This is a genomic window from Paenibacillus salivarius (assembly GCF_051307165.1).
Classification (GTDB): Bacteria; Bacillota; Bacilli; order Paenibacillales; family Paenibacillaceae; genus Fontibacillus.
The window spans coordinates 15,001-72,671 of record NZ_CP195592.1; the positions used below are offsets into that span (position 1 = coordinate 15,001).

Annotated in this window: 56 protein-coding genes, 2 rRNA genes and 1 riboswitch (2 of these 59 only partly in view); of the genes, 56 read left to right on the top strand and 2 right to left on the bottom strand. The window is 51.9% G+C overall.

What is annotated here, in order from left to right; translation table 11 throughout:
• From ACSFXJ_RS00055 to ACSFXJ_RS00065, 3 genes are all read left to right on the top strand, one after another.
• Positions 1 to 1,724, top strand: a 23S ribosomal RNA gene (locus ACSFXJ_RS00055); it begins 1,207 nt to the left of the window's first position.
• Positions 1,725 to 1,786: 62 nt separating this feature from the next.
• A 5S ribosomal RNA gene (gene rrf / locus ACSFXJ_RS00060) occupies positions 1,787 to 1,903 on the top strand.
• A gap of 258 nt (positions 1,904 to 2,161) precedes the next feature.
• Positions 2,162 to 2,587 carry a hypothetical protein gene (locus ACSFXJ_RS00065; protein WP_435923228.1) on the top strand — a complete coding sequence of 142 codons (426 nt, stop codon included), beginning with the start codon at positions 2,162 to 2,164 and terminating at the stop codon, positions 2,585 to 2,587.
• A gap of 79 nt (positions 2,588 to 2,666) precedes the next feature.
• On the opposite strand, the gene ACSFXJ_RS00070 is transcribed toward ACSFXJ_RS00065, so the two are convergent.
• Entirely contained in the window at positions 2,667 to 3,191 is a 525-nt protein-coding gene (locus ACSFXJ_RS00070) for a hypothetical protein (RefSeq protein WP_435923229.1), read from the bottom strand.
• Between the two features lie 226 nt (positions 3,192 to 3,417).
• Here ACSFXJ_RS00070 and ACSFXJ_RS00075 point away from each other — a divergent pair, with 226 nt between their 5' ends.
• From ACSFXJ_RS00075 to rsmI, 10 genes are all read left to right on the top strand, one after another.
• On the top strand, positions 3,418 to 3,603 hold the full coding sequence (locus ACSFXJ_RS00075; protein ID WP_435923230.1) for a sigma factor G inhibitor Gin: 186 nt from the start codon (positions 3,418 to 3,420) through the stop codon (positions 3,601 to 3,603).
• 125 nt (positions 3,604 to 3,728) lie between these two features.
• Positions 3,729 to 5,285, top strand: a complete 1,557-nt coding sequence (locus ACSFXJ_RS00080; protein ID WP_435923231.1) for an aminotransferase class I/II-fold pyridoxal phosphate-dependent enzyme — start codon at positions 3,729 to 3,731, stop codon at positions 5,283 to 5,285.
• A gap of 10 nt (positions 5,286 to 5,295) precedes the next feature.
• Positions 5,296 to 5,922, top strand: coding sequence for a dTMP kinase (gene tmk, locus ACSFXJ_RS00085; protein ID WP_435923232.1), 627 nt, complete (start codon positions 5,296 to 5,298; stop codon positions 5,920 to 5,922).
• 128 nt (positions 5,923 to 6,050) lie between these two features.
• Complete coding sequence (locus tag ACSFXJ_RS00090; RefSeq protein WP_435923233.1) at positions 6,051 to 6,380, top strand: cyclic-di-AMP receptor; 330 nt, start codon at positions 6,051 to 6,053, stop codon at positions 6,378 to 6,380.
• A gap of 39 nt (positions 6,381 to 6,419) precedes the next feature.
• Entirely contained in the window at positions 6,420 to 6,863 is a 444-nt protein-coding gene (locus tag ACSFXJ_RS00095) for a YaaR family protein (protein WP_435923234.1), read from the top strand.
• A gap of 27 nt (positions 6,864 to 6,890) precedes the next feature.
• Entirely contained in the window at positions 6,891 to 7,865 is a 975-nt protein-coding gene (gene holB, locus ACSFXJ_RS00100; RefSeq protein WP_435923236.1) for a DNA polymerase III subunit delta', read from the top strand.
• 94 nt (positions 7,866 to 7,959) lie between these two features.
• Positions 7,960 to 8,760 (top strand): PSP1 domain-containing protein, encoded by an 801-nt coding sequence (locus tag ACSFXJ_RS00105; protein ID WP_435923237.1) that lies wholly within the window; start codon positions 7,960 to 7,962, stop codon positions 8,758 to 8,760.
• Positions 8,761 to 8,846: 86 nt separating this feature from the next.
• On the top strand, positions 8,847 to 9,215 hold the full coding sequence (locus ACSFXJ_RS00110) for an initiation-control protein YabA (protein WP_435923238.1): 369 nt from the start codon (positions 8,847 to 8,849) through the stop codon (positions 9,213 to 9,215).
• Between the two features lie 62 nt (positions 9,216 to 9,277).
• Entirely contained in the window at positions 9,278 to 10,039 is a 762-nt protein-coding gene (locus ACSFXJ_RS00115) for a tRNA1(Val) (adenine(37)-N6)-methyltransferase (protein WP_435925642.1), read from the top strand.
• Positions 10,036 to 10,929, top strand: coding sequence for a 16S rRNA (cytidine(1402)-2'-O)-methyltransferase (rsmI, locus tag ACSFXJ_RS00120; protein WP_435923239.1), 894 nt, complete (start codon positions 10,036 to 10,038; stop codon positions 10,927 to 10,929). The genes ACSFXJ_RS00115 and rsmI overlap by 4 nt, the downstream gene beginning before the upstream one ends.
• Positions 10,930 to 11,035: 106 nt before the next feature.
• Here rsmI and ACSFXJ_RS00125 read toward each other — a convergent pair whose 3' ends face one another.
• Positions 11,036 to 11,290: an AbrB/MazE/SpoVT family DNA-binding domain-containing protein gene (locus ACSFXJ_RS00125; RefSeq protein WP_435923240.1), complete on the bottom strand. Its 255-nt coding sequence runs from the start codon at positions 11,288 to 11,290 to the stop codon at positions 11,036 to 11,038.
• Positions 11,291 to 11,587: 297 nt separating this feature from the next.
• On the opposite strand from ACSFXJ_RS00125, the gene ACSFXJ_RS00130 reads away from it, so the two are divergent.
• The 43 genes from ACSFXJ_RS00130 to pabA form a co-directional block, all read left to right on the top strand.
• Positions 11,588 to 12,874: an HD domain-containing protein gene (locus ACSFXJ_RS00130; RefSeq protein ID WP_435923241.1), complete on the top strand. Its 1,287-nt coding sequence runs from the start codon at positions 11,588 to 11,590 to the stop codon at positions 12,872 to 12,874.
• A gap of 16 nt (positions 12,875 to 12,890) precedes the next feature.
• A complete protein-coding gene (locus tag ACSFXJ_RS00135) occupies positions 12,891 to 13,661 on the top strand; it encodes a TatD family hydrolase (protein ID WP_435923242.1) in 771 nt (256 codons plus the stop codon).
• 190 nt (positions 13,662 to 13,851) lie between these two features.
• Positions 13,852 to 14,063: riboswitch (cyclic di-AMP (ydaO/yuaA leader) on the top strand.
• A 260-nt stretch (positions 14,064 to 14,323) separates the two neighbouring features.
• Positions 14,324 to 15,460, top strand: coding sequence for a G5 domain-containing protein (locus ACSFXJ_RS00140; protein ID WP_435923243.1), 1,137 nt, complete (start codon positions 14,324 to 14,326; stop codon positions 15,458 to 15,460).
• Between the two features lie 234 nt (positions 15,461 to 15,694).
• A complete protein-coding gene (gene tnpA, locus ACSFXJ_RS00145) occupies positions 15,695 to 16,168 on the top strand; it encodes an IS200/IS605 family transposase (RefSeq protein ID WP_148450401.1) in 474 nt (157 codons plus the stop codon).
• A gap of 184 nt (positions 16,169 to 16,352) precedes the next feature.
• Positions 16,353 to 16,913 carry a ribonuclease M5 gene (rnmV, locus tag ACSFXJ_RS00150; protein ID WP_435923244.1) on the top strand — a complete coding sequence of 187 codons (561 nt, stop codon included), beginning with the start codon at positions 16,353 to 16,355 and terminating at the stop codon, positions 16,911 to 16,913.
• Positions 16,914 to 16,915: 2 nt separating this feature from the next.
• The gene (gene rsmA, locus ACSFXJ_RS00155) at positions 16,916 to 17,806 is read left to right on the top strand and encodes a 16S rRNA (adenine(1518)-N(6)/adenine(1519)-N(6))-dimethyltransferase RsmA (RefSeq protein ID WP_435923245.1); all 891 of its coding nucleotides are present in this window, start codon (positions 16,916 to 16,918) and stop codon (positions 17,804 to 17,806) included.
• 97 nt (positions 17,807 to 17,903) lie between these two features.
• On the top strand, positions 17,904 to 18,800 hold the full coding sequence (gene yabG, locus ACSFXJ_RS00160; protein WP_435925643.1) for a sporulation peptidase YabG: 897 nt from the start codon (positions 17,904 to 17,906) through the stop codon (positions 18,798 to 18,800).
• Positions 18,801 to 18,944: 144 nt separating this feature from the next.
• Positions 18,945 to 19,220, top strand: coding sequence for a biofilm formation stimulator Veg (gene veg, locus ACSFXJ_RS00165; RefSeq protein WP_435923246.1), 276 nt, complete (start codon positions 18,945 to 18,947; stop codon positions 19,218 to 19,220).
• 164 nt (positions 19,221 to 19,384) lie between these two features.
• Positions 19,385 to 19,567 carry a protein sspF gene (locus ACSFXJ_RS00170; protein ID WP_435923247.1) on the top strand — a complete coding sequence of 61 codons (183 nt, stop codon included), beginning with the start codon at positions 19,385 to 19,387 and terminating at the stop codon, positions 19,565 to 19,567.
• 158 nt (positions 19,568 to 19,725) lie between these two features.
• Positions 19,726 to 20,580, top strand: a complete 855-nt coding sequence (gene ispE, locus ACSFXJ_RS00175; protein WP_435923248.1) for a 4-(cytidine 5'-diphospho)-2-C-methyl-D-erythritol kinase — start codon at positions 19,726 to 19,728, stop codon at positions 20,578 to 20,580.
• Between the two features lie 62 nt (positions 20,581 to 20,642).
• Positions 20,643 to 21,473 (top strand): pur operon repressor, encoded by an 831-nt coding sequence (gene purR, locus ACSFXJ_RS00180; RefSeq protein ID WP_435923249.1) that lies wholly within the window; start codon positions 20,643 to 20,645, stop codon positions 21,471 to 21,473.
• A 193-nt stretch (positions 21,474 to 21,666) separates the two neighbouring features.
• On the top strand, positions 21,667 to 21,951 hold the full coding sequence (gene spoVG, locus ACSFXJ_RS00185) for a septation regulator SpoVG (protein WP_055105386.1): 285 nt from the start codon (positions 21,667 to 21,669) through the stop codon (positions 21,949 to 21,951).
• A gap of 122 nt (positions 21,952 to 22,073) precedes the next feature.
• Positions 22,074 to 23,480, top strand: coding sequence for a bifunctional UDP-N-acetylglucosamine diphosphorylase/glucosamine-1-phosphate N-acetyltransferase GlmU (gene glmU / locus ACSFXJ_RS00190; protein ID WP_435923250.1), 1,407 nt, complete (start codon positions 22,074 to 22,076; stop codon positions 23,478 to 23,480).
• A gap of 142 nt (positions 23,481 to 23,622) precedes the next feature.
• Positions 23,623 to 24,576, top strand: a complete 954-nt coding sequence (locus tag ACSFXJ_RS00195; protein WP_435923251.1) for a ribose-phosphate diphosphokinase — start codon at positions 23,623 to 23,625, stop codon at positions 24,574 to 24,576.
• 1,211 nt (positions 24,577 to 25,787) lie between these two features.
• Positions 25,788 to 26,348: an aminoacyl-tRNA hydrolase gene (gene pth / locus ACSFXJ_RS00200; protein ID WP_435923252.1), complete on the top strand. Its 561-nt coding sequence runs from the start codon at positions 25,788 to 25,790 to the stop codon at positions 26,346 to 26,348.
• A gap of 75 nt (positions 26,349 to 26,423) precedes the next feature.
• A complete protein-coding gene (locus tag ACSFXJ_RS00205) occupies positions 26,424 to 26,654 on the top strand; it encodes an anti-sigma-F factor Fin (RefSeq protein ID WP_435923253.1) in 231 nt (76 codons plus the stop codon).
• Between the two features lie 114 nt (positions 26,655 to 26,768).
• Positions 26,769 to 30,293, top strand: a complete 3,525-nt coding sequence (gene mfd / locus ACSFXJ_RS00210) for a transcription-repair coupling factor (protein WP_435923254.1) — start codon at positions 26,769 to 26,771, stop codon at positions 30,291 to 30,293.
• The gene (locus tag ACSFXJ_RS00215; RefSeq protein ID WP_435923255.1) at positions 30,280 to 31,416 is read left to right on the top strand and encodes a peptidylprolyl isomerase; all 1,137 of its coding nucleotides are present in this window, start codon (positions 30,280 to 30,282) and stop codon (positions 31,414 to 31,416) included. The genes mfd and ACSFXJ_RS00215 overlap by 14 nt, the downstream gene beginning before the upstream one ends.
• 226 nt (positions 31,417 to 31,642) lie before the next feature.
• Complete coding sequence (gene spoVT / locus ACSFXJ_RS00220; protein ID WP_435923256.1) at positions 31,643 to 32,185, top strand: stage V sporulation protein T; 543 nt, start codon at positions 31,643 to 31,645, stop codon at positions 32,183 to 32,185.
• Between the two features lie 167 nt (positions 32,186 to 32,352).
• Positions 32,353 to 34,014: a putative polysaccharide biosynthesis protein gene (locus tag ACSFXJ_RS00225; protein WP_435923257.1), complete on the top strand. Its 1,662-nt coding sequence runs from the start codon at positions 32,353 to 32,355 to the stop codon at positions 34,012 to 34,014.
• A 63-nt stretch (positions 34,015 to 34,077) separates the two neighbouring features.
• Positions 34,078 to 35,580, top strand: coding sequence for a nucleoside triphosphate pyrophosphohydrolase (gene mazG / locus ACSFXJ_RS00230; protein ID WP_435923258.1), 1,503 nt, complete (start codon positions 34,078 to 34,080; stop codon positions 35,578 to 35,580).
• Positions 35,581 to 35,718: 138 nt separating this feature from the next.
• Positions 35,719 to 35,991, top strand: coding sequence for an HU family DNA-binding protein (locus ACSFXJ_RS00235; RefSeq protein ID WP_044482598.1), 273 nt, complete (start codon positions 35,719 to 35,721; stop codon positions 35,989 to 35,991).
• Positions 35,991 to 36,272 carry an RNA-binding S4 domain-containing protein gene (locus tag ACSFXJ_RS00240; protein WP_435923259.1) on the top strand — a complete coding sequence of 94 codons (282 nt, stop codon included), beginning with the start codon at positions 35,991 to 35,993 and terminating at the stop codon, positions 36,270 to 36,272. Before ACSFXJ_RS00235 ends, ACSFXJ_RS00240 begins: the two co-directional genes overlap by 1 nt.
• 121 nt (positions 36,273 to 36,393) lie before the next feature.
• A complete protein-coding gene (gene yabP / locus ACSFXJ_RS00245; protein WP_435923260.1) occupies positions 36,394 to 36,675 on the top strand; it encodes a sporulation protein YabP in 282 nt (93 codons plus the stop codon).
• Positions 36,672 to 37,241, top strand: a complete 570-nt coding sequence (gene yabQ, locus ACSFXJ_RS00250) for a spore cortex biosynthesis protein YabQ (RefSeq protein ID WP_435923261.1) — start codon at positions 36,672 to 36,674, stop codon at positions 37,239 to 37,241. Before yabP ends, yabQ begins: the two co-directional genes overlap by 4 nt.
• 18 nt (positions 37,242 to 37,259) lie before the next feature.
• Positions 37,260 to 37,607, top strand: coding sequence for an FtsB family cell division protein (locus tag ACSFXJ_RS00255; RefSeq protein WP_435923262.1), 348 nt, complete (start codon positions 37,260 to 37,262; stop codon positions 37,605 to 37,607).
• Positions 37,608 to 37,723: 116 nt separating this feature from the next.
• On the top strand, positions 37,724 to 38,200 hold the full coding sequence (locus tag ACSFXJ_RS00260) for a S1 domain-containing RNA-binding protein (RefSeq protein ID WP_435923263.1): 477 nt from the start codon (positions 37,724 to 37,726) through the stop codon (positions 38,198 to 38,200).
• A gap of 368 nt (positions 38,201 to 38,568) precedes the next feature.
• Positions 38,569 to 41,067 (top strand): stage II sporulation protein E, encoded by a 2,499-nt coding sequence (spoIIE, locus tag ACSFXJ_RS00265; protein ID WP_435923264.1) that lies wholly within the window; start codon positions 38,569 to 38,571, stop codon positions 41,065 to 41,067.
• 174 nt (positions 41,068 to 41,241) lie between these two features.
• Positions 41,242 to 41,841, top strand: a complete 600-nt coding sequence (locus ACSFXJ_RS00270) for a hypothetical protein (RefSeq protein WP_435923265.1) — start codon at positions 41,242 to 41,244, stop codon at positions 41,839 to 41,841.
• Between the two features lie 61 nt (positions 41,842 to 41,902).
• A complete protein-coding gene (locus ACSFXJ_RS00275; protein WP_435923266.1) occupies positions 41,903 to 42,376 on the top strand; it encodes a hypothetical protein in 474 nt (157 codons plus the stop codon).
• A 210-nt stretch (positions 42,377 to 42,586) separates the two neighbouring features.
• Positions 42,587 to 43,333 carry a VWA domain-containing protein gene (locus tag ACSFXJ_RS00280; RefSeq protein ID WP_435923267.1) on the top strand — a complete coding sequence of 249 codons (747 nt, stop codon included), beginning with the start codon at positions 42,587 to 42,589 and terminating at the stop codon, positions 43,331 to 43,333.
• Complete coding sequence (locus tag ACSFXJ_RS00285; protein ID WP_435923268.1) at positions 43,317 to 44,255, top strand: protein kinase domain-containing protein; 939 nt, start codon at positions 43,317 to 43,319, stop codon at positions 44,253 to 44,255. Before ACSFXJ_RS00280 ends, ACSFXJ_RS00285 begins: the two co-directional genes overlap by 17 nt.
• A 42-nt stretch (positions 44,256 to 44,297) precedes the next feature.
• Positions 44,298 to 45,758, top strand: coding sequence for a tRNA lysidine(34) synthetase TilS (tilS, locus tag ACSFXJ_RS00290; RefSeq protein ID WP_435923269.1), 1,461 nt, complete (start codon positions 44,298 to 44,300; stop codon positions 45,756 to 45,758).
• A gap of 44 nt (positions 45,759 to 45,802) precedes the next feature.
• Positions 45,803 to 46,342 (top strand): hypoxanthine phosphoribosyltransferase, encoded by a 540-nt coding sequence (gene hpt / locus ACSFXJ_RS00295; protein ID WP_435923270.1) that lies wholly within the window; start codon positions 45,803 to 45,805, stop codon positions 46,340 to 46,342.
• Positions 46,343 to 46,441: 99 nt separating this feature from the next.
• Complete coding sequence (gene ftsH / locus ACSFXJ_RS00300) at positions 46,442 to 48,559, top strand: ATP-dependent zinc metalloprotease FtsH (protein WP_435923271.1); 2,118 nt, start codon at positions 46,442 to 46,444, stop codon at positions 48,557 to 48,559.
• 599 nt (positions 48,560 to 49,158) lie between these two features.
• Positions 49,159 to 50,097: a quinolinate synthase NadA gene (nadA, locus tag ACSFXJ_RS00305; RefSeq protein WP_435923272.1), complete on the top strand. Its 939-nt coding sequence runs from the start codon at positions 49,159 to 49,161 to the stop codon at positions 50,095 to 50,097.
• Positions 50,098 to 50,134: 37 nt separating this feature from the next.
• Positions 50,135 to 51,745, top strand: a complete 1,611-nt coding sequence (gene nadB / locus ACSFXJ_RS00310) for an L-aspartate oxidase (RefSeq protein ID WP_435923273.1) — start codon at positions 50,135 to 50,137, stop codon at positions 51,743 to 51,745.
• Positions 51,742 to 52,608 carry a carboxylating nicotinate-nucleotide diphosphorylase gene (nadC, locus tag ACSFXJ_RS00315; protein ID WP_435923274.1) on the top strand — a complete coding sequence of 289 codons (867 nt, stop codon included), beginning with the start codon at positions 51,742 to 51,744 and terminating at the stop codon, positions 52,606 to 52,608. The genes nadB and nadC overlap by 4 nt, the downstream gene beginning before the upstream one ends.
• 5 nt (positions 52,609 to 52,613) lie before the next feature.
• The gene (locus ACSFXJ_RS00320; protein ID WP_435923275.1) at positions 52,614 to 53,378 is read left to right on the top strand and encodes a type III pantothenate kinase; all 765 of its coding nucleotides are present in this window, start codon (positions 52,614 to 52,616) and stop codon (positions 53,376 to 53,378) included.
• A gap of 33 nt (positions 53,379 to 53,411) precedes the next feature.
• Positions 53,412 to 54,299 (top strand): Hsp33 family molecular chaperone HslO, encoded by an 888-nt coding sequence (gene hslO / locus ACSFXJ_RS00325; protein WP_435923276.1) that lies wholly within the window; start codon positions 53,412 to 53,414, stop codon positions 54,297 to 54,299.
• Between the two features lie 195 nt (positions 54,300 to 54,494).
• Positions 54,495 to 55,433 carry a cysteine synthase A gene (cysK, locus tag ACSFXJ_RS00330; RefSeq protein ID WP_435923277.1) on the top strand — a complete coding sequence of 313 codons (939 nt, stop codon included), beginning with the start codon at positions 54,495 to 54,497 and terminating at the stop codon, positions 55,431 to 55,433.
• 144 nt (positions 55,434 to 55,577) lie between these two features.
• A complete protein-coding gene (locus ACSFXJ_RS00335; RefSeq protein WP_435923278.1) occupies positions 55,578 to 57,155 on the top strand; it encodes an anthranilate synthase component I family protein in 1,578 nt (525 codons plus the stop codon).
• A protein-coding gene (gene pabA, locus ACSFXJ_RS00340; protein ID WP_435923279.1) for an aminodeoxychorismate/anthranilate synthase component II crosses the window boundary here: on the top strand, positions 57,152 to 57,671 show its 5' portion. Its footprint extends 62 nt past the window's final position; the window shows 520 of its 582 coding nt (coding positions 1-520); the start codon lies at positions 57,152 to 57,154; its stop codon lies beyond the right edge, outside the window. The genes ACSFXJ_RS00335 and pabA overlap by 4 nt, the downstream gene beginning before the upstream one ends.

Consider the following 57,671-nt stretch of genomic DNA (forward strand, 5'->3'; position numbering starts at 1 on the left):
TATGGCTTGATGCTTTGCATCAGGGGTAGGGGAGCGTTGAATGCGGGTTGAAGTCAGACCGGAAGGACTGGTGGACTGCATTCAAGTGAGAATGCCGGTATGAGTAACGAAAAGATCAGTGAGAATCTGATCCGCCGAAAGCCTAAGGGTTCCTGAGGAAGGTTCGTCCGCTCAGGGTAAGTCGGGACCTAAGGCGAGGCCGAAAGGCGTAGTCGAAGGACAACAGGTGGAAATTCCTGTACCACCGTAAACCGTTATGAGCAATGGGGTGACGCAGTAGGGTAGTGACGCGAGCTGATGGATGCTCGTCCAAGCAGTGAGGCTGATGTGTAGGCAAATCCGCACATCGTTAAGGCTGGGCTGTGATGGGGAGGGAAAATTTACAGTACCGAAGGTCATGATCTCACACTGCCAAGAAAAGCCTCTAGCCAGGTGAAGGTGCCCGTACCGCAAACCGACACAGGTAGGCGAGAAGAGAATTCTAAGGCGCGCGGAAGAACTCTCGTTAAGGAACTCGGCAAAATGACCCCGTAACTTCGGGAGAAGGGGTGCCTCGGTAGGGTGAATAGCCCGAGGGGGCCGCAGTGAAAAGGCCCAAGCGACTGTTTAGCAAAAACACAGGTCTGTGCGAAGCCGCAAGGCGAAGTATACGGGCTGACGCCTGCCCGGTGCTGGAAGGTTAAGGGGAGTGGTTAGGGAGCAATCCCGAAGCTATGAACTGAAGCCCCAGTAAACGGCGGCCGTAACTATAACGGTCCTAAGGTAGCGAAATTCCTTGTCAGGTAAATTCTGACCCGCACGAATGGCGTAACGACTTGGGCGCTGTCTCAACGAGAGATCCGGTGAAATTTTAATACCTGTGAAGATGCAGGTTACCCGCGACAAGACGGAAAGACCCCATGGAGCTTTACTGCAGCTTGATATTGGACTTTGATACGATTTGTACAGGATAGGTGGGAGCCTAGGAAGCCGGAGCGCCAGCTTCGGTGGAGGCGCCGTTGGGATACCACCCTGATCGTATCGGAGTTCTAACCTGGTACCGTGATCCGGTGCGGGGACAGTGTCAGGCGGGCAGTTTGACTGGGGCGGTCGCCTCCTAAAGAGTAACGGAGGCGCCCCAAGGTTCCCTCAGAATGGTTGGAAATCATTCGAAGAGTGCAAAGGCATAAGGGAGCTTGACTGCGAGACTGACAAGTCGAGCAGGGACGAAAGTCGGGCTTAGTGATCCGGTGGTACCGCATGGAAGGGCCATCGCTCAACGGATAAAAGCTACCCTGGGGATAACAGGCTTATCTCCCCCAAGAGTCCACATCGACGGGGAGGTTTGGCACCTCGATGTCGGCTCATCGCATCCTGGGGCTGAAGTAGGTCCCAAGGGTTGGGCTGTTCGCCCATTAAAGCGGTACGCGAGCTGGGTTCAGAACGTCGTGAGACAGTTCGGTCCCTATCTGTCGTGGGCGTAGGAAATTTGAGAGGAGCTGTCCTTAGTACGAGAGGACCGGGATGGACGCACCGCTGGTGCACCAGTTGTTCCGCCAGGAGCACAGCTGGGTAGCTAAGTGCGGACGGGATAAGCGCTGAAAGCATCTAAGCGTGAAGCCCCCCTCAAGATGAGATTTCCCAACTAGTAAGACCCCTTGAAGACGACGAGGTTGATAGGCTGGGGGTGGAAGCACAGCAATGTGTGGAGCTGACCAGTACTAATCGGTCGAGGGCTTATCCAAAAAACTAAACACGCAAATGAAGTTTCGTATCCAGTTTTCAGGCGATCAAAACGCTTGAACCGTTTGGTGGCGATGGCGGAGGGGTTCCACGCGTACCCATCCCGAACACGACCGTTAAGCCCTCCAGCGCCGATGGTACTTGGACCGAAGGGTCCTGGGAGAGTAGGACGCCGCCAAGCAAAAATGAAGAGCAGTGCAGAGAAACTCCTCGGCACTGCTCTTTTTTATTGCATTTCATGTATATAATGCAAGATGTATTTTATTTTCAGATCCTATCAAAAGGAATGTAACCTTTTTGTTACCGACAGGGGTTGGACTGACGTTATAATTAAGATTGGCATCTTATCAATAGGTTTTAAGGCCTATCCGCACTCAATATCAGAGTTGGCGCTAAGGAAATGATACGGTCAAAGATAGATGGTAAGGAGGAATACGACATGCGGCAAAGAGGGATTGGATATTCCTTATGCTTCATGGGAGTGGTCTTGATGATGATCTTCGTCATCGCAGGCTGTGCGGCTTCCGAGCCATCCTGGACGACATTTGTCGGGTCGGCGGTAGAGAAGAGCTTTCCTATTCCTAAAGAAGCTAAAAAAACGGAAACAGCGATGAACAATACGAAAATGGACTATATACATTATTCATTGTCGGGTCTTCGTGAAAGCAGCGGTGTGCCGGAGGCATACCAGAAGGCAATTACGGAGTGGGGATGGACCGAGAATATGGAAGAAAGCAAGGGAACAACACGGGTATACCAGAAGGATAAATTGATTGTTCAATTAACGATTCATGATAACGCTTTTACCGTGCTGGTTCCGAAATTGGATGATAAGGCCGTCATTCAGGGCATAGAGAGCCCTTAAAAAAGCCTGTTTTCTGCTCGTCGCAGAAGACAGGCTTTCCATTTAATCTTTTGTAGGATTCGAATATGTAACCAAGGGTTCAAGGCATGTAATAGGAGGTGTCCTGCTCGTTGAATTTAATCATGCCGGTTTTCGGTTGTTTTCTTAATCCGGCGAGAATGTAAAATCGCGGGGCAAGGAACCAAAGATGCCACAGGATCAGGGAAATCGTAAAGGAAACCGGCGACCATGGAATTAAGATGGCGATGATACAGCAGCCGATCCAAGCGACATGAAGATGTACCCGGCTGAAGGTGCTGTAGCTGACATATTGATCCGGCAAATAACCGAACCACGGAATTTGTTTCGTAAACCGCCATCGTTTTCGGGTGGAATGGTTGATGATGATTAGCACGGATCTGGAAATGACGAAATGGATCCAGAGCACGACCGGGACGGCAAGCAGGAAAAAGAAAATGCTGGTCCACGAAATAAACACCGTCTCTACAATAAGCCAAATCACGGGAAGCGTGAGGAAGCTGTAGATCAGGGGCTTCGGCAGTACGATCTTTTTAAGCAGCCTATAGTGGTAAAACGTTGCATTAGTTCCGGATTCAGCAGGCATTGGCGACAATAAACCTCCTTGACTTACTTGGATACGGTCTCCATCAGAAGGACATACCTCTATTTATATATCGGAAAAAAAGAAAGAAATTTTGAGATACCCGCCGTACAAACACGCAACACTCGATGATGGCATATATATAAAATCAGAGGACCGACTATGAAAAGGTTTAAAATAGTAGAATCTGTGCCATACTGGTAGTAAAACAAACAAGGTGGGATCGACAATGGATGAGCTTACCGAAAATACATGTATTATCTGCGGTGAACCGAAATCCGACGGCATTCATATCATAACTGAATTCATCTGCGACGCTTGTGAGGCGGAGATGGTGCATACGGATGTACAAGAGGAGAAATACCATTTTTTCATCCACCGCATGAAGCAGATTTGGGTAGAAAAGAATGTATAGAGAAGAATCCTAAGGGACCTGTTCAAAGAAATAACGGGTCCTTTTATATTGCCCTCCGTAGGAGGTAAGCGGTACAATGAAGCGAAAGAACTTTATCAGACAAGCCGGAAGGAACAGAACGAACCTTGATTATAGATGGGAAAAATCAAAAAGCTGCGAAAGCGCCGCTTTACGAGGCGTTACAGCAATATAAAGCGAAACGAGATGCATCCTTCCATGTGCCGGGCCATAAGGACGGTGCGGCACTCGAGGGGGCGGACCGGGGCGGCGAGCTTGCCCGGGTCATGGAGATCGACGTGACGGAGATTACCGGCACGGACGATTTGCACCATCCGCAAGAGGCGATCCGCGAGGCACAGGAGTTGGCGGCGGAGGCGTTCGGGGCGGAGGAGACGTTTTTTTTGGTTGGCGGCAGTACGTCCGGCAACCTGGCACTGATCCTGAGCGTGTGCACCGCTCCGGGCGATGTCTTGCTCGTGCAGCGCAATGTGCATAAATCCGTCATCCACGGATTAATGCTGGCGCATGCGCACGCCGTGTTTCTGGCGCCGCAGCTGGACGGCGCCAGCGGGCTCGCGACCATCCCGTCCGCGGAGACGGTGCGTGAGGCCCTGCGCCGCTATCCCGGCGCCAAGGGGCTGCTCGTCACGCACCCGAACTACTACGGGATGGGCGCTTCGCTAAAGCCGCTGGCCGAGCTGTGCCATGCCGGCGGCGTGCCGCTGCTCGTGGACGAGGCCCACGGCGCTCACTACGGGTTGCACCCGGCCCTGCCGGAGGGTGCGCTTAAAGCGGGCGCGGACGGCGTCGTGCAGTCCACGCACAAAATGCTGACCGCGCTTACAATGGGCGCGATGCTACATGTGCAGGGCGGCCTGCTCGACCGCGGCCTGCTGCGGCAGCGGCTGGCGATGGTGCAGAGCTCCAGCCCGTCTTACCCCATCATGGCTTCGCTGGACATAAGCCGCAGCCTGCTGCATTCCCAGGGGCCCGCATTCTTCGAACGCGGCCTTGCTGCCGCCGCCAAGCTTTGGCACGGCCTGTACAGCCTGCCGCGCTTTGGCCTACTGCAACCGGGCGCAAGCGGAGCCGATGCTGCATATGCTACACAAGACCCCTTCAAGGCCGTGCTGTATGACCGGACCGGTCAGTGGAGCGGGTATCAGCTGCAGGAACTGCTAGAAGCCGAAGGTTGCGTTCCGGAAATGAGCGACGATCGATATGTCGTTCTTGCTCTCGGTCCGGGTTCCCGGAAGGAGGATATCGACCGTTTGCTGAGGGCTTTGGAAAGAATGGACGCTACCGTACGCCCATCGCAAATCGGCTCGAATCCTTCCGGGGTGGATACGACGCAGGATTCTTCGACTAAATCACTTTCCACGTGGAACATTGATTCCGTCTCCTCGCCGGTCGCTTTTCATCTACAACCGATTTCGATGGAAGAGTCGGAGCCCCTTCCGCTGGAGAATAGCCGCGGACGCCGGGCGGCGGAAATGATTATTCCTTACCCCCCGGGGATTCCGCTGCTGTATCCCGGCGAGGAAATCAGCGGCCGGGTCCTTGACGATTTAATCAGGCTGCGTGACGCCCGGGCGAAATGTCAGGGCCCGGCGGACGTAACGCTCGGAACAATCCGGGTAATCAAGAAAAGGAAAGAAAGCAGGGAAAGCATTGGACGTTAGAAGACGAGGTTTGTTTATCACGATAGAAGGAGGCGAAGGCTCCGGAAAAACTTCGATCATGGATGAATTGGGTCGGACGCTCGAAGAACGGGGAATCACCTATATGAAGACTCGGGAGCCCGGAGGCATCACGATTGCCGAACGCATTCGCGAGGTGATTCTAAACCCCGTTCATACGGAAATGGATGGCCGAACCGAAGCGTTACTGTACGCGGCGGCCCGGAGTCAGCACTTGGCGGAGAAGGTTGAGCCCGCCCTGGCTCAGGGGATAACGGTGCTTTGCGACCGCTTTATCGACAGCAGCCTGGTTTATCAAGGCCATGCCCGCGGGCTGGGAATGGATGAAGTGCTGGCGATTAACTTGTTTGCCACCGGAGGGCGATTTCCGGATATTACATTTTACATGGATGTGGAGCCGGAGGTCGGTCTTGCGCGAATTGCAGCGGGACAGGGCCGGGAAGTGAACCGACTGGACCTGGAGGATATCGATTTTCACCGGAAAGTAAGAGAAGGCTACCATATGCTCTTAAAAATGTACCCGGAACGCATCCGGACCGTTGACGCTTCCGGTACAAGGGAAGAAGTGGCAGCGCGAATGAAGCGGCAACTTGCCGCGGCATTAGAGGATTTTGAGTGATAAATGTCAAATAATACAGATGTGGTTAAAAAACCTATAAGACCTAGCAATACGTCGAAGGCAGGCTTTGGGATTATAGCCGCGACTAGAGGTAGTCTTATAAAAAACGAAACGAGGAGGAGCTGCAAATGAAACTGATCGTTGCGATTATTCAGGACAAGGACAGCAACCGGTTATCGAGCGCGCTTGTAAAGGAAAATTTTCGGGCGACGAAGTTAGCGAGTACCGGCGGATTTTTGCGGGCAGGAAACACGACGTTTATGATCGGGGTTGAAGACAATCAGGTCGAATCCGTGATGACCGTGATCCGAAACAGCTGTAAGGTCCGTGAGCAGCTGGTGACTCCGGTGACGCCGATGAGCGGAACCACCGATTCGTATTTGCCTCTCCCTGTGGAGGTTCAGGTAGGTGGAGCCACGGTTTTCGTCCTTCCTGTCGACCGGTTTGAACACTTCTAGACAATACCTTTTTAATAGAACGAAACGGCGGTGATAGCTTTGAAAATAGATCCTGGTTACAGGCCTCTCAAAAGCAGTTTGGGGGTCACCGACAATGCGGCCAAGCCGGTACAATCGAAAAGCTTCTCCGACGTCATGCAGCAGCATGGCGAGCAGGCGTCCAAGGAGGAGCTTAACCGCAGGTTGAAGGAAATTCAGCTTCAAGGCGACCGGCTGGCCCGTTCCATGACGGTCCGGGAATTGAAGGCGTACCGCCTGCTCGTCAAACGTTTTCTGGAGGATACCGTCCGCCGAGGCGTAGGGATCAAGGAATCCCGTGGCTGGGACCGGCGGGGGCGCGGCAAACGTTATAAATTGCTGGATGAAGTGGATGCGGCCTTGCTTTCTCTGGCTGACGAACTGCTGGAGACCGAACAGGGCAAGATCGATCTTCTGCAGAAGATCGGCGAAATTCGCGGAATGCTAATCAACATATGCTTCTAGGATGCTGGAGGAAGGTAGAAACAAGCTATGTCCTTTAAGGAAATTATCGGGCAGGAGGCTGCAAAGCAATTGCTGCAAAGCGGCCTCCGCCATCAACGGATATCCCATGCCTATATATTCAGTGGACCGCCGGGAAGCGGGCAGAAGGAAATGGCGCTAGCCTTTGTCCAGGCGCTCTTTTGTACCGAGGGTACCGACGATGCTTGCGGGGAATGCCTGGAATGCCGCAAAGTGCTGCACGGCAATCACCCGGATTTGCATCAAATCGCACCGGAAGGTTCCACGATCAAAATCGACCAGATCCGCGATTTGCAGCGGATATTTTCATACCGTTCGGAGAATGGAAACCCGAAAACCTATATTATCGAACAAGCCGATAAAATGACGGTACAAGCAGCAAACAGTCTGCTTAAATTTTTGGAGGAGCCTCCTTCACCGGCGGTCGCGATCCTTTTGTCGGACAATGGACGAGCCCTTCTCCCCACGATCCAATCGAGGGCCCAACTCGTTCCGTTTAAGCCGCTCGATCCGGAGACCATGCTGCAGAAATTGTCCGGCGAAGGCTTTCCGGGAACATTGGCCCGAACCGCGGTTCATGTGGCCGCAGGGCTCGAAGCGTGCCGCGAGCTTCTCAACCAGAATTGGTTTGCAGAAATTAGAAACGTAGTGTTACAATTAGGGAAGGAAACCGCTGGCCGTGGCGGATCTCCTATCGTAACAGCGCAGCAACAAGTTATTAAAGCCGGATTAGGCGAGCACTTGGACATGCTGTTTGACCTTTTCCATTTGTGGTTCAAAGACATGATCCATGCGCTTTATCAAAGACATGACCGGATCGTTTTTATAGATGAGTTGGATTTCATTACAAAACAGGCTTATTCCCGAAGCGCTCAGCAATGGATAGACGCGATGGCGCTTGCGGCGGAAAGCAAGAAGAAGCTCCGTCAGAATATGAATGGCCAGCTCTGCCTGGAACAATTCCTGATCGAGATCGGCGGGTAACCGCCATCATACAGATAAACTTTCTCCCGTGCAAGAACATGGGTTTTTTAAAGTGTTTGCCAGGTTTTCTAAAGGTATACGAGGGGGTTAGTTTTTGTACACTGTAATAGGTGTCCGCTTCAAGAAGGCGGGCAAAATATATTACTTCGATCCGCTAGAGCTTCCGGTTGAAAAGGACCAGAACGTCATCGTCGAAACGGCGCGCGGAATCGAATACGGGAAAGTGGTCGTCGGAAAAAAAGAGGTCGGGGAGAACGATGTGGTGCTTCCGCTCAAAAAGGTCATTCGGATCGCCGACGAGACCGACGCCCGTGTTGTCGAGGAGAACAAGTTTGCGGCAAAGAACGCTTTTGCCACATGTTTAAATAAAATTAAAGACCATGATCTCAAAATGAAATTGGTGGACGTGGAATTTACGTTTGACCGCAATAAAATCATTTTTTATTTTACGGCTGAGGGACGTGTCGACTTTCGCGAACTGGTTAAGGATTTGGCCAGCATCTTCCGTACGCGGATCGAGCTTCGGCAGATCGGCGTCAGAGACGAGGCGAAGATGCTTGGCGGGATCGGACCTTGCGGTCGTGTCCTCTGCTGCTCCTCCTGGCTCGGCGATTTTGAGCCGGTTTCGATCAAGATGGCCAAGGATCAGAGCTTGTCGCTGAACCCGACCAAAATTTCCGGTCTTTGCGGCCGATTAATGTGCTGCTTGAAGTTTGAGCACGATAATTACGAAAGCGTCAAAGAAGAGCTCCCTTCGGTAGGCAAACTGGTCGTTACCTCCATGGGAGACGGCAAAGTGGTCGGACTGAACAGCGGAGCGCGTACCGTGCACGTACAATTATTCGAAATCGGCAAGGTCAGGGAGCTTCCGCTCGATGATGTCGTTGTGAAGTAGAAATAAAAATTAAATCGCACCCTGAATTGCTTCGTGATCAAGAGATAACCTTTTTAACTACCTTTTAATGACTCTGGGGTGGGAACTTGGAGAATAAAGATGTTTTCAATCATATGCAAGCGCTGGAGAAACAAATGGGTAAAGTTCACGGCCACTTTAGCACCCTGATGCTCGAGGTGAAGCGGCTTCTTGAGGAAAACCAGCAGCTTCGCCTGGAGAACGAGAAAATGCGCAAAATTTTGAAGGGGGAGAACGGAGAGGGCAACTTGCCGCAGAAATCCCCGGTTCTTCCTGCTCCCGTTCAAGGGGACCCAGAAAGCATGGATCTCGTGGGGGAAGGGTATGATAATCTGGCGCGCCTGTATCATGAAGGTTTCCACATTTGCAATGTCTATTACGGGCATTTGCGGACCGAGGGCGACTGTCTGTTCTGTTTGTCTTTTTTGAATAAATAACGAACCTTTACCGTAGGGAACTTGCCTACGGTTTTTTTTAAAATGATCAGGATTGGAAGATGATGGTGAAAAATCAAGTAGAGATTTACGAGCAAGAAAGAATTGATGATTTGCTGACGCATGAACTCGGCATCATACAGAGCGACGAGGTATTCAGCTTCTCGATGGATGCCGTTCTGCTGGCCCGGTTTGCCCAGGTCCCCAAGTATGGTAAGATTCTTGATTTATGTACGGGAAATGGGGTTATTCCGCTGCTACTGTCGACACGGACGTCGGGTATGATCGAGGGCATAGAGATTCAACCCCGTTTGGCGGATATGGCCCGGAGAAGTGTGGAGATGAACGGTCTGCAGGAAAGGATCACCATCCGGGAAGGCGATCTGCGCGAATTGGTTAAAGAAACGGGGCATGGCGCTTACGATGCTATTACGGTGAATCCGCCCTATATGCCGCTGACGGGAGGAGACTTGAAAATCAATGCCCATCAGGCAATCGCCCGTCATGAAATCCATTGTACCCTGGAGGATGTGGCCGCGGCTTCCATGAGGCTGGTTCGTCCCGGCGGAAAGGTGTTTCTCGTACATAAACCGCAGCGGTTGGGGGAGATCCTGACGGTATTCCGAGCGTATCGTTTGGAACCGAAGGCGATTCGCTTCGTACATCCCCGTATGGGAGCCGAGGCGAATATGGTACTGGTTGAAGCGCTTCGTGACGGCAAACCGGATGTACGGGTGCTGCCTCCGCTGATTGTATACGATGAGCAAGGACAATACTGCCCCGAAATCATGAATATCTACTACGGACCGAATGAGGTAAGATCATGAGCCTAATTATTCAAAAAAGCTTTGAAGAACGCAAGGAAGGATCACACGGCAAACTGTATCTCGTCGCAACACCTATCGGCAACCTCGAGGATATGACGTACCGGGCGATAAGAACGCTGCGGGAAGCCGATATCATCGCGGCGGAGGACACGAGACAAACCCGTAAATTGCTGAGCCATTTTGAAATAACGCCAGGGAAACTTCTCAGCTATCATGAACATAACAAGGCGGCAAGCGGCCCCGAATTAATTCGCCTTATAATAGAAGGAAAAAATTTGGCCTTGGTTAGCGATGCCGGTCTCCCGGCCATTTCCGATCCTGGGAGCGATCTGGTGAAGCTGGCGCTCGAGGCGGGAATATCGGTGATTCCAATCCCTGGCGCGAATGCGGCCTTGTCCGCGCTCATTGTCTCCGGACTGCCTACGGAGCGTTTTCAATTCGTCGGATTTTTACCGCGTGACAACAAGGAGCGGGACAGCTTGCTCCATTCGCTGCAAGACGAAGAACACACCCTGTTATTGTACGAATCTCCCCATAGGCTGGTTAAAACCTTGGAGGCGCTGCTCGGTGCGCTTGGGGATCGTTCCGTCGTATTGGCCCGCGAATTGACTAAACGTTATGAGGAAATGGCGAGAGGTTTAGTAAGCGAGTGCCTGCAATGGCTTGAGGAGCATCCGCCGCTCGGAGAGTATGTGATTGTGGTTTCCGGGGCTAACCCGGACGAGGTGAAGGAAAAGAAGGATGCCTGGTGGCAGCAGCTATCCATAGAAGATCATGTGAGTCACTATGAGGAGCAAGAGGGGATTTCCCGTAAGGAAGCTATGAAGAAAGCCGCCGCCGACCGGGGGGTATCCAAAAGGGATATTTACAAGAAATTACTAGAGGAGTAAAAAAAAGGGGCCTTCACAGGCCGGGTTCAAGCCTGGAAGGCACCAAGGAGATATGAAAAAGGTTAGAATTAACAGTTTTCAATAAATCTATTATATACTATAAATCTTAATTTGTCACAGGGGTAGGAAGCTCAGTGAGACATTCCTGGCAAATAATTTTGCCTTTGAAGTATGTGACATTCTCGGCGTTGCCGCAGAAGATGCAAGCAGGCTCATATTTCTTCAGCATGATCCGTTCACCGTCGACATAGATTTCAAGGGCATCCTTTTCTCCAATACCGAGCGTACGGCGCAATTCGATCGGAATGACGACCCGACCCAATTCGTCTACCTTTCTTACAATACCTGTTGATTTCATCATAACTGATAATAGCTCCTCTCGCTATAAATTAAAAGTGTCATTATTCGACAAACTTCTATCTTTTATGATAATTATGATACCAACCATTGCCATAACAGTCAACCTATTTATGGTAGAGTTCTTTTAAATTTCTAATTTTAAATATTGATAGGGCTTGCCATAACGGCAAATGATGCTATAATCACCTCTTTTTCAGCGTTCGACATATTGGAAAACCATGATATTACAATGTTCGACACCATTCGACACAAACCAACCGGTTCAGTCACAAATATACAAGAAAGGAGCTTTTGAAAAATGAGAATGCCGCTTTCAGAAGAAAAAGTATTCAAAGATCCGGTGCATAACTACGTTCATGTTCAAGACGAACTGATTTGGTCTCTCATTAATACGCCGGAATTTCAGCGTCTCCGGAGAATCCGCCAATTGGGAACCTCTTATTTGACTTTTCACGGGGCGGAGCACAGCCGATTTTCCCACTCGCTGGGAGTTTATGAGATTACCCGGCGAATTATTTCGCAATTTGAACGGGCAAATTACCCCGATTGGCCAAAAGAAGAAAGAATGGTCGCTCTTTGCGCGGCTTTGCTTCACGATCTGGGGCACGGTCCGTTTTCGCATTCGATCGAGCAGGCATTTCAAATGCATCATGAAGACTGGACCTGCAAAATATTGCTGGGTGACACGGAGGTCGGTACGGTCCTTCGCCAGGTAAGCCCCGACTTTCCCGAAAAGGTGGCCGCCGTCATCCGCAAGGATTACGAGCACCCGATTGTCGTAAACCTTGTTTCCAGTCCGCTCGACGCCGATCGGATGGATTATTTGCTGCGTGACGCCTATTTCACCGGGGTCAATTACGGGACGATCGACATGGACCGAATTTTGAGAATGCTGCGTCCGTTCCAGGGAAGAATTGTCGTAAAGGAATCAGGCATGCATGCGGTGGAAGACTACCTGATGTCCAGGTATCAGATGTACTGGCAGATCTATTTTCACCCGGTAACCCGCAGCTCGGAAATTATTTTGCGGCAAATTTTCCGGCGGGCCAAGGAGCTTTACGCCGAAGGCCATTCATTCGCCTTCCTGCCGGACCCGCTACCGGGCCTATTTCGGGGCAACTTGACGGTCAGGGATTATCAGCTGCTCGACGAGGCGTTGGTGCAGACCGCATTTATGCAATGGCGTAAAGAACCGGATGAATTACTGAGCGATCTGTGCGGCCGGTTTTTAGACAGAAAACTGTATAAATATGTAGAAACGGATGCAATCGACCTGGAAACGATTGACGAGATTCGCCATGCTTTTAAGGCGGCGGGGCTCCATCCGGATTACGATCTGGAAATTGATTTTCCGACCGATCTGCCTTATGATGTGTTTCGTCCGGACGGCGAATCCCGGGACAAGCAGATTCTGCTGCTCGACCGGCAGGAACGGCTTCGGGAAATTTCCGAAGTTTCCGACATCGTGCGCTCGATCAGCGGGCTGCACCGGGGAAGATTTCATTTGTACTTTCCGGATAATAAATTGGCGGCTTTCAAAGACCGTTTACCGAAGGAAATCGCTAAACTATTCGATTTGTCATAGCTAGGGAGGATGCATAATGGAGTTATTCGATACACATACGCATATGGATGCGGCGCAATTTGACGGCGATCGGGAGGAAGCGCTTCAGCGTGCGCTGGATCAAGGGGTAACGCGGATGATCAATATCGGTTTTAACCGTGAGACTATCCCGACTACGATGAAGCTCGCGGAATCTTATGATTTTATATATGCCGCTGTCGGCTGGCATCCGCAGGACGCCATTACAATGAAAGAAGAGGATTTGGACTGGATTGCCGAACTTGCCAAGCATGAGAAAGTTGTCGCGATTGGCGAAATCGGACTTGATTATTATTGGGATACGTCCCCGAAAGACGTGCAACATGAAGTGTTCCGCAAACAAATCCGTCTGGCGCGGGAGCTCAAAATGCCGATTTGCATCCATAACCGCGATGCGCATGAAGACGTAGTACGCATTCTCCGTGAAGAGAAGGCCGATGAAATCGGCGGGGTTATGCACTCTTACTCGGGGAGTTGGGAAATTGCCAAAATGTGTCTGGATTTGGGATTTCATTTGTCGTTTGGCGGACCGATTACGTTTAAAAATGCAAAACAACCGAAAGAGGTCTTGGCGAAGACTCCGCTTGACCGTTTGCTGATCGAAACGGACGCCCCATATTTAACACCTCATCCATTTCGTGGAAAGAGAAACGAGACCGGACATGTCCGGTTGGTTGCCGAAGCCGCGGCTGAATTAAAAGGGATTTCCGTGGAGGAACTGGCAGAAATTACAACCAGGAATGCGCTGGAACGATTTGGAATTCGGTGAAATCGGGAGGAAAACCGATGAAAAAAGGAGCAAACGAGAAAGATTAATGCATTTTAACCAACTGAACCGAGTTTATTACATTTTTTTAACCATTTATTAAAATAAACGTTCTTGATTGATCCTTTACAACCTGCATCGAAACAGGATAGAATCTTTTCAGTAATCATTTTGGAGGATTACATGGTTCCATGAACCAGTCTCGCTGAATCTCCGGCAAACGGAGAACGGGGGAACCAAATGCAGCCGGCAGGCATAATGGCCAATCGGTTTGTGGTTGATTTCTTCTTGGGTCATTGGGGTGAATTCGAGGTCATTGCGCCATGAGCGAATGAACTGAGAAAGGGCGGGTCTCTCGCGTCCTAACCCGACAGCTAACCTCGTAAGCGTACAATGAGAGGGCAAACTCGTGCATCCTATTACATCAGGACGATCCGGAAGCCACGAAAGAGAGCCTCTTACTCTTTCTTTAGGCTTCTTTTGTTTTGAATAAACGTAGTAGGGTCATCATACTGTTGTATACAGGAGGTGACAATGCCGAGAAGACTGGGGCAGGATGCGAAGTACGGGTCACGAAGAACGTATTTCGTAAAAATGAAATGTAGTCACGTCAAATTCAAGCTAAATCGTTCTAGACGGCGGGACTATGAAGGAGGACGGAAGAAATGGGCATTTTCCGCAAATTGGAGACCCATGAATCACGCTCATCCAGCATGTCTTACGCAATGCGGTGGAAACAAGAACATTTACGTCAAGCAGCGGTTGTAGGCTTGTTAGCCATCGCGGTAGTTCTCATCATCCTGATTTGGGTTTACGGGCAAAGCAGCAAGAAAGTTCATCTGGTGGTCGACGGGGAGAGCCAAACGATCGAAACCCGCCAATCGCTGGTCAATGAAGTATTGGACGAACAGTCCATCGTACTGAACCGGGGGGACGAAGTGTCGCGTCCGCTCGACAGTAATCTTGAAGACGGTGACCGGATCGTCATTGAGCGTGCGGTTCCGGTTCAAGTCAGCGTAGACGGTAAGACAACCATCCATTACACGACAGAAGACAGCATTCGGAAGACCATCGAGGAACTCGGGATTACGTTGAACCAGGACGACAAAGTTACTCCTGCGCTGGACAGCAAAGTGAGTGAAAATCTGGACATCAAGATCGTACGAGTGACCAAACAAACGGTACAGTCCAAAGAAAATGTGCCATTTTCCGTGGTAAAGACTTCTGACGAGTCGTTGCTAAAAGGTAAAACCAAAGTGGTTTCCGAAGGCAGCGAGGGTGTTGTCGTGCATAATATCGAAAAAGTTTATGAAGACGGAGTCTTCGTGTCCAAGCGTTGGCTTGGCAAAGAGGTCGAGAAGGAGGCCTCGCCGAAAGTGGTCGCCGTAGGCACGAAGAAACCGACAGCCGTTGCAGCCGCAAGCATTTCCCGTACTGGAGATTCGGTGAATATCAGCGGACTGACGACGAAAGGCGGCGTCTCGTTTAAATATAAAAAAGTACTTAAAAACGTGACCTTAACCGCATACTCCTCGGAGGAAGACGGAATCGGCACGCGTACCGCCTCCGGCACCCGCGTGACGGAAGGCCGGACGATCGCTGTCGACAAAAGCGTCGTTCCTTTGGGATGGTGGGTCTATATTGAGGGCATCGGCTTCCGTAAAGCGGAGGACACCGGCGGTGCCATCAAAGGCAATAAAATAGACGTTTATTACGATTCCCTGAAATCGGCGGAGAACTTCGGCCGTAAGAAAGGGCGGACCGTATATGTCATCGGACCGACCAAACCGGAGCTCAACTAACCGCCGCGTTTACTTTGGGCAGGGAATGATATAATATTAGGATGATGAATAAGACACGGATAAGAAGAGGAGAATTCCTCTTCTTTTTGTTGCGGCTTTAGCCAGTTGAGCTCGCGAAGCGTGCGAAACAAAAAACCACCCGCTATGCGGGTGGAGGGATCAAGGGTTTGACCAACAAGACCATTCCAATAAAATTGAGATGTTCAGGCTCAATAATGAAAGGAATGGTCTTAGATGGCAAACAAGAGCTATAGTCTAGCTCACACGAAGTGGATGTGCAAATACCACATTGTGTTCACCCCGAAGTATAGACGGAAAGAAATTTATAATCAAGTGAGAAAAGACTTGATCGAGATTTTCAAGCGTTTGTGTAAATACAAGGGAGTGGAGATAATAGAGGGCCACATGATGCCGGATCATGTACATATGTTAGTAGCAATTCCCCCAAAAATCTCAGTATCATCATTTATGGGATATCTGAAGGGAAAAAGCTCGTTGATGATATTCGAGAAACACGCGAGCTTAAAGTATAAGTATGGGAATCGGAAATTTTGGGCGGAAGGATATTACGTCAGTACTGTTGGCTTAAATGAGGCCACCGTCGCAAAATATATACGTGAGCAAGAAGCACATGATCAAGCAATTGATAAACTGAGCGTGAAAGAGTATGAAGATCCCTTCAGCAGGAACAGCAGCAAGAAGAAGTAAACCAGTTTAACTGGTAAGTGAAAGTGACAAATAACACTGAGCCTGAACAATTTTATTGTCAGGCTAGCGTCTTTAGGCGCAGTTTGGCAACAGGGGGTTATACCCCAAGAGCAAACCACCCGTTGGACGGGTGGTTATGATTGTAATTATGACTTTAATAAATGTTGGGAAGGTTGAGAAGTGCATGATCAAAGAGGTCATTGTGGTGGAAGGCCGGGACGATACCGTCGCGGTGAAGCGGGCGGTGGAAGCCGACACCATTGAGACCGGCGGTTCGGCGATTAACGAGACGACGCTGCGGAAAATTGAGCTGGCGATGGAGCGGCGCGGGGTGATTATTTTCACGGATCCCGATCATGCCGGGGAGCGGATCCGTAAAATCGTGGCCCAGCGCGTGCCGGGCTGCAAGCACGCTTTCCTGCGTGAGGCCGACGCCACCAAGGGCGACGATATCGGCGTCGAGAATGCGTCGCCAAAGGCGATTCGCGAGGCGCTTTCCCGCGTCCGCAGCGAGGCCGTCCCTGGAGCGGAAGAAGACCTCAGGCAAGTGGAGTGGGAAGACTTGCTGGAAGCCGGACTGATCGTGCACGAGGATGCGGCAGCCCGCCGGCGTTTTATGGGCGAACGGCTCGGAATCGGATATTGCAACGGCAAGCAGTTTTACAAGCGCCTTGGGATTTTCCGGATTAGCCGCGCGGAATTTTGCGACGCACTGGCCCAACTCAAGAATGAAAGGGGCGAATAACTGTGGAAGTAAGAGAAGATGTGTCTACGCCGCGCCGGACGAAGGAAATTATCGAGAGGCACGGTTTTTCGTTTAAAAAGAGCCTTGGCCAAAACTTTCTGATCGACCAGAACATTCTGGCCAAGATCGTCGGAGCGGCCGGGTTGGACAAGTCCAAGGGGGCGCTGGAGATCGGTCCGGGGATCGGCGCATTGACGGAGAAACTGGCCCGGGAAGCGGGGCGCGTAGCCGCCGTCGAAATCGACCAGCGACTGCTGCCGATCCTGGAGGAAGTGTTGGCTCCCCATCCGCATGTAAAAGTCATTCATGGCGATGTCCTGAAGCTTGATCTTCATGCTTTGTTTGCGTCCGAATTCGCGGAATGCAGCTCGGTCAGCGTCGTGGCCAATCTGCCATACTATGTGACGACCCCGATTCTGATGAATCTGCTGGAGGCCGGGTTACCTCTGGAAAATATCGTCGTGATGATTCAAAAAGAGGTCGCCGAACGGATGGCCGCGGCCCCCGGCGGGAAAGACTATGGAAGCTTGAGTATCGCGGTTCAGTACTATAGTGAACCGGAGCTTGTTTGCACTGTACCCCACAGTGTCTTTATTCCGCAACCGAACGTGGAGTCCGCGGTTATTCGCCTGAAGGTACGTAAGACGCCTCCGGTGGACGTCGAGGATGAATCCTTTTTCTTCGAAGTGGTCCAAGCCTCCTTTGCCCAACGGCGAAAAACGATTGCCAACAACCTCAAAACCCGTTTCTTCCCGGGAGAGGGCCGGGAACGGCTGGAATCGTTGCTTGCCGAAGCGGGCATAGCTCCGTCGCGGCGCGCGGAGACGCTGAGCCTGCAGGAATTCGCGGGCCTTAGCAATACGTTTTTTAAAGCCGGTTTAAAAAAGATATAAGCTTTTTGATTTGCCTCGTGATCAAAAGATGACTTTTTGAATTACCTCTCGGAACCAATCCCTGGGTTCGCCCATAGGATGGGTTGAGGTGATTGATTTGACGAATTTGGGTGACTTGGTCGTCCGCAAATCGTACGGTGGGGATGTGACTTTTCGGGTCGAGAACATCGTACGGGAGCAGGCCATCATAAAAGGAACGGAATTTCGTTTGCTGGCGGACGCTCCTTTGACCGACCTGATGAAGGTAAGTCCGAGCGCTACGGGCGAAAAAACGCAGCGGGCGCGGATCAAGGCTACCGAATCGCTGGAACGGCTGCATAAGGACCGGCAAGAGCTGACGGAGCGAAGCCATTCCGTTTTGGGACGGGAGTGGTATACCGCCGGAGAGCCTTCGTTTTTCGAGGTACCGGGAAAGGTGCTCCATTTGGACGGAGACGAGCGGTATTTGAAAAAGAGCCTTAGCCTGTACGAAAAACTGCGCGTCCCGGCACAGGGATATTACGTCACCGAGTCGCAGATGGCCGGCGCGCTATACCGCTTGCTGCCGAGTATTCAGCCCGATGTGGTCGTGATAACCGGCCATGATGGAGTTCTGAAAAATCGGCCGACGGCGGATCTTTATAATTTATCGAGCTATAAAAACTCCAAGCACTTTGTCGAGGCGATTCAGGCCGCACGCAGGTATGAACGCAATTTTGACGCTTTGACCATCGTGGCCGGGGCATGCCAGTCGCATTTTGAGGCGCTGCTCCAGGCGGGGGCCAACTTTGCAAGCTCGCCGGCACGTGTACTCATCCATGCGTTGGATCCGGTATATATCGCCGCCAAGGCCGCTCTGACGCCCATTCGCGAAACGATCCATATTACCGACATACTGAGCCATACCATCAGCGGAACGCAGGGCGTGGGTGGAATCGAGACGCGGGGAAGTTACCGGATTGGACTGCCGAAGCTTGTAGATCTGTCCGCCTTGAAGGTTGTCCCTTCCATGTAATTTCAGAAAAAGGCCGTTTGCCGAAAGTGTCGAAAAAAAATCGTTGACAACCTTTTTTTCATGCTGATATAATTATTTATTTCAACTTGACAAGCGACTCCCTTTCTTGTTATAATGGACAAAGAAGGAAGGTGGTCACAGGCAATGGCTAAAAATGCGCTGAATGAAATAAAACACAGTCTCGAGGCTCACGTTGGACAAAAGATTACACTGCGAGCTAATGGAGGTCGACGTAAGACCGTCGAACGCACCGGTGTATTGGAGGAGACCTATCCTTCGGTCTTTATCGTGAAGCTGGATGAAGATCAGCAAACTTTCAAACGTGTGTCTTACAGTTATGCCGATATTCTCACCGAATCCGTTGAAGTCATGGTTTGTGGCGATAACAATGAAATGCGGTTGTCGTATAATAAACCTTGAATTACATGATGATTGAAGCAACCGGCCCTCGCGCGTCAGCGCAGGGTCGGTTTTTTGTATGTACGCACCCGGTGGACATGATTCCACTGCCGAATGAAGGCACGCGAAAGGGCACATACTACAGACGTTATTTTAATCTATCGCTTCCTAAGGAGGAATGGTACATGTCGCGCAGAAGGCGAAGCATCATGTCCGAAGACTTGAAGGTTGAACTGGCGAAGGATCTCGGATTTTACGATACCGTCCGTGAAGAAGGATGGGGCGGGATTAAGGCCAAGGATGCGGGCAATATGGTGAAAAGAGCAATCGAGCTTGCCGAGCGGGCCGCGTCCAGGAAAGAGCCTTAGTTTGAAGCAAGGTAGATGCGACGGGCTTCCCAATCGGGAGGCCCGTTTGTTTTTGCTGTCTTCCGTGCATAGACGAAAAGCTTAGTTTTTTTTATAATATGTTAAGTCTGGTTTTGTACGGTGATGGAATTTACGGAAATGGAAAGTGGGTGAGCGTCTTGAAAATTTACGAAAAAGCGCCGGCGAAAATTAACCTGATGCTTGACGTCTTACATAAACGGCCGGATGGCTACCATGAAGTGGAAATGATCATGACGATGGTGGATTTGGCCGACCGGTTGGAAATGAGCGCTCTCCCCAGGGATACGATCATTATATCGAGCCAGGCGGGCTATATTCCGCTTGACGAAAAGAACTTAGCCTTTCAGGCCGCCAAGCTGATTAAAGAGCGTTATGACGTCCGCAGCGGCGTATATATACATTTGGACAAGAAGATACCGGTTGCCGCGGGGCTTGCCGGAGGGAGCAGCGATGCGGCAGCTACGCTTCGCGGATTAAACCGGTTATGGAAGCTCGGCATTCCCGAGAAGGAATTGATGGAGCTCGGCGCCGAGCTTGGCTCGGACGTTCCATTTTGCGTAACGGGGGGAACGGCGCTGGCCACCGCACGGGGGGAAAAGCTGACTCCACTAAAAAATCCGCCTCAATGCTGGGTGATTCTCGCCAAGCTGCCGATCAATGTATCGACCGCGGATGTTTACGGACGACTGAAGAGTCAAGAAATTACGAATCATCCTTCCGCAACCCGCATGCAGGAAGCCATCGAGCAGGGTTCGTTCGCCGGGATCTGCGCGGAGCTCGGGAATGTGCTCGAAGGGGTTACCTTACAGCTATACCCCGAGGTGGCTCATCTGAAAGAAACGATGATTCGGCTTGGCGCCGACGGCGTACTTATGTCGGGCAGCGGGCCGACCGTGTTCGGTTTGGTTTCCAAAGAGTCGAAGGTCCCGCGGATTTATAACGGGCTGAGGGGCTTTTGCAAAGAAGTCTATGCCGTAAGACTGCTTACTTGAACAGAGACGTACATCAATGGTATATTCTCTATAAAATATTCGGATTTAGCGAGGGGTACTTCGTGAAAAAATTGAAAAGAAGCGCTCGATTGGTGGATATGACGCAATATTTGTTATCCCGCCCCCATCAATTGATCCCGCTTACCACGTTTGCGGAACGGTATGAGGCGGCCAAGTCCTCGATTAGCGAAGATTTGGCGATTATTAAAGAAGTGTTTGAGGAAGAAGGCACCGGCGAGTTGCAAACTTTAGCAGGCGCGGCCGGTGGAGTGAAGTATATGCCGATGGTCGGACGGGAACAGGCACTCCACTTTATCCATCAACTATGCGAGAAGCTGTCCGAACCCGATCGTATTTTGCCGGGCGGATATTTGTACATGTCGGACCTTTTGGGCTTGCCGGGGCTGATGAACGAAGCGGGCAAGCTGTTTGCGACCGCCTTCGCGAAACGCGACATCGACTGTGTCATGACGGTGGAGACAAAAGGGATTCCGCTCGCTTACGCAACGGGTGCGGAATTGAACCTGCCGGTCGTGTTGGTCCGCAGAGACCATCAGGTGACGGAAGGTTCGGCGGTGAGCATCAATTATGTTTCAGGCTCGCACAAAAGTTTGCATACGATGACCTTGTCACGCCGGGCGATGAAGCAAAAGTCCAAAGTATTGATCGTGGACGACTTCATGAAGGCGGGCGGTACGATCCGGGGAATGGTGGATCTGCTTGCCGAATTTGATGCCGAAGTGGCAGGAGTAGGCGTTCTGGTCGAGTCGGGGGAAGTGGAGTCGGATGAGCGGTTGCTCCAGGACTATGTCTCTTTGGCTACACTCCGGGCGGTAGATGCCAAGGGCAAGGAAATTTCAGTAGAACCCGGGAATTATTTCTCCAAAAATTAATCTTCCAACAGGATAGAGAGTTTTGTCGATTTTTTGTTGAACAGTCAAGGTTTGCGGCGAATCATGTCGAAAAGCCAGCCAACACAAAAAAATTCCTGATTTTAGGCCATAATGTTCATTAAAAAAAGAGGATTTCCGTTTGCTATGTGGAATATTACACCAAGTCTCTGATGGAAAAAGGTGGTGAACACATATGCAAATTACGGACGTAAGACTCCGCCGAGTCAGCTCTGAAGGCAGAATGAAAGCGATCGCATCCATTACCATCGATAATGAATTTGTTGTTCATGACATTCGCGTTATCGACGGGAACAATGGCATGTTTGTAGCTATGCCGAGCAAGCGTACTCCTGACGGGGAATTCCGGGACATTGCGCATCCGATTTCTTCGGGTACACGCGAGAAGATCCAAGCTGCTGTCCTGGCAGAGTACGAGCGTGCTGCCGAGCAAGAGGAAGTCATTGAAGAAGGGGCTTAAGTCGCAGTTTTGTCTCAACCAATTGGGGTTCGAGAAAAGAGAGCCATACGCATGGCTCTCTTTTCTTTTTCTCCTAAATGAGATATATTCAGTAATGAGTTCAAGAGAAGGAGGCCGGGGCCTTGAAAAGATTTGCGATTGTTCTTGCCGCAGGTCAGGGAAAGCGCATGAAGTCGAAGCTCTACAAAGTGCTCCATCCCGTTTGCGGCAAACCGATGGTCGGGCATGTCCTGGACACGGTTGAAAAAGTCCAATGTGAGCGCAGAATTGTAGTTGTGGGCCACGGAGCCGAAGCGGTGAAATCTTATCTGGGAACAAAAGCCGAGTATGTGCTGCAGGAGCAGCAACTTGGAACCGGGCATGCGGTCAAGCAAGCCGGGGGACTGCTCGGTAAAGAAGAAGGTACAACGATCGTCATTTGTGGCGACACTCCGCTGGTCAAGGAAGAAACGTTGGAAGCAATGCTTAGCCTTCACGAAGGAAAGGGAGCGGCAGCTACCGTATTAACGGCTTCCATGGATCAACCACAGGGGTATGGTCGCATTATCCGGGACACCGAAAATGGTTCCGTCGTTCGGATTGTCGAGCAAAAGGATTGCTCCCCTGAGGAAGATGCGGTTAAGGAAATTAACACGGGAACCTATTGTTTTGATAATGCAAAGCTGTTTGCGGCACTGGAAAAAGTAACGAACAGCAACGCACAGCAAGAATACTATTTGACGGATGTCATCGGCATTCTGGTCAATGAAGGCGAAGTCGTGGAGGGTTACCTGACGAGCGACTATTCGGAGTCCATCGGTGTCAATGACCGTTTGGCGTTGTCCGAAGCAGAAGGTTTCATGCGGGAGCGGATTAACCGGAAGCATATGCTGAACGGGGTTACGATTATTGATCCGAGCTCGACTTACATTGGCGCGGATGTGTTTATCGGTTCGGATACGGTGATCTATCCGGGAACCACGATTTCGGGCAAAACGGAGATCGGCGAGAATTGCGTCATCGGACCGGCCGCGGAAATTGAAGACTGCCGTATCGATGATGGCGCAAAGGTGAAACAGTCGGTACTCTGCCAGGCGGAAGTCGGCAAGGAGACGACGGTTGGGCCTTTCGCTTATTTGCGTCCAGGTGCAAAACTGGGCGAGCATGTCAAAATCGGCGACTTTGTGGAAATTAAAAACGCAACGCTCGACGACGGCTCCAAGGTTTCGCATTTGAGCTATGTCGGGGACGCCAAGGTAGGTAAAAACGTAAATATCGGCTGCGGTGCGATAACGGTTAACTACGATGGGTATAATAAGTCCATTACGGAAATCGAAGACGACGCGTTCATCGGCAGCAATGTGAACTTGATTGCCCCGGTGAAGGTCGGCAAGGGTGCTTATGTTGTGGCAGGTTCCACAATTACGCAGAAGGTACCGGACAATGATGTGGCCATCGCGCGCAACCGGCAGGAAAACAAGCCGGGCTATGCCGAGAAGCTTCGCGCACGCGCAAAAGCCAAGAAACAGAAGCAGGAACAGGAATCATAAAATCGAATCGAATGTTGTCAGGCATGTTGCAGTAGGATCGTTCGACTATGGCGCGGCCTCTTTTTGCGGAATCATCAGGATGCAATGCATTTCAATGACGGGATAGTTATCTATCTACACAGCACGGAGGGTATTAAAATTTATGACTTATTGTGATTCTAAACTGAAAATATTCACTTGCAACTCCAATCCCAAGCTGGCTCATCAAATCGCCGATTATATCGGGATTCCGATGGGGGAATCGGAGACGACGAGTTTTAGTGACGGCGAAATTCAGGTCAAGCTTTCCGAGAGCGTTCGCGGCTGCCATGTGTATGTGGTTCAGTCCACTTGCGCTCCAGTCAACGACAACCTGATGGAGCTTCTGGTAATGGTGGATGCATTGAAACGGGCTTCAGCCAAGAGTATTAACGTCGTTATTCCGTATTACGGTTATGCCCGTCAAGATCGGAAGGCGCGTTCGCGTGACCCGATTACAGCCAAGCTGGTGGCCAACCTTATCGAAAAAGCCGGCGCACACCGCGTTATTACGATGGACTTACATGCAATGCAGATCCAGGGCTTCTTTGATATTCCGGTGGACCATATGCTCGGCGTACCGATTCTTGCCCAATATTTCCGCTCGAAAAATATCCCGAATCCGGTCGTTGTATCCCCGGATCACGGCGGTGTAGTACGGGCTCGCAAGCTTGCGGATTTCTTGAACGCGCCGCTGGCGATCATCGACAAGCGCCGTCCGGAGCCGAATGTCAGCGAAGTTATGAACATCATCGGGAATATCGAAGGGAAAACCGCGATTCTCGTTGACGATATCATTGATACGGCCGGGACCATTGTACTCGGCGCCAATGCGCTGAAGGAAGGCGGAGTCGAGGAAGTTTACGCGTGCTGTACGCATCCGGTTTTGTCCGGTCCGGCGATGGAACGATTAGAGAACTCTCCGCTGAAGGAAGTTATTGTTACAGATACCATTCCGATCACGCATCCGCATCCGACCAGCAAGCTGAAAGTGTTGTCCGTTGCTCCGTTGATGGGCGAAGCGATTATTCGCGTCCATGAGGAGCTGTCGATCAGCAAGCTGTTCGAGATCGAATAAAGAGAGCCGGCGTCCTGCTGCAAATGAAGGGTTGCATCCTCCTTGGCGAGGAGCAACCCTTATTGATATTTGGAGGTCACCCACCCAAACCGGGAGAACACCCACCCAAACCCTCCCTCTAGGGAGGGCCCCCCAGGGCGCTGCCCTAGGGGATTACCCGAAATGGGGGGAACGTGGGAGTGACAGAGGCGCTCCTGCGCGGCTGTCCCCTTCGGGGATACGCCTTACTGTGGTGCATGGAACGCTTATCCCCCTTCGGGGCCGCTTAACTATTGGATGACCTGTGCTGCCTGTATGCTGGAGAATACTGCTGCTTTCTGCTCACCCGGGTGGCTTTACTGCTGCGAGCGCTTTTCTCCCCTCGGGGGTCCGCTACATTTGGGGCGCTCCTGCTGGGGAGCATGAATGGGAGAAAGGAGCAACAATTGGCTGGATGACTTCTACTCCGTGCAAAGAGGCGCTCTCCCTTCGGGAAACGCTTAGGTCCGTGCAGGAAGAATGAGCAACAATTGGCTGGATGACTTCTACCTCGTGCAAAGAGGCGCTCTCCCTACGGGAAACGCTTAGGTCCGTGCAGGAAGAATGAGCAACAATTGGCTGGATGACTTCTACTCCGTGCAAAGAGGCGCTCTCCCTTCGGGAAACGCTTAGGTCCGTGCAGGAAGAATGAGCAACAATTGGCTGGATGACTTCTACCTCGTGCAAAGAGGCGCTCTCCCTACGGGAAACGCTTAGGTCCGTGCAGGAAGAATGAGTAACAATTGGCTGGATGACTTCAACCTCGTGCAAAGAGGCGCTCTCCCTTCGGGAAACGCTTAGGTCCGTGCAGGAAGAATGAGTAACAATTGGCTGGATGACTTCAACCTCGTGCAAAAAGGTGCTCTCCCTTCGGGAAACGCTTAGGTTCGTGCAGGAAGAATGAGTAACAATTGGCTAGATGACTTCTACTCCGTGCAAAAAGGCGCTCTCCCTTCGGGAAACGCTTAGGTCGTTGCAGGAAGAATGAGCAACAATTGGCTGGATTACTTCTACCTCGTGCAAAAAGGCGCTCTCCCTTCGGGAAACGCTTAGGTTCGTGCAGGAAGAATGAGTGAGTCGGGCTGCAGATATTGTTTCACGGGGAACATTGAAATTTAGCGAAAAGGGTCGGATTCTCCTCTCCTTGTCGAAACATTCGGATAGATAAGAAATTAAATGTTTGGAGGTTCAACATGAAATGGATCGTAGGCCTCGGTAATCCGGGGTCCAAATATGAGAACACGAGACATAATATCGGATTTATGGCTCTGGACGAGCTGGCAAGAAGGCACGGCATCGCGATCAAGCAGAGCAAGTGCAAGGCGCTGATCGGGGAGGGGATGCTCCCGGGCGGGAAGGTGGCCTTGATCAAGCCGATGACCTATATGAATTTGTCGGGCGAATCGGTGCGGGCTTTCATGGATTATTATAAGGTTCCGCTGGAAGATATGATCGTCGTGTATGACGACCTGGATACGGAGATCGGCCGTAACCGGCTGCGGTATCAGGGAAGTGCGGGCGGTCATAACGGAATCAAATCGATTATCCAGCATACGGGAACGCAGACGTTCAACCGGATCAGAATGGGGATATCCAGACCTGAGCCGGGTTATCCGATTGTCGATTATGTGCTTTCCAATTTTGCAAAAAAGGAAGCTCCGCTGCTTAAACAGTCGATCGAGGCGGCATGCGACGCTTTGGAGTTTAGCTTGGATCATACATTTGAGCAGACGATGGCCAAGTTTAACGGATAGAAGAACGGGGCAAGGGCTAAATCGAAGGCGCGCGGGGCATACTGGTGGTATAAACAATCCCCAGGAGGCATATAGATGGCTGTAAACTATGTTTGCCGGCATTGCCGCACCTTTGTTGGTAGAATCGATGCTCCCGATATCACGGAATCCCAGCTCGGTTTCCATTTCTTGACCCCTGATGAGCGGCGAGATATAATAGCGTATGATTCGAACGGCGAGACGACGGTCCGGGTGACCTGCGATTATTGCAGGGAAGCTTTGGAGAATAACCCGGAGTTATCATTGCTTGCGAATCCCCTGCAATAGCGGGGCAGAATAGGATGTATATCACCGGATGAGCGGGATATAGGGCCTTGGCAAGGTTGCTGAGGCTCCTTTTGATTATTGTTGGCAATCTAGAAATTAAGAGAGGTGCCTCACTTGTTACAAGCACTCATACAAGCTTTCTCCCGGGATACGGATTTCACTTCGATGGTGGCGGGAGTAGGCGCCGGCATGAAGGAACAACTGATTTCCGGGCTATCGGGTTCCTCCAGGCAGGTGGCGTTGGCCGCACTGTATCAGGAGACGAATCGGCCTTTGATGGTCGTGACCCATAACATGTTTTCCGCGCAGAAAATATACGAAGACTTGCAGGAAGCGCTGTCAGCCGATCAGGTGCTGTTGTATCCTGCAAATGAACTGGTAGCCGCGGAAGCGGCGGTCTCCAGTCCCGAGATGCTCGCCCAGCGGATCGAGGTACTGCTGCAATGTTCCCAGGGGTTCCGGGGAGTTGTGGTCGTACCTTATTCGGGCGTGCGCAGATTTATCCCGACGCGGGAGGCGATCTCGGAGGCCAGCATGTCGATCGAGCTTGGAGGGACGCTGCAGCTTGAAGACTTTCTAGCGCGGATGATTGAACTTGGTTATGAAAGAGTCGAGCGTGTCGAGTCCCGGGGTGAGATGAGCATTCGCGGGGGCATTATCGATTTTTATCCGCTAACCACGGCGTTGGCATACCGCGTGGAGTTGTTTGACGATGAAGTTGACTCCATCCGAACCTTTGATCCCGCGGATCAGCGGTCGGTCGATCAAATCAAACAGGTTACAGTAACCCCGTGCAAGGAGTTGATCGCTTCCCGGGACCGTCTAGAACGTGCCGCCCAAGCGGTGGGAGAACGTCTGGAACAGCAATTGGAGAAAATGAGCGATCGCCAGGCAAAAAATAAACTGAGCGAGGAAATTTCCAGGGAAATAGAGCTAATGCGGGAGCATGTCTATTTTCCGGAAATCTATAAATATATTTCTCTCATCTATCCGGAGAATCAGAGTTTGTACGATTACATGCCTGCGGACACGCTATTGATTCTTGATGAGCCGGCCCGTTTGCTTGAAACGTCGCGTCAGTTGGAGCGGGATGAATCCGAATGGAACTTGCATTTGTTCCAGAACGGCAAAAGCCTGCCGGACCTTCCCTTGGCTCTGAACGGGGATCGCGTGATTTATCACCGGCCGTTCCAAACGCTGTTTATGTCGCTGTTCCTCCGCCAGGTGCCGCATTCCCAGCCGCAAAATATCCTCAATTTCGTCAGCCGGGCAATGCAGGACTTCCATGGGCAGATGAATGTCCTTAAAGCGGAAATGGAGCGTTGGAAAAAGAGCGGAGCGAACGTCATCATGCTGGCCAGCACCGACGAACGGATGGACCGGATGCGCCGCGTGCTTCAAGATTACGGCATTGATGAACCGACTCTGCTGCAGGGCAATCTGCAGTCCGGCTTTGAACTTCCGTCGGTTCACCTCGTCGTCATCACTGAAGGCGAGATGTTTTCGCAGAAACAGCGGAAAGCGCGGAAAGTCAGCAAAAGCATGGATAATGCCGAGCGGATCAAGAGCTACACCGAGCTCAAGGTCGGCGATTATGTCGTGCATCAGAATCACGGGATCGGGAAATATCTGGGCATAGGCACGCTGGAAGTCGGCGGCATCCACAAGGATTACATGCACATCCTGTATGCCGGCGGTGACAAGCTGTCCGTACCGATCGAGCAGATCGACATGATCCAGAAATATGTCGGTTCGGAAGAGAAAGAGCCGAAAATATACAAACTCGGGGGCAATGAATGGACCCGGGTGAAAAACAAAGTGCGTTCCTCCGTACAGGATATCGCCGACGATTTGATCAAGTTGTATGCGGAACGCCAGTCTTCTCCGGGATTTGCATTTGAGAAGGATTCGCCGGAGCAGCAGGAATTCGAGGCGATGTTCCCTTATGAAGAAACGCGGGACCAAGTCCGGGCCATTGAGGAAATCAAGAAGGATATGGAGCAATCCCGGCCAATGGATCGGCTGTTGTGCGGCGATGTCGGCTACGGCAAAACCGAAGTGGCGATCCGCGCTGCGTTCAAAGCCGCGATTGAAGGAAAACAGGTAGCCGTGCTGGTGCCGACGACAATTTTGGCTCAGCAGCATTATGAAACGTTCCGTGAACGTTTCTCCGGCTATCCGATCAACATTCAGTCGCTCAGCCGGTTCCGCAGCCGTAAGGAACAGAATGAGACCATTAAAGGCGTACGCCAGGGAACGGTCGATATCGTCATCGGTACGCATCGCCTGCTTTCGCAGGACCTGGTTTTCAAGGACCTTGGACTTCTGATTGTCGATGAAGAGCAGCGTTTTGGCGTCACTCACAAAGAGAAGCTTAAAAAGCTGAAGACGAATGTCGATGTGCTGACCTTGACGGCGACGCCGATTCCGCGGACGCTGCATATGTCCATGCTCGGCGTGCGGGATTTGTCCGTCATCGAGACGCCGCCGGAAAACCGTTTCCCGGTACAAACTTATGTCGTCGAGCATAGCCAGGCTCTCGTCAGAGAAGCGATCGAGCGGGAGATGGCGCGCGGGGGCCAAATTTATTACTTGTACAACCGTGTACAAGGAATTCAGGAAATGGCCGCGCAAATTTCGATGCTTGTCCCGGAAGCAAGGGTAGGCATTGGGCATGGTCAGATGTCGGAGCAAGAGCTGGAGAAGACGATCCTTGATTTTCTAGACGGGGAATACGATGTTCTGGTCAGCACCAGCATTATCGAAACAGGGGTCGACATTCCGAACGTCAACACCCTGATTGTGCATGATGCCGATAAGATGGGCTTATCCCAGCTTTATCAGCTTCGCGGCAGGGTTGGACGATCCAACCGGATCGCATATGCTTATTTTACGTACCAGCGAGACAAGTCGCTGACCGAGGTGGCCGAGAAGCGGCTGCAGTCGATTAAAGAGTTTACCGAGCTTGGGTCCGGCTTCAAAATCGCCATGCGCGACCTGGCCATTCGCGGGGCCGGAAATCTGCTCGGCGCCGAGCAGCATGGATTTATCGCGTCCGTCGGCTTTGACCTCTACTCGCAGATGCTGGCCGAGGAAATCCAGAAGCGGAAGGTAACCATGCTTGGCGAAGCCGTTCCCGAGGAATCGAAATGGAACACGACGATCGATCTTGGCATCGACGCCTATTTACCTTCGGATTACATTTATGATAGTATTCAAAAGATTGAGATTTACAAAAAGACGGCATCGGCCGCCACGTTTGACGATGTCGCCGAACTGGAGGACGAGCTGCTCGACCGCTTCGGGGAGCTGCCGGAGGCGGTGCAGAACCTGCTGTCCGTGGCCCGCGTGAAGCTGTACGGCAAAAAGTATGGCATCGAGTCCATGACCTTGCGCGGAGAAGAAGTGACCGTGAAGTTTTATGAAGGCCGGGAACGCGATATCATTCCCGCACAAATTGCGGAAGTTGGAAATATGTTCGGAAGACGTGTACAATTTATACAAGGATCGGGCATGCTGATCCGCATCAAAACCAAGGGAATGGACGATAAAGAAATGATGGGCTTGTTGGAGCAGTTCCTGGGAGCTCTGAAGGACTCGTTCAAATCGAAAGGGGAACTACAAGATGTTTCAAAGTAAAGGGCGTTCATGGAAGACGCTGCTCATAGCCCTGTCTCTGGTGATGGCTGTGGCCGTCATGGCTGGCTGCGGGAAGAAAGACGACGACAAGGTTGTCGCTACGTATGAAGGCGGGGAAATTACCGCTGCCGAATTTGACCTGGAAATGAAAACATCGATACTTTTGTACCCACAGTATGGACAGCTGTCAGAACTTGAAGATTTTCAAAAATACATCGTAAATCAAGCTGTTGCCTATGAATATTTGGAGAATAAAGTGAGTAGCGATTTGAAGGAGGATGGAAAACAAAAAGCAGTTAGAGAAGTTGAGGATATGAAAAATGCATATGGAGAGGAACAATTTAATCAAATTCTGAAGCAAAATAATATAACTGAAACAGAATTTAAAAATTATATGGTACGTCTTTACACAGTCATGGAAGGTGAAAAGTCCAAGGTTAGCCAAAATGATATGAAAGAGGAGTATGAAGCAAATAAAACGAGCTATATTACAACTGCCTCTGTTCGTCATATACTGATTGGATTTAAAGATAAGGAAGGTAAGGAAAGATCAAGAGAGGATGCTCTGAAGCTAGCGCAGGAGGTTAAAGCTAAGCTAGATAGTGGTGAGGATTTTGCTAAGTTAGTTAAGCAATACTCAGACGATGGTGAGGAAAATATCCAAAATGGAGGCTTATACGCAGATGCAGATGTAACTAATTGGGTTTCTGAGTTTAGGAATGCGGCAGTTACCTTACCACTCAATACGATCAGCGATCCTGTAGAAACCACTTTCGGTTTTCACATCATACGTGTTGAAGGCCGGGTAGAAAAAGAATTCGAAAACTTAGATGCTGCAGATAAGGACTTGATTAAAACTTCAGTGGCGGCTCAAAAGTTGGGCGAGTTTATTGATGGGGATTTACAAAAGATAATTAAGAAGATCGACTTGCCTAAGGTGGAGAAGACCGAAGATTCGGGAAATACAACCGGTGATACATCCGGTAATACCGATGCAGGCACAAATACCGGCACGGATCAAAGCGGTAACGGAGCCGATACGGGCAGCGATACCGGCAATGCCGGCACCACAGGTAACGAAAGCGGAAACGGCTCGAGCAATACTGGCACCGATGGCAAATAATTGGTAAGCCTGTGAAAACTGCCATAAACGGCGGCGCGGAGAAATCCGCGCTGCTTTGTTGTCAAAGGACAATAAATTACAATGCATAAGCAATTCGGATGGGATAAATACTATGCTCAGAATCACAAGAGCCGAATCCCTCCTTTGTATAAACATACCGAAGGATAAACGAATATCCATCAGACAGTAGTTCAATACTTCCTTAGAAAGCGGGGCAACATGTGACATGAAAGCTACTGGAATTGTACGCCGTATCGATGATCTGGGCCGGGTGGTCATTCCGAAGGAGATCCGCCGCACTTTGCGGATCCGGGAGGGGGACCCGTTGGAGATTTTTGTGGACCGCGACGGTGAAGTTATCCTGAAAAAGTATTCGCCTATCGGTGAACTGGGCGATTTCGCCAAGGAATATGCGGAATCGTTATATGAAAGCACGGGACATATCACTTTGATTTCGGACCGGGATTCACTGATTGCCGTGGCTGGAGCTTCCAAGAAGGAATATTTGGACAAGCCAATCAGCGCGCTGATCGAAAACAGCATGGAAAATCGTAAACCCGTCAGAGAGACGAATACGGAGACTTACGAAATTGTCCGGGATCATCCGGAAAAGATATCCTCCTTCGTGATCGCTCCGATCATCTCGGGTGGGGACCCGATCGGTTCTGTGATTCTGATGAACAAAGACGAATCGGTGAAAATGTCGGAACTGGAGTCCAAAATGTCGGAGACGGCAGCCGGTTTTCTCGGCAAACAAATGGAGCAGTAAACGTCGTGCACCGAAAGACACATCCGTTACAACGAGATGGCGAAAGCCTTCGTACGGGTGTGTCTGTTTTCGTTTGCGGGCAGCACCATAGCGAACCCGGCCGGTTTCGTCATATAATGGAACCTGATGTATGAAGGGCCATGACGAAACGACAAAGTGGGTAGACTATGAAGGATGAACGGAGTACCAAATCGACGCTGCTTGAGGGAGCGGCCATGCTCACTTTAGCTGCAATCTTAAGCAAACTGCTCGGAACGCTGCAAAAAATACCGCTGCAAAACATCGGTGGCGACGGGGTTTTCGGCATTTACAATACGGTGTATCCGTTTTATACGATTTTGGTCACGCTGGCGACCGCCGGTTTTCCGACGGTTGTCTCAAAGTTCGTCGCTGAGCGGCATGCGCTGGGCGCAGAGCAGGACAAGCAGGCCGTTTTGCGCATCGCGGCATCGATGATGATCGTACTTGGTATTGCGGGATGCGTATTGATGTACGCAGGGGCTCCGCTGCTTGCGGCCTGGATCGGCAACAGCCATTTGGTTCCTGCGTTGCGGAATGCCGCCCCGGCGTTGCTTTTCGTACCTCTAGGCGCTTCTTTGCGGGGGTATTTTCAAGGCTTGCAAAATATGGCCCCCACCGCCGTGTCGCAAGTCGCGGAGCAGGCGGTCCGGGTGGCCGCAATGATCGCATTGCTGTTTTACTTTACAGGCACCGGGGCGGGTGAAGCGGTAATTGCAGGGGGCGCGCTTGCGGGTTCGGCTGTCGGAGGGGCTGCCGGGCTTGCGGTGATGCTTCTTTATTGGGGATGCTACCGGAAACGCAGCCAAGGACGGATTCCGGTGAGAGGCGGCGGGACGGTCCAGATAAGCAGCGATGAAGGAATGCGAAACAATGTTAAACCGCTAAACCGGGGGAGCGCCTTGCTTCGGGAAATGGTCCGCTACGCGGTTCCGATCTGCCTGGCCTCTTTGGCGGTTCCGTTACTTAGCCTCGTGGATACGTTCACGCTGCCGCGCTTGCTGTCGTCCGGGGGAGACGAGCTTGCGGCCATGACGGAAGTAGGCGTTTATAACCGCGGAATTCCGCTCGTCCAATTGGTTACGATGCTGGCTTCCTCCCTGTCGGTGCTGTTCATTCCCGTCATGGCGGAATTGAGCCTGCGCGGGGACAAAGAGGGGATCCGCCGTCAAACAGGGATCGCGCTGCGGTGGTTTTGGCTGATCGGGCTCGCTTCGTCGGCGGGTCTTGCGCTGTTGGCCGAGCCGATCAACGTGATGCTGTACGAAGACAGCGCAGGCACCGGGACGATGGCCTGGGTGGCCTGGACGGCGGCGCCTGGCGCGCTCGTCGCGATCACCGCCGCGCTGCTGCAGGGTCTCGGCGCCGTGCGGGCGCCGGCCTGGCACCTGCTGGCGGCGGCAGCGCTCAAGGCGGCGCTGAACGCGCTGCTCGTGCCGCCGCTGGGCATTGCCGGGGCGGCGATCGCGGGTATCGCCGCCTATGGCCTTGCGGCAGCGCTCAATCTCGCGCTGCTGCTCCGGCGCGCGCGCCTGCGCCCCCGCCTGCGGGACGCGGCGGCACGCCCTCTCGCGGCCGCCCTGGCGATGGCGGCCGCGGTGCTTGCGCTGCGCCTCGGCGCAGACGCCGTGCTGCCGCCGGGCCGGTTAACGGCCCTGGCGGAGAGCCTGCTCGGCGTGCTGCTCGGCGCAGCCGTGTTTATGGCGGCCGCCGTGCGGGCGCGCCTGATCGACGCGGCAGAGCTCAGCGCCCTGCCGCGGGTTGGCCCGAAGCTGGCGAGCCTGCTTCGGAAGCTTCGGCTGCTGCGCTAGCCGAGCGCGATTTTTACCATCGTCCCTACAAATGTTATAGTAGGACAGAGGAGTGTGACCCGTATGGGAGCAAAGATTACCGTTATCGGTCTGGGATCGGGCGATCCGGACCGGCTGACGCTGGGAAGCCTGAAACTGCTGCAAGGCGGCACCGGTGAAAGATACGTTCGGACCAAGGATCACCCGGTGGTGTCCTGGCTGGAGGAGACAGGGGTCTCATTCGTCTCGTTCGATGAGGTTTACGAGTCAAACGACGATTTCCCCTCCGTTTATCAAGAAATCGCAGAGCGGCTGATCCTGGCGGCTAAATCGTCTCAAGCGCAACCGGTGCTTTACGCGGTACCCGGCCATCCGATGGTTGCGGAGGCTACGGTAAAGCTGTTGCGCGAGCGTTGTCCCGGCGAAGGAATCGAACTGGAAATCACCGGTGGCGAGAGCTTCCTCGACGAAGCGTTCGTACGGCTCGGCTTTGATCCGATTGAAGGTTTTCAACTGCTGGATGCCGCAGAGCTGAACGCATCCGGACTCGACCCTCGCCGGCATACGCTCATCGGCCAGGTGTATGATGAATTTACGGCTTCGGACGTGAAATTGAGCTTAATGGACATATACCCGGACGATTACCCGGTCGTCGTTGGCCATGCGCTTGGCGTAGTCGGCGAAGAGCAGGTGCTTCGAATCCCGTTGTTTGAACTGGACCGCGTTCAGGGATACGGCAATCTGTCGCTCGTCTACGTTCCTGCCAGCAGCGAGGAGTCCTTGCGCATCCGGAGCTTTGAACGGCTCCATGAGATCGTGACGATTCTACGCAGCCCCGAGGGTTGCCCTTGGGACCGGGAACAGACCCATCAATCCATCCGCAAAAACCTGATCGAAGAAACGTACGAGGTTTTGGAGACGATCGATGACGATGACCCGGACCATATGAGGGAAGAACTGGGGGATTTGTTGCTCCAGATTATGCTGCACTCGCAAATGGAAGAGGAGACCGGGATGTTCAGCGTGTATGACGTCATCCAGGAACTGAACGAGAAGCTTCTTTACAGACATCCGCACGTATTCGGCAATTTAAGCGCAGAAGATGCCGAAGCCGCCCTGCAAAACTGGGAGGCGATGAAAGCGGAAGAAAAGCGCCGTAAAGGGATCGATCCGGAGAAACTATCAGCGCTGAGCGGTGTGCCTCGCGATTTGCCGGCACTCATGAAGGCATATAAGCTTCAGAAGAAAGCCGCCAAGGTTGGCTTTGACTGGGAATCCATCGACGGTGTTTGGGCCAAGATTGAGGAAGAACTGGCGGAATTGAAGGAAGCCGTGTCCCAGGGGCATTCCGCGGACGATCAGGCGCTTGAGTTGGGCGATGTGCTGTTCTCTATCGTCAACGCCGCCAGAGTCATCGGGGCAGAGCCGGAAGAAGCCTTATCCATGACGATCGCGAAATTTGTCAGACGATTCAATTATGTGGAAGACAGGCTCCGGGAAGCCGGAAAAACGCCGAAGGACAGCACTCTGGCCGAGATGGACGCTTTTTGGGAGCAGGCCAAAAGTCTGGAACGAAAGGAAAACTAGGCCTTTATTCCCTAAAATTCGTCTTTTTTTGCGAAAAAACAAAAAAAAGTTCCTTGCCGTGCAGGAATTCAGGCTTTGAGACAGAATACTCATACTCAGATAACCATCTATTTTCTTTATTATTGGGAGGCAATATTAATGAACAAAACAGATTTGATCAACAACATTTCCAGCAAAAGCGGTTTGACTAAAAAAGACGTTGAAACCGTATTGAACGGAGTTCTCGGCGAAATTACGGACGCCCTTGCCGGCGGCGACAAAGTACAACTGATCGGCTTCGGCACGTTTGAAACCCGCAAACGTTCCGGTCGTACCGGCCGCAACCCGCAAACCGGCAAAACGATCGAAATCCCTGCATCCAACGTTCCAGCTTTCAAAGCGGGCAACAAACTTAAAGAAGCCGTAAAATAATGCGTTTAGATAAATTCCTGAAGGTGTCCCGGTTGATCAAGCGGCGCACGGTGGCGAAGGATGTATCCGAGCAGGGTAGAGTCCTGATCAACGGGCGCGAATCCAAACCGAGCAGTACCGTAAAAGTCGGCGATGAAATCACCGTTCAATTCGGCCAGAAGCTGGTGACGGTTCGTGTCGAACGTCTGGCGGAGACGACTCGCAAGGAAGAAGCTACCACCCTGTATACCTTGGTGAAGGAAGAACCGATTGCCAAAGATTCCGGCTTTGACTGGAATTGAGGACATCGTCTAAAGAAGCGCACAGAGCATGCTCCGTTGTCTGACGGGGCGTGCTTTTTTTTATGGTTCTAATTATTCCCGTCCCTAAATAAGCTATTGGTAAGAGGGAGGGGTACATGCCATGATCGACCAAGGGAAAGGGAAACGTCAGGAATTGCATTTGCTGCAAAGAAAGCTGCTGGAAATTTCAGGAGTGCTTAACGTGGAAAGCTTTGATAACGAAGAGTTTCTGCTGCAGACCGAGCTTGGGCACTTGACGATCCGCGGTCAAAATTTACATATCAAGAACCTGAACCTGGAACAGGGCTTCGTCAGTATCGAAGGACTCGTTAAATCCTTGTCCTATCTCGATCCGGGCTCCCATTCTTCCAGCAAAGGACTATTAGGGAAGCTGTTCCGATGAATCTGCACACGCAATGGGCGACATTGCTCTGGATGCTGGCCTGCGGCGGGATCCTGGGCATCGCCTTTGACAGTTATCGTGTCGTATCGGGACAGTTGCGCTTCCCGCGGTGGAGTGTCCATGTATTGGACCTGTTTTACTGGATTGCCGCTTCCTTTTTCGTATTCAACACCCTGTATCAAGTCAACCAGGGAGAACTTCGGTTTTACGTGTTCCTTGGACTGTTTATAGGCGTATGGATTCATTTTTTGTTTCTGAGTGTCCTAACGGAACGTTTTGTGGTAAATTTAATATGGATAGTCAGAAAGATTTACAGATTTACGGTCCGACTCATTGAGATTTTGGTCATCGCACCGGTCAAATGGGCTTTTAAAGGCCTGCGGGTGCTGCTTGGTTTCATTTGGGTTATCGTATTGTTCCTGGGGAGGGTCACGCTGTCCCCGATTTGGAAACTGTTCATCTGGGCCAGTAGACCTATTTGGAGCAAGCTTCGTTTACCGGACAGGCTCCAGTCTGCAAAGGAATTCGTAGTGAAAATATGGAATTGGCTATTGAATAAGAAATGACGGACGGGAGGTGCCCTGATGCGAGAATCGCGGGTAAATGAAAAGAACACAACTGCAAAATCCCCGAAATCGACAGGGGCACGCAGACGCATCCGTTTATGGATGGGCTTTATGGCGGTGTTTATTGGCTGGGCGTGTTATACCTATATAGCCCAATCCGGTGAAATCGGGGCCAAAGCCGATCAGTTGGCGCAGCAGCAAGCCACGAAAGAAGAAAATGAGCAGATTCTGAATCAGTTGAAATATGAATTGAACCGTCTTCAAGACCCCGAATATATCGGTCAAATCGCCATGAAAAAATACGGGCTTTATAAACCGGGCGAAATCCCGGTACGCGTATCCGAGACGGAATCCGCAAATGACTGATCCCATGCGGGATATACGGCTGTTGACCTTGTTTGAGTCATTATGTATAATCAAATCACCGCAGTCATGATTTCGAGGCCTGGCTGTATATTTTTAAGGGAGGATCATTTTATTTTATGTCAATCGAAGTGGGCACCAAGTTAGAAGGAAAAGTGACAGGCATCACGCATTTCGGAGCATTTGTGGATCTGTCAGGAGGTGTCACGGGTCTCGTTCACATCTCGGAGATCGCAGACAATTATGTGAAAGATGTCAATGATCATCTGAAGATCGGCGACGTGGTTACCGTTAAGGTCATCAATGTCGACAAGGACGGCAAGATCGGACTTTCCATCAAGCAGGCCGTTGATAAACCGGTAGAATCCAGACCGCCGCGCGCACCGCGCAGTGATCGTCCAGGCGGCAGAGACGGTGACCGGCCATCCGGAGGATTTAATCGGGATCGGGGAGGACGTCCTTTCAAGCCGCAGACGGGCAAGGCTTCTTTTGAGGATAAAGTTTCCCGCTTCCTTAAAGACAGTGAAGAGCGAATTTCTTCGCTGAAGAAGAACACGGAGGGCAAACGCGGCGGACGCGGAGCCAAACGAATGTAATTTAATGATAATGATACCAACCGCAGGCAATCGTTGCCTGCGGTTTTTTGTTGTTTAGCGCAGCATTCCCGCCTAAAAAACTTTTTTTGTCGTATCCCCTCCGCAGCCGACATGTTCCTACGGAATCTTCGCCAATCCCCGGCCGAATTGACAGAAAATGTTTGATGGGAGGGGGACGTTTTATGCGAACATAGGAGCGCATGATGAAAAGGAGCCTTATGGGACGTCTGGGTTCGTGCGTATTCGTAAACCCCTCTTAATTTGTCGGAAATTTCTTTGGTCCAGACCCCTGTATATGACAAACTTTCCGTTTGCCGCCTCCTATAATGGGACATACCTTACAAAAATGGAAAAGGCGGTGCCAGGCAATGGAGAAGTGGAATGTGATCCCATTTCCAGGGATGAAGAAAGCAAAGGAGCAGGTAAGGGGGATTCGCTGGGACGGGTGGAAACGGCTTGCGATCGTCGATGCTTTCGGGAAAGCGTTTGCGGCCAACAAGTGGAACGGCCTCTTTCTGATCATGAGCTTTTTGCTCGGCAAAGCGACGATACTGGACGAGCTGTCCCCGTTCGCGGCGGCTTTTTTTGCGGTGATGATGTTTATGCGGCGGGATTTTGCCGTGACGGCAGGAGGTGTCATGATTGCGGGCGCATTGATGGTTTCCGGTCAGCACGGGCTGCTGATCGCGGCGGAACTGCTCATCTATTACCTCATCCATCGCGGGATGGAATCGTTCGAGCGTGCGGATGTATCCTATGCGCCGATGATCGTTTTTACGAGTACGTTTCTGGCGCTCCTCTTCGAGGCGGTGATCGGCCCCTCCCTCTCGTGGTATGCCTTTGTCGTACTTGTGCTGGATGCGGTGCTTAGTTTCATTTTAACCCTTGTATTTATTCAGGCGGTTCCCATATTTACTTATCGCAAAAGAAACTACCAGCTGCGGATGGAGGAAATCGTCTGCCTCGTCATTTTGCTGGCATCCGTTATGACCGGCTCGGTCGGCTGGGAGATTTCCGGACTGTCGATTGAACATATCCTTACCCGATATTTGATCCTTCTGTTCGCCTTGGTCGGCGGAGCCACATTGGGCGCCTCCGTTGGAGTCGTTACCGGTCTCATCTTAAGTCTTGCGGATACGACCGCGCTCTATCAAATGAGTTTGCTCGCATTTTCCGGGATGCTGGCCGGGATGCTCCGTGAAGGCCGAAAGTGGGCTGTCGGGTTCGGCATGCTGCTCGGCTCATCCATCTTGTCCATCTATTTGGCCGGTCCTGCGGAAGTGATGTCCTCCACATGGGAAAGCTGTGTGGCCGTGTTCTTCTTCCTGTTGACGCCCAAAGGCGTGGTTAGCGCCATCGCCAAATATGTCCCCGGAACCCAGGACCATACGAAAACCCAGCAAGAGTATGCCAAGCGGATGAGAGAGATTACCGCCGGTCGGGTTTCGCAATTTTCGCAGGTATTCAAGCAGCTTTCCCGGAGCTTCGGGCAAATCGCGAGCTCGGGTGAAGTCGCGAAGCGGAGCGAAGAAGTGGACCATTTCATGAATGCGGTCACCGAAGGAGCTTGCGCTACCTGCTACCGCAAAAACATGTGCTGGGACGGGAAGTTTTATCAAACCTATAAATTTATGACCGAAATGATGACGGCCGTCGAAGAGAATCCCGATTTGTCCAAAGAAGAGCTGCCCGCCAAGTGGAACAAAATCTGCACCAAGACCGAGCAGGTCCTGGATGTCATGAAACGGGAATACAGCCTTTACCAACATGATATGCACTGGAAACGGCAAATATACGACAGCCGTTTGCTGGTCGCCGAACAACTGTCGGGCGTGTCGCAGGTGATGGAGGATTTGGCCAAGGAAATTCAGCGCGAAGGACAAACGCTGTACAAGCAGGAAGAGCAGATTCGCGAGGCGCTGGAGAAAATGGGGTTGTCGATCCACAGCATCGACATCGTCAATCTGGATCACGGCAATGTTGAAATCGAAATCGTCCATGCCTATACCCGCGGATTCGACGAATGCCGAAAAATCATCGCACCGCTGCTGTCGGACATTCTGGGCGAGCAGATCGCGGTGGTCGGAGAAACGATGTCCGGAAGACGCGACGGACTGGCTACCGTAACATTCGGTTCGGCGAAAACCTTTGAGATCACCACCGGCGTGGCCGGGACGGCCAAAGGAGGCGATTTGCTTTCCGGGGACAGCTTCAGCGCGATCGAGCTCGGCAACGGAACGTATGCGGTGGCGCTTAGCGACGGGATGGGCAACGGGGAGCGTGCCCGGCTGGAAAGCAGCACGGCGCTGAATATTTTGCAGCAGCTGCTGCAATCGGGCATGGACGAGACGTTGGCGATCAAGTCGGTCAACTCGGTGCTGATGCTGCGCTCGCCGGATGAAATTTATGCCACGGTGGATATGGCGCTCATCGATGAGTACTCGGCCCGGACCACCTTTTTGAAGATCGGCTCTTCCCCGAGCTTTATCAAACGGGGGCACGAGGTCATTCCGGTGATGGCCAGCAATTTGCCGATCGGGATCATACAGGATATTGAAATCGACCTGGTCACGGTACAGTTGTACCCGGGCGATACGCTGATCATGATGACGGACGGCGTGTATGATGCTCCGGGATATGCCGTGAACAAAGAGCTGTGGATCAAACGGCTGATCCAGGAAATCGACTCCGATCACCCACAGGCGATTGCCGATAGTTTGCTGGAAGCGGTCATTCGATATCAAAATAACGTGATCCATGATGACATGACGGTGGCCGTCGCCAAGGTCGACCATTTTATGCCCCGGTGGTCCACGCTCCATATTCCGGGAATCTCCCGATTGGAGCGGCCAAGGACGGTAAGCTAAAAAGAAGGACTTTGGGAGATAGGGACTTTAAGTTGTGTTGATTGGTGAGATTTGAGTCGAGACAAAGTAATGCGAGGGGATTCCAATAACAACAAGCTTCACTAATTAGGCACAAGGAACTATTTGCACTCATATGAAAAAATGGATATACTTGGAATATAGAGTTTAGATTTGTTGGATGATTATGTAGTTCACCAAACGGTTACTTACCTAAATAAAGATAACTCTTTACGTATAGCCGCCGCTACCCCTCGACCTGGTGACGCAAGATTAGTTGAATCACAGTATTTTGGTGGGACTACAGAATACGCAAAACCTAGTGGCGGCTTATCTACCATGGCAAATAAAATAATTGAATTCGCAGTTGGGCAAACGCATAGTTATGTGGGGCTATTTATGTCTGCTCTTGATATTCTAATCCCCGAAGAAGAGTATATCAATTATACTGGTACAGTTACGACGTTACTTCATGATCATTTATATCTTCAAAAAACTGTAGAGGTTTATAAGGACAATGGGATTAGCTCTGGTTGGGAACCTATGGTTACATCCGTGAAGAGAAATACTTCACTCCAAATTAATACAGTGTATTACAAAGGAAAGGTACGTTACACACCAACTAATAAAGACATTGGATTAATCCAAGGACAGGCAGGTAACTTTTTCTATGATAACGAAAAACTTATTTCATTAGGTAAGAGCACTACATCCCCGTTATATTACAACTATCAAGGTGGATCTATTGTAAAAGTACGTCCGAACTTTAAATATTAATAATTCATTAGGGCAGAGTTAATTACTCTGCTCAAATTTTTCAATACGGTGAGGATTGATTATGAGGAAAGACTATTTTAGTCTTGTGATTCTATTAGTAGTAGTCATTTTAACAAGTTGTACCAACCGAACAGAAAAAATACTTATTACTAGCCCTGCATATATGTATTCAAATACTGTTAGCGAGCCAATTGATGTAATTATTGATGGTTATTTCGATAAAAAGGAGCATCTTTTTAAAGGTTCGATTACCTTTGACGATAAAATCAAACTTGAGAATGTTTTATTTTTCCCGGGCACCGGATTAATTTCATACAAAGGGAAGGAAAGAACTAACATAGGTCAAATTTTTTTCAATGAAGAAAACTTTAGTTATTCAATTCAAATCGCTTATCCCCAATTTACAGAATTGCTCACCAATCAAAAAGGTAACAAAACAGACATGCTAATTATTAGCTCACCTGCTAATAGTATCGAACAAGCCAAAGAAGTGAATGATATTCTAATAAGATCAAAGTTGTGGTTTGAAGAATAGCAGACTAAATCTAGTTCGATATTGTGACGGCATTTGTTGCAACTTAAAGGAGGCCTTCTCCCGTCGGAGTCGACCTCCTTTTTCCATTTAATAACGAGGGATGTCCCACTTTTATATGGTCTTGTTAAAAGTCCAGGTTTGAACCCTCTCTTTTTAGGAAATGATAGAAAGAGAATCTTTCAGATTAAATGAAAGAAAGCGGGGATTCATATGAAGCAAATTATGCTGATTACGGACGGTTGTTCCAATGTCGGGGAAAATCCGGCTATAGCCGCGGCGCTGGCCAAACAGGAAGGGATTATTGTCAATGTCGTCGGCATTGTCGATTACGGGACGATCGGAGAACTGGGCAGCTTGGAAATCGCGGAGATCGCCAAAGCCGGAGGGGGCATGAGCCGCCTGTCGGGAACGCAAAAATTGGCGCAAACGATGCAGATGATGACCCGGAAGACCGTGGTTCAGACGATTCAGCATGCGGTTAATAAAGAGTTGAGGCAAATTTTGGGTGATACCGGCGTGGAGGACCTTCCGCCAGACAAGCGATCCCAGGTCGTTGAAGTCATTGACGAACTGAGCGAAACCACTCCGCTGGAAATTGCGCTGCTTATCGATGCAAGCGCGAGTATGCGGCCGAAGCTCGCAGCCGTGGAAGAAGCGATCCGGGACATGATGCTTAGCCTCGGGGCGCGGCAGGGAAACAGCCGGCTGGCGGTGTTCCATTTTCCCGGTGCTCACGGCGGCGAAGACGCGGTTCTTGATCTGGACTGGACGACCGATCTGGGCTCGATACGTTCGATATTCGGCAGGCTAGCCATGCGAGGGGCCACGCCGACGGGTCCGGCGATCTTGAAGGTGCTGGAATTCTTCCGGTATGGTACACTGAAAAGACATGAGACCAACAATTGGCCGGAGGAAACAGGCGGAGGAGAAGGGATGCTCGGTGACTACGTCGTCTAAATCGGGCCTGGCGCATGGAACGATCGTGACCGGCCGCTGGAGAGGCGGACGTTACACGATCCAGCGAATGCTCGGACAGGGAGCGAACGGGGTCGTTTATCTGGTGAAACGAATGGACAGCGCCAAGCTGTACGCGTTGAAAATGGGCTTCGACACCGTGGATATACAATCGGAAATCAATGTACTGAAGGCCTTGCAGCGGCAGGACCACAAACGCGGGCATAACGGACGGGATCTTTCCTATCTGGTGGAGGTGGACGATTACTCCTTCCAGGGCAGGGAGATTCCTTTCTACGTCATGCGGTATGTGAAAGGCGAGCCGCTTCGGCCTTTTTTGGCCAAAAGGGGAGTTCCGTGGCTCGGGGTCGCCGGCCTTCATTTATTGCGGCAATTGCAGCGGCTCCATGAGACCGGCTGGGTATTCGGGGATTTGAAGCCGGAGAACATGCTGGTATCGAGTTACGGGGAAGTGGAGTTGATCGATTATGGCGGAGTCAGCGGCATAGGCCGGAGCGTGAAACAGTTCACGGAATGGTATGACCGTGGCTTTTGGAGGGCGGGAGGCAGAACCGCCGAACCGTCCTATGACTGGTTCTCTTTTGCTGTCGTATGTATTCATTTATTGGCGGAAGAGCCGTTGAAGCGTGCCGCGACGCAGTTGCCCCAGACGCGAAGCAGCAATGACCTGTTGTCGATCATTCGCGCGGAAACCGCGTTGCGTCCCTATCGGGTTTGGCTGGAGAGAGCCGTCACGGGCAAATTCGGCGATACGGAAGAAGCGTGCCAGTTATGGAAGGAACTCGTAATGGCACCGCTGGGACGGCGCAAGCCGAAATCGAAGACGCCGCGCTGGATGGTCGGTGCATTCGCTTTGGCGTTGACGCTGCTCGGCTGCGCCCTTTACCTGACCCTTGGTTTCTAATGGCATCGATTTTTGAAATTCAAAGGAAAGAAGGGGGCAGGAATGAATTCCGACATGTATCGACTAGTGGAGCATGTGCGCCGGACCGGGGACGAGTTTGGGCTATGGTCTCCCGGAGACCGGATCGTTGTCGCCGTTTCGGGCGGCCCTGATTCGGTGATGCTGCTGCATATTTTGCATCGGATCGCTATGGAGCCCGGTATGGATTTAAAGCTGGTTTGCGCGCATGTCAATCACGGGTTCCGGGGGAAAGAATCCGACGCGGAAGCGGACTTTGTGAGGGATTTGGCGAACAGCCTCGAAATCCCGTTTGAGCTTGGCGTATTCGATATCCCTGCTTATATGAAGGAATCGGGGAAAGGCGGGCAACTGGCCGCCCGGGAGAAGAGATATGAATATTTGCATAAGATGGCTTTGAAATATAATGCGGCGTCCATCGCGCTGGCCCATCACGCCGATGACCAGGCGGAGACGGTATTGATGCGGGTCCTGCGCGGTAGCGGCCCAGCCGGACTGGCGGGGATGAAGCTGAAACGGCGGGAAAAAAATGTGGAACTTATCCGGCCCCTGCTTCGTATATACAAAAACGAGCTGGTCAAGGCCTGCGACCGTTCCGACATCCCGTATGTGATTGACAGCTCCAATCTTCAATCGAAATATGCGCGTAATGCAATCAGGCTGGATGTACTTCCATTTTTGGGGCAATATAATGAGCAGTTAACGGATTCGCTGAATCGTCTTGCCGATATCGCGGGCGAAGAGGACGATTATATGCGGCTGCAAACCGAGCGGATCTATGCCGATATGGTCACATGGCAGGACGGCGGAGCCGCTTTCCGAATCCAGGCTTTCACCTCCTTACATGCCGCTTTACAACGGAGGTTGATTAAACTAATATTAAATTATCTGCCTTTAGGCACGGATGACAGCGACTTTGTCAAGATCGAAGCGATTCGGAAGGGCGCCATTCAAGCCTCTCCGACCACATGGAGCCTGGATCTTGGCGGGGGAATCCGCTGCTTGCGTGAATACGATACGATCCGGTTTTTGCCTGCTCGAACGGAAAGTCAGATTCCTCATTATACATATGTTGTGGAACGTTTTCCGGCGGAGATTTCTATTGCGGACACGGGGCAAACGTTGCGCTTTGCCTGTAAAGAAGCCGGAATCGGCCCTGCGGGGCTATTTCCTGAGGATGAGAGCCAAGCGGCGTTCGATGCGGATGAGCTCGATTATCCGCTTACTGTGCGTTCCCGGCTTCCGGGGGACAGGATGAAAGTTATGGGGCTAAATGGAAGCAAAAAGGTGAAAGATATTTTCATCGATGAGAAAATACCTCCCTCTCTTCGCTCCCGAATCCCGATCGTAACTGACGCGAAAGGCCGGGTTATATGGATTCCCGGAATTCGGCGTTCCTCCGTGGCGGCTGTGGGAAGCCATACGGCCAAAGTCTTGCAGATGACTTTGGAATCCGGAAAGCAAAACACGGGGCCTTGGGATTAATCAAATGAAGGCATTCATAGTATAACGTAGGAGGTTTTCTTATCTTGCAAAACGACATTCAGGAAATTTTGATCACCCGGGAACAAATTCAGGACAAAGTTGCGGAGCTCGGCCGCGAATTAAGCAAGGAGTATGAAGGCCGGAACCCTTTGGTCATCTGTATCCTGAAGGGCGCCTTTATTTTTATGGCCGATCTGGTCAAGGAAATTACCGTTCCGTTGGAGCTCGATTTTATGGCCGTATCCAGTTACGGAGCCTCCACCCGTTCTTCGGGAGAAGTGAAAATTATCAAGGATCTGGACACTTCCGTCGAGGGAAGAGACATCCTGATCGTGGAAGATATTATCGACAGCGGCCTCACGTTGAGTTACCTGATCGATGTGCTGGAACGTCGGAAAGTGAATTCGATTAAAATCGCGACCCTGTTTGACAAACCGGCTCGCCGTAGCGTGAAGCTGGAGGCGGATTGGTCGGGATTCGTCATCCCTGACGCATTCGTTGTCGGCTACGGGCTGGACTATGCCGAGAAATACCGGAACCTCCCCTTTGTCGGAGTGCTGAAACCCGAAATTTACACCAGTTAATCCTGCCGGCCGCAGCTAAGGCCGGGGCCGAATCCGTGTTTTTTGAAAGGCGCGTTCGGCTATGATAAAATAACTTAAGGTTTTGAGAGGAGGTAGGGGATGAATCGGTTCATCCGGAATTCTGGTTTTTATTTGATACTTTTCTTAGTCGTGGTGGGCATCGTCCAATTCCTCAATAGCGGAAATGAGGCAACCGTCACCCCTAGGTATGATGAGTTTCGTCAGCAACTGAAGAGTAACAACATTGAGGAAATGACCGGCAAATTTGACGGTTACGCATACTATGTGACCGGTAAGTATAGAGAGAAGGTCGGAGAAGCGAAAACGACGAACTTCTCGCTCTATATCCCTTACGACCAAAATGTCCTTAAGGAGATTACGGACCTTAGCGAAACGAACCGCTTCGAGCTGAACTGGAAGAAAATGCAGGGAGAGAGCATCTGGCTGACCTTCCTGACTTCGATCGTTCCGCTCGCCATCATGTTCATTCTGTTCTTCTTCCTGTTCAATCAGGCGCAGGGCGGCGGCGGCAAAGTGATGAACTTCGGCAAGAGCCGGGCCCGTCTCTATAATGAAGAGAAGAAGAAGGTTACGTTCGAGGACGTGGCCGGAGCGGACGAAGAAAAGCAGGAGCTTGTGGAAGTCGTTGAATTCCTTAAGGATCCTCGGAAATTCGCCGCTGTCGGCGCCCGGATTCCGAAAGGCGTTCTGCTCGTAGGTCCTCCGGGGACAGGTAAAACGTTGCTTGCCCGGGCGGTTGCCGGGGAAGCCGGCGTGCCGTTCTTTAGCATTTCCGGTTCCGACTTCGTGGAAATGTTCGTCGGTGTCGGTGCTTCCCGCGTTCGGGATTTGTTCGAGAATGCGAAGAAGAACGCGCCTTGTATCATTTTCATCGACGAAATCGATGCTGTGGGCCGTCAACGCGGCGCCGGACTCGGCGGCGGACATGACGAACGCGAGCAGACGCTCAACCAGCTCTTGGTTGAGATGGACGGTTTCGGAGGCAATGAAGGCATCATCATCGTCGCGGCGACGAACCGCGCCGATATTCTCGACCCGGCCTTGCTGCGTCCGGGACGCTTTGACCGTCAAATTACGGTCGACCGTCCTGATGTGAAGGGCCGCGAGGCGGTATTGAAGGTGCATGCGCGCAACAAGCCGCTTACTAAAGACGTACGCCTCGACGTTATCGCCAAACGGACGACCGGCTTTACCGGCGCCGATTTGGAGAATTTGCTGAACGAAGCGGCTTTGCTGGCTGCTCGCCGCAACCGCAAGGATATATCCATGCGCGAGGTGGATGAAGCGATCGACCGCGTTATCGTCGGCACGGAGAAACGCAGCCGCGTGATCAGCGACCGCGAGAAACGGATTGTCGCATTCCACGAAGCAGGACATACGATTGTCGGATACTTCCTGGAGCATGCCGATATGGTTCATAAAGTAACGATCATTCCGCGCGGACGTGCGGGCGGATATGTAATTATGCTGCCGAAGGAAGACCGGATGCTGGTCACGAAGCAAGAGCTGCTTGACAAGGTCACGGGACTCTTGGGCGGACGCGTGGCGGAAGAGCTGTTTATCGGCGAAATCGGCACGGGCGCTTATAGCGACTTCCAACAGGCAACAAGCATTGTGCGCAGCATGATCGTCGAATACGGGATGAGCGAGAAGCTCGGACCGATGCAGTTCGGAACTTCGCAGGGCCAAGTGTTCCTGGGCCGCGATTTCGGACATGAGCAAAATTACAGCGATCAAATCGCTTACGAGATCGATCAGGAAATGCAGCGCTTCATCAACGAGTCGTATGACCGTTGTAAGAAGCTGTTGACCGAGCATGCCGACCAAGTTCGCCTCATTGCGGAAACCTTGCTCGAAGTGGAAACGCTGGAGCTGGAGCAAATCAAGGAATTGATCGAGAATGGTCGATTGCCTGAGGCGGGCGATGCAGGGAATGATGAGGGCAACGGAAGCGGCTCTTCCGAACCGGGCGAACCGATCGTGGACAACATCGGTGATGTACGTGTCCGGATCCAAGGCAAAACCGAAGATCCCGCACCTACAGGTCCTTCCGGGGATATCCCGAACGACATTCCGGGCAGCAGCACGAATGATGTCTCGAATGACCCGACGGTCGATGCGCCGGAGGGTACGGTTCGCGATGATCGTGACGGTAACAACGGGCAAGGAAACGGCGGAAATACGCCGACCGTATAAGGTGAAGATAAACCGGAGGACGAAAGCGTCCTCCGGTTTTTTTGTACGCTCGGTGATCAGCGACGGTCAACAAAGCGGAACCGATAATGGACAATCTTATGGGATGCCTGTACGGGAGGAATATGTACGAGAGACCGACGGTGGAAGGTCGATTGTGTATGAAATGTCGACCTCAAAGTACCGTTTCACTGTTTTTATATGGAATGTGTATGAATAACCGACCATAAAGTGCTGTTTTACCGGCTTTTGCAGGGAATATGTATGAAAAACCGACCATAAAGTGCTATTTTTGAGTTTTAGCGAGGAATATGTACGAAAAACCGACCATAAGGTGTTGATTTACTGCCTTTAGCGGGAATGTGTATGAATAACAATCTGTAAATTGCCACCGTAGACCTGTGGAATAATTTTAAATTTTAATCAACCTGGCGGGATTCATTGACAGTCCGAATTCCAATGTGTAAATTAAATGTTAAACACAACGTGTGAAATTGGATACGATGTGAAAAAGTATGCGTATTTTTGCACAATATCATGAGATGCGGAAAAGAGAGAGATACGCGGTAAGGACCCGCGTCGCATACAGGGGAGGATGTCAGGTGGAAGCTCTAGCACTGGAGCGGAAGGCGGAAATGAACCGCGAACTGAAGGAGAGACTCTTACAGCTTAAGAAGGAACGGAATGCCATTATATTGGCGCATTATTATCAGCGCGACGAAATTCAAGAAGTAGCCGACTTTCGCGGCGACTCTTTTTTGCTTGCTCAAAAAGCGGCTTCAACCGATGCGGAAACGATCGTATTCTGCGGCGTTCATTTTATGGGAGAAAGCGCAAAAATATTGGCTCCGAACAAGACGGTCCTGATTCCGGACGAACGGGCGGGCTGCCCGATGGCCGACATGGTAAACGTGGACGGCTTGCGGAAGCTGAAGTCCCAGCATCCGAATGCCAAGGTCGTCACATATATTAACTCTTCCGCGGAAATTAAAGCGGAGACGGACATTTGCTGTACGTCCTCGAATGCGGTGAAAGTAATCAACTCGGTGGACGCCGATGAGATTATTTGGGTACCGGACAAAAACCTCGGCCACTATGTTCAGCAGCATACGGACAAGAAGCTGATTATTTGGGAAGGGTATTGCAACACGCATGATATGCTCACGGTCAAGGATGTCGTCGAAATGAAGGCGAAGTATCCGAACGCCGAGTTTGTCGTACACCCGGAATGCCGCCCCGAAGTAGTTGCCATGGGAGACTTTGTAGGAAGTACTACCGCGATTTTGGAATATTGCAAAAATTCATCCGCCAAGGAGTTCATCGTAGGGACCGAGGACGGAACCGGTTATCAGCTGCGGAAGGATAGCCCGGATAAGAGCTTCCATTTTGCGACCAAGTTCCTCGTATGTCCGAATATGAAGGTCAATAACTTGAAAAAGCTCGTCAAATGCCTGGAAACGATGCAGCCGCAAATCTATGTTCCCCCGGCCGTCGCCGACAAGGCCAGAGCTTCATTAGAGCGCATGTTACAAGTAAAGTAGCATGCGCTACTCTCTGTTCAAGACAGGTGAATCCGCAATGATACCACAATTTTTGGTTGATTTCGATGTAAAGCAACTGCCGGTCGTCGATACCGACGTCATCGTCATCGGGTCAGGGATCGCAGGCCTCTATACGGCCATCAAGGCCAGCGAAGATCGCCGCGTCATCATGATTACGAAGAAATCCTTGATGGAAAGCAACACCCGCTATGCCCAGGGGGGAATCGCGGCGGTGATTTCCGAGGAGGACTCCCCGGCTTATCATCTGGAGGATACACTGATGGCGGGGGCGGGTCTGTGTCAGACCGAAGCGGTGAACATTCTCGTCAATGAAGGACCCAACAGGGTTAAGGAATTAATTTCGTTGGGGACCGCTTTCGATTTGGAGAACGGGGAATTGGCGCTCACCAAAGAAGGCGCGCACAGCCATCGCCGGATTTTGCACGCAAACGGTGACGCCACCGGATACGAAATCGTCCGCGCGCTGTCGGAACAGGTGGCTGGCCATGCCAATATCACCATTTGGGACGATCACTTTGCGATTGACCTGATCACCGAGGATGGAGAATGCCTGGGGGCATTGGTTCAACGGCCGGACGGCGAGCGGATGTTTCTGAGGGCAGGCGCGACGATTCTGTGCAGCGGGGGCGGAGGCCAGCTATACCGTTACACGACGAATCCGGAAGTGGCGACGGGCGACGGGGTGGCGATGGCTTACCGGGCAGGGGCGATCATCCGTGACTTGGAATTTATCCAGTTCCATCCGACCTCGCTCTGTTATCCCGGCGCGCCTCGATTCCTGATTTCGGAGGCGGTTCGCGGTGAAGGGGCCGTGCTGAGGAATATCCATGGCGAGCGGTTCATGGAGAAATATCATGAGCTCTTGGAGCTGGCGCCCCGGGATATCGTGGCGCGAGCGATTGTGAGCGAAATGGAACTGACGAAAGCGAGCATCGTTTATCTCGATATTACGCATGAGTCGCCGGAGACGATCAAACACCGTTTTCCGACGATTTACGAAACATGCATCGGTTATGGCCTCGATATGACGACGGATTGGATTCCGGTGGCCCCGGCTGCACACTATATGATGGGAGGCGTGCGCACGGACGATCACGGCGAGACCAATGTAAGCCGTTTGTTCGCATGCGGGGAAGTTTCATCCACCGGCGTGCATGGCGCAAATCGCCTGGCGAGCAACTCGTTGTCGGAAGCGATCGTGTTCGGACACCGAATCATCGAGCGCATTCGTCAGCTGGAGCCGCTTTCGAAAACCGGAGATCGCGTAGCCTGCCAAGACCATCGGTTAGAACCGGTGATGCAGCCGATCGTCGAGCGGCGCCTGAAGCTGCAAAAGGTGATGGTCCGGCAGGTCGGATTACGACGCAGCAAAGACGGGCTGCTCAAGGGATTGGATGAATTACGGCGGCAGCTGCCGATCTTCCGGGCGGCGCTTCACACCCGCGAGGAGCTGGAATTCGCCAATATGCTGACATGCGCCCTTGTCCTTGCCGAGTCTGCGCTGGCTCGCGAGGAAAGCCGCGGCGGACATTACCGGGAAGACTTTCCGGAACGGGATGATGCGAATTGGCGCAAACACCTGTTGAGACATCGGGAAAAAGGAATGTTGGAGGAACTAGAGCGATGATGTTAAATGGATATAATGAAGACCTGGTTGAATCGATCCGTTTATGGCTTAAAGAGGACGTGGGCTCCGGCGACGTGACGACCGGCGTTACGATTCCTGCAGGTCACGAATCAAAAGGAATCATCCATGCCAAAGACGCTGGCGTGATTGCCGGCATGCCGGTCGCCCAGCTCGTGTTTGAAGTGGTGGACCCTCTGCTGACCTTCACTCCGCTTGTGAAGGACGGTCAGACGGTCGCCAAAGGAACGGTGCTTGCCGAAGTCGAAGGAAGCACCCATAGCATTTTGACGGGAGAAAGGCTGGCCCTCAATTTGCTGCAGCGGCTTTCCGGCATCGCCACACGGACGCGGACTTTTGTCGATGCGCTCGAAGGACTGCCGGTCCGTCTCGTCGACACGCGCAAAACGACGCCCGGACACCGGATGCTGGAGAAGTATGCGGTCCGCACCGGGGGCGGAGCCAATCACCGGTTCGGTTTGTACGACGCCGTCATGATCAAGGACAACCATATCAAAGGAGCCGGCGGCATCGCGCAGGCCGTGAGCCGGGCACGCGCCAATATTCCGCATACGATGACCATTGAGGTTGAGACGGAGAGCTTGGAGCAGGTTGAAGAGGCTTTGGCTGCGGGCGCGGACATTATCATGCTGGACAATATGGCCCCGGATATGATGAAGGAAGCGACCCGGCGCATCAAGGCCAAAGCGCCTCATGTCAAGACGGAGGCCTCCGGCAACGTCTCGCTGCAAACGATTCGAAGCATCGCGGAAAGCGGCGTCGACGTCATTTCGGTAGGCCGGCTGACGTATTCTTTTGAAAGTCTGGATATCAGTCTGGATCTGGGCGCCAAGAAAGAGGGGTAAACACCATGTTTCTTGTGGTAGATGTCGGCAATACTAATATCGTGCTTGGCGTTTACAGCGGCCGGGAGCTGCGCCATCATTTCCGGATCGGTACCCATCGCCAATATACGGTGGACGAATACGGCGTTTTAATTTATAACCTGTTTCAAATGGCCAAAATGGACGTACGGGATATAGAAGGCGTAATTATATCTTCCGTCGTTCCCCCATTAATGCATGTGCTGGAGGAGCTGTGCGAAAAGTATTTGCACCACAAGCCCCTCGTGGTCGGTCCGGGCATTAAGACAGGGCTCAATCTGCGATATGAAAATCCCAGAGAGGTCGGTGCCGACCGGATCGTCAACGCGGTTGCGGCGATTGAGCAGTATGGCGGCCCGCTCGTTGTGGTCGATTTCGGAACGGCAACGACGTTTGATTGCGTAGACGAGAAAGGGAACTATCTGGGCGGCGCCATCGTGCCGGGTATCGGTATATCTACGGAGGCGCTGTATCAAAGGGCATCCAAACTGCCCCGCATCGAACTGGAGAAGCCGAAAAAGGTGATCGGCCGCAATACGGTGAACGCGATGCAGGCCGGCATTATTTTCGGCTATGCCGGGCAGGTCGACGGCATTGTGGGCCGGATCAAGCGCGAGATGGACGCGGAGCCGAAGGTGATTGCCACCGGCGGCTTGGCCGAATTGATCGCCAGCGAGACAAGCACGATTCAAGAAGTGAATCCTTGGCTCACTTTGGAAGGCTTACGCATCATTTACGAACGAAATCAATAATCATATAAAAATGGATGTTGGGAGGCTTCATCTGTGGAGACAAAGACAGAAAAAGACCGTCTGGTCCGCGGCACCGCTCTGGGAGGCAAAGTCCGGGCATTTGCGGTGCGGACGACGAACCTGGTGGAGGAGCTTCGCCGACGGCATGACACATTTCCGACAACGACGGCCGCGCTTGGCCGCACGGTAACGGCGGCTGCCATGATGGGCGCGATGCTGAAAGGCGAGGAACGTCTTTCGATCCAAGTCAAAGGCGACGGGCCGATCGGGCAAATCGTTGCCGATGCCAACGCGAAGGGCGAGGTCCGCGGAACGGTGACCAATCCGCATGTACAGCTTCCAAGCAACAGCCTGGGCAAGCTTGATGTAGCTGGTGCGGTCGGGAAGACCGGCTTTATTCATGTAACGAAGGATTTGGGCTTGAAGGATCCTTACCGGGGAAGCGTGCCGATCATCTCGGGCGAACTGGGAGAGGATTTCACTTATTATTTTGCCGTGTCCGAGCAGACTCCGTCAGCCGTAGGGCTTGGCGTTCTTGTGGATACCGACAATTCGGTCATCGTGGCCGGCGGCTTCATTATCCAGCTGCTTCCGGGACTTAGCGATGCTGAAATCGAAGCGATTGAACGCGCACTCGGCCAGCTGCCGTCGGTCACCTCCCTGCTGGATCAGGGGCTGGAGCCGGAAGAGATGCTCCGTTGGATCGTGCCGGATGTGAACGTGCATGAGGAAATGGATATCGTTTTTTCCTGCCATTGCTCGCGCGACCGGGTGGAGAGAACCTTGATCAGTCTCGGAAAAGACGAATTGATCGAGCTGCGCAACGACAACAAGGAAACCGAGGTCGTCTGCGATTTCTGCAACGAGGTCTACACGTTCGCTCCGGAAGATCTGGATGATCTGATCGCGCAAACCAAATAGCAGCGAAAGGCGGACGAGGTCGTCCAGCCTGCATAAATACCTTGCTTTCCGGGAAAGGTTTTGGGAGGCAAGGTATTTTTTAATGACTTTATTGACAACTCTGATGGGTGTTGTTAAGATAATAGTAGGAAAACCAACTTGATTACTCGGAAATAAAGCATCGATATTGTTTGTGTACTAAAGGAGGGCTTTGACATGGCAAGAATCGTAAACAACGTAACAGATTTGATCGGGGATACGCCGCTCGTTCGCTTGAACCGGATTGTTCCTGAAGACAGTGCGGAAATTTATGTCAAGCTGGAGTATCAAAACCCGGGATCCAGCGTAAAAGACCGGATTGCCATCAGCATCGTGGAAGAGGCGGAGAAAGCGGGCAAGCTGAAACCGGGCGGCACGATTATCGAAGCGACCAGCGGCAATACGGGGATCGGACTTGCGCTTGTTGCCGCGGCTAAAGGGTATAAAGCGGTTATCGTGATGCCTGAAACGATGAGCTTGGAGCGCCGCAACCTGCTACGCGCTTATGGTGCCGAACTGGTACTGACTCCGGGATCGGAAGGGATGAACGGTGCGGTGAAGAAAGCCGAAGAAATTTTGGCGGCGAATCCGGACTACTTCCTTGCGGATCAGTTCAGAAACCAAGCCAACGTGAAAATTCATCGCGAAACAACAGGACCGGAAATCGTGGAAGCGATCGAATCGTTGGACGGCAAGCTGGATGCATTCGTGGCGGGGATCGGTACAGGCGGTACGATTTCCGGTGCGGGTGAAGTGCTCAGAAAACGTTTCCCTGACATTAAAATTTTCGCGGTTGAACCGGCGGCTTCGCCGATTCTGTCGGGCGGTAAGCCAGGTCCTCACAAAATTCAAGGGCTCGGCGCCAACTTTATCCCTGAGATTTTGAACCGTGAAATCTATGATGAAATTATCCATGTCGAAAATGATGACGCCTTCGAACAAGCGCGTACCGTAGCGAAGGAAGAAGGCATTCTGTCCGGCATTTCCTCCGGTGCAGCCGTATTTGCCGCTTTGCAAGTGGCCAAGAAACTGGGCAAAGGCAAACGCGTTGTCGCGATCGTTCCAAGCAACGGCGAACGTTACCTGAGCACGCCGCTGTACAATTTCGAAGCTTAATCGGGTGATTTGACCGATACGCCCCCTTGGCTGTTCTATTTGGGCAGCCCCGGGGGCTTCTTGTATTTTCAAAAGGGACGGCATTTAGTATACTAGCTAGCAATAAGCATCAAGATTAAGTGGAACGTGGAGGATAGGCGGCGGATGGAATCGTTAATAACGCAGGCGCAGTGGGAAGCATGGAGCATGGAGGGAAAGTGGACTCTCCTGCCGTGCGCGGTTCAATACCGCCCCAAAGGCAGCCTTCCCATGCACTGGTTGAGAGCCTGGCAGGAGGCCGAGCCATATTCGTTCGTATTGGAAAGCGGCAAAGGGGGCCGGTATACCTTTCTCGGTTTGAACCCGGTATCCGTCATTCGCGGAAAAGGGAGCAAGGCGGTCATACAGAACTTTGGGACTCAACGGGAAACCGGGCATAGCACGGAGGCGATGGAGAGGGCAGGAAAACCTCTGGAGCTGCTTCAGGAATGGATGAAGCCGTTTTGTTCGCCTTGCGTACCGATTCTTCCGAAATTCAGCGGCGGAGCCGTCGGCTTCCTTGGGTACGACATTGCCCGATCGCTTGAACGGTTACCGCAGGAAGCTGCCGACGACCTTAAACTCGACGATTACGTTTGGATGCGGTTCGAGGAAATTTGGGTATGGGATCAGGCGGAGGAAACGCTGTATGCCATCGTATATCGTCGCACCCCCAATTTGCCGGCAGTGCCGGAAGCCTATGTTGCTGCGGAAAATAGAGCCTTTGAGATGATTGAGCAATGGGAGCGGATGAGCACATCGAACGTGGAGTTTGCGGCGGAGCCGTTCGTGAAGAAGGCTCCCCCGTTGCCGCAGGAGGGCAATGACGAAGGCTTGCTGGAGCCGGTGTCTACATCGATGTCCCAGGAGGAGTTTGAAGCGGCGGTCCGCCGTATTCAGGAATACATCGGGGCGGGAGACGTCTTTCAGGTGAATTTATCGCTTAGACAAGCTTTTCGCGTCCAAGCTTCACCGGAGGTGGTCTATGAGCATTTGCGTAACGTTAATCCCTCCCCGTATATGGGTTTGCTGAGATTCCCCGATTTTCAGCTTGTTTCGGCTTCGCCGGAGCTGCTCGTCAAGCTGGAGCAGGGCCGGATCAGCAGCCGCCCGATCGCCGGAACCCGCCGGCGTGGCCTGACGGACGAGGAAGACGCGCTGATGGCGGCGGAGCTGTCCGGCAATGAAAAGGAACGGGCCGAGCATATTATGCTCGTCGATCTGTTGCGCAACGATTTGGGGCGTGTTGCCGAATACGGAACGGTGCGCGTCAGCGAGCTGCTCTGCATCGAGCGTTATTCGCACGTGATGCATCTGGTTTCTGAGGTGGAGGGGAAACTACCTTCCGATAAGAATGCCTTCGATGCGATCGCTGCCGTATTTCCGGGGGGAACGATAACCGGTGCCCCAAAAATACGGACCATGGAGATCATTGAAGAGCTCGAGCCGGTCACCCGCGGCCCATACACCGGGTCCATGGGATGGATTGACTACAACGGGAATATGGAATTAAATATTATTATACGTACGCTGGTCGTCATGGACGGCATCGGATATCTACAGGCGGGAGCGGGAATCGTGATCGACTCCGTGCCTTACCGCGAGTACAAAGAGTGCAAAAACAAAGCCAAGGCCGTGGCGGTCGCGCTGCGGCATAGCGAAAATCACGCCTCTTCGGGCGAAGGACAGGGGATGAAGAAATGATACTGGTCATCGACAATTACGATTCGTTTACGTACAACCTGGTTCAGTATTTGGGAGAACTGGGGGAAGAGGTTACGGTTCGGCGCAATGACGAAATTGATTTGAACGGGATCGAAGAACTGGGGCCGGACCATATTTTGCTGTCTCCGGGACCTTGCACACCGAATGAGGCCGGAATTACGCTGGATGTGATCGAACGGTTCAAGGGCCGGATTCCGATCTTCGGCGTCTGTCTGGGTCATCAGGCGATCGGCCAGGCGTTTGGCGGACAAGTGGTTCGGGCCGAACGGCTGATGCACGGAAAGACGTCGCCGATTCATCATCACGGGGAGTCCGTCTTCGCCGGCTTGCCGTCGCCCTTTACGGCCACTCGCTATCACTCCCTGATCGTGGACCGGGACAGCCTTCCGGACTGTCTGGAAATTACCGCGGAGACGGAGGAAGGCGAAATTATGGGGTTGCGCCACAAAGAGTATGCGGTGGAGGGCGTTCAGTTCCATCCCGAGTCGATCATTA

Bases quoted from the DNA above. Each gene is read 5' to 3' on its own strand.
- ACSFXJ_RS00065 (WP_435923228.1), top strand. From the start codon at position 2,162: ATGCGGCAAAGAGGGATTGGATATTCCTTATGCTTCATGGGAGTGGTC.
- ACSFXJ_RS00070 (WP_435923229.1), bottom strand. From the start codon at position 3,191: ATGCCTGCTGAATCCGGAACTAATGCAACGTTTTACCACTATAGGCTG.
- ACSFXJ_RS00075 (WP_435923230.1), top strand. From the start codon at position 3,418: ATGGATGAGCTTACCGAAAATACATGTATTATCTGCGGTGAACCGAAA.
- ACSFXJ_RS00090 (WP_435923233.1), top strand. From the start codon at position 6,051: ATGAAACTGATCGTTGCGATTATTCAGGACAAGGACAGCAACCGGTTA.
- holB (WP_435923236.1), top strand. From the start codon at position 6,891: ATGTCCTTTAAGGAAATTATCGGGCAGGAGGCTGCAAAGCAATTGCTG.
- ACSFXJ_RS00115 (WP_435925642.1), top strand. From the start codon at position 9,278: ATGGTGAAAAATCAAGTAGAGATTTACGAGCAAGAAAGAATTGATGAT.
- rsmI (WP_435923239.1), top strand. From the start codon at position 10,036: ATGAGCCTAATTATTCAAAAAAGCTTTGAAGAACGCAAGGAAGGATCA.
- ACSFXJ_RS00125 (WP_435923240.1), bottom strand. From the start codon at position 11,290: ATGATGAAATCAACAGGTATTGTAAGAAAGGTAGACGAATTGGGTCGG.
- ACSFXJ_RS00130 (WP_435923241.1), top strand. From the start codon at position 11,588: ATGAGAATGCCGCTTTCAGAAGAAAAAGTATTCAAAGATCCGGTGCAT.
- ACSFXJ_RS00135 (WP_435923242.1), top strand. From the start codon at position 12,891: ATGGAGTTATTCGATACACATACGCATATGGATGCGGCGCAATTTGAC.
- ACSFXJ_RS00140 (WP_435923243.1), top strand. From the start codon at position 14,324: ATGGGCATTTTCCGCAAATTGGAGACCCATGAATCACGCTCATCCAGC.
- tnpA (WP_148450401.1), top strand. From the start codon at position 15,695: ATGGCAAACAAGAGCTATAGTCTAGCTCACACGAAGTGGATGTGCAAA.
- rnmV (WP_435923244.1), top strand. From the start codon at position 16,353: ATGATCAAAGAGGTCATTGTGGTGGAAGGCCGGGACGATACCGTCGCG.
- veg (WP_435923246.1), top strand. From the start codon at position 18,945: ATGGCTAAAAATGCGCTGAATGAAATAAAACACAGTCTCGAGGCTCAC.
- ACSFXJ_RS00170 (WP_435923247.1), top strand. From the start codon at position 19,385: ATGTCGCGCAGAAGGCGAAGCATCATGTCCGAAGACTTGAAGGTTGAA.
- spoVG (WP_055105386.1), top strand. From the start codon at position 21,667: ATGCAAATTACGGACGTAAGACTCCGCCGAGTCAGCTCTGAAGGCAGA.
- ACSFXJ_RS00195 (WP_435923251.1), top strand. From the start codon at position 23,623: ATGACTTATTGTGATTCTAAACTGAAAATATTCACTTGCAACTCCAAT.
- pth (WP_435923252.1), top strand. From the start codon at position 25,788: ATGAAATGGATCGTAGGCCTCGGTAATCCGGGGTCCAAATATGAGAAC.
- ACSFXJ_RS00205 (WP_435923253.1), top strand. From the start codon at position 26,424: ATGGCTGTAAACTATGTTTGCCGGCATTGCCGCACCTTTGTTGGTAGA.
- ACSFXJ_RS00215 (WP_435923255.1), top strand. From the start codon at position 30,280: ATGTTTCAAAGTAAAGGGCGTTCATGGAAGACGCTGCTCATAGCCCTG.
- spoVT (WP_435923256.1), top strand. From the start codon at position 31,643: ATGAAAGCTACTGGAATTGTACGCCGTATCGATGATCTGGGCCGGGTG.
- ACSFXJ_RS00225 (WP_435923257.1), top strand. From the start codon at position 32,353: ATGAAGGATGAACGGAGTACCAAATCGACGCTGCTTGAGGGAGCGGCC.
- mazG (WP_435923258.1), top strand. From the start codon at position 34,078: ATGGGAGCAAAGATTACCGTTATCGGTCTGGGATCGGGCGATCCGGAC.
- ACSFXJ_RS00235 (WP_044482598.1), top strand. From the start codon at position 35,719: ATGAACAAAACAGATTTGATCAACAACATTTCCAGCAAAAGCGGTTTG.
- ACSFXJ_RS00240 (WP_435923259.1), top strand. From the start codon at position 35,991: ATGCGTTTAGATAAATTCCTGAAGGTGTCCCGGTTGATCAAGCGGCGC.
- yabP (WP_435923260.1), top strand. From the start codon at position 36,394: ATGATCGACCAAGGGAAAGGGAAACGTCAGGAATTGCATTTGCTGCAA.
- yabQ (WP_435923261.1), top strand. From the start codon at position 36,672: ATGAATCTGCACACGCAATGGGCGACATTGCTCTGGATGCTGGCCTGC.
- ACSFXJ_RS00255 (WP_435923262.1), top strand. From the start codon at position 37,260: ATGCGAGAATCGCGGGTAAATGAAAAGAACACAACTGCAAAATCCCCG.
- ACSFXJ_RS00260 (WP_435923263.1), top strand. From the start codon at position 37,724: ATGTCAATCGAAGTGGGCACCAAGTTAGAAGGAAAAGTGACAGGCATC.
- spoIIE (WP_435923264.1), top strand. From the start codon at position 38,569: ATGGAGAAGTGGAATGTGATCCCATTTCCAGGGATGAAGAAAGCAAAG.
- ACSFXJ_RS00275 (WP_435923266.1), top strand. From the start codon at position 41,903: ATGAGGAAAGACTATTTTAGTCTTGTGATTCTATTAGTAGTAGTCATT.
- ACSFXJ_RS00280 (WP_435923267.1), top strand. From the start codon at position 42,587: ATGAAGCAAATTATGCTGATTACGGACGGTTGTTCCAATGTCGGGGAA.
- tilS (WP_435923269.1), top strand. From the start codon at position 44,298: ATGAATTCCGACATGTATCGACTAGTGGAGCATGTGCGCCGGACCGGG.
- ftsH (WP_435923271.1), top strand. From the start codon at position 46,442: ATGAATCGGTTCATCCGGAATTCTGGTTTTTATTTGATACTTTTCTTA.
- nadB (WP_435923273.1), top strand. From the start codon at position 50,135: ATGATACCACAATTTTTGGTTGATTTCGATGTAAAGCAACTGCCGGTC.
- nadC (WP_435923274.1), top strand. From the start codon at position 51,742: ATGATGTTAAATGGATATAATGAAGACCTGGTTGAATCGATCCGTTTA.
- ACSFXJ_RS00320 (WP_435923275.1), top strand. From the start codon at position 52,614: ATGTTTCTTGTGGTAGATGTCGGCAATACTAATATCGTGCTTGGCGTT.
- cysK (WP_435923277.1), top strand. From the start codon at position 54,495: ATGGCAAGAATCGTAAACAACGTAACAGATTTGATCGGGGATACGCCG.
- ACSFXJ_RS00335 (WP_435923278.1), top strand. From the start codon at position 55,578: ATGGAATCGTTAATAACGCAGGCGCAGTGGGAAGCATGGAGCATGGAG.